We start from the raw sequence: 56,984 nt of genomic DNA, 5'->3' as shown, positions 1-56,984 counted from the left end.
CCAACTTCCGGGTACGGCGTTGCTGGTGAGTGTCGCCGGCCACACTGCCATCCCTGAGGTGATCTCACTGCCGACGGCGAGTTTTGCTTGGCGCAGTTTCGATCTCCATCTGCTCGACGGCGACGATCCCGTGCCGGCTCTGCAGGCGCTGCTGCCGGAGGCTAGGTATCGAAGGCACACGCTCGCCCGTGTGGTGGCGACAGGCCGCAGTCGTCTGGCGGCGCGCGCGACATTGATGGGTGCGATCACGAGCGCTGCGCCAGACTTCGCATTCCTGGAGTTGGACGACGCGGATCTTGCGACGGAGTGTGAGGTGGAGGACCTCGACCACATCGATCGCGGTGGCGCGCTTCGCGAGGCTGCGAATGCTCTGCTTGCCGAGGCCAGTGACTTGAGCCGTTCGTCGACCGAGCGTGACATCGCAAGAGCGGCTTTGGCACGCCTTTACTCTTACACACAGGCGGTCGCATCATGAAGATCTCCGCACTACGCCTGTTCAACGTGAAGCGCTTTGTTGGCTGCGGTGTCGCCATTGAGGGAATTGGCGATGGCGTCAACGTGCTGTGCGCAGCCAACGAGTTTGGCAAGTCAACAAGCTTCGAGGCATTGCACGCACTCTTTTTTCAACCGTATTCCGGCACTCCCGGCGACGTGCAGAGACTACGGCCATACAGCGGCGGTAATCCACTGGTGGAAGCCGACATCGCGACGGCGGAGGGCCGCTTCCGGATCACGAAGCAATACTACGGTGGTCGGTCCGCACGCGTGACCGATCTGAAGACCGGACGGCTGGTGGCTCAGGCGGACGAGGCAGAGAACTTTATCGCCGGTCTGATCAGGGGCGGTACCGCCGGGCCTGCGGGCCTCCTCTGGGTGCGCCAGGGCATCACTGGTATCGAGAGACGAAGCAAGTCCGAGGAGGATGGGGAAAAGCAGGTTCGACTGAGTCTACTGGAATCCGTGCAGGGCGAGGTTGAGGCCGTCACTGGTGGGCGACGCATGGCCGAGATCATGGCCGCCGCGCGGGAAGCACTTTCGGAACTCGTCACTACCACCGGCAAACCGAGGACCGGCGGACGCTATGCTAACGCGATTGAGGAACGCGACAAACTCGGCGCAGAGGAGCAGAGACTTTCGAGCGAAGTCACGGCCCTGCGCGCGGCGTTAGACAGACGGACGAGCGCCGTTAGGCGGCTCACCGAACTCGATAGGGCTGAGGATAGGGCCGAACGGCGAAAGGCAATCGGAACTGCGCAAGCGGCCTTCGACACTGCCAAGGCACATAGCGAGAAGTTAAAGACGGCCGAAGCAGAACTGAAGCTCGCCCGCGAACGTTGGAACAGCTCGGAGCGGGATCTCAAAGCACTCCGGACTGCCCTGGAAAATGAAGAGGTGCTTCGGGAAAAGCTACTTGTCGCCGAGTGGCACCGTGGCGACTCCGTGGGCAAACGCCGCGAGGCCGTTGAGGCGATCGAAAAGGCTCGTGAGGATGTCGAGGCTGCGGAGGCCGAGGAGCAGGATACACGTGATCTGCTTGCTCGCTTGGATGCGGCATTGAAAGCAGGCGAGGCATCCGAGCGCCTGGCAGAATTGAAGGAACGTTTGGCTGAGGCGGAGACCGCCCGCCAGGCCCTCGAAGAAGGTGAAGCGCAACTTTCGCTCTTGATGATTCCCCCGAACGCCATTGATGAACTTCACGCGCTTGAAGTCGACATTGCCAAGCTCCGTGCAGTCGAAGAGGCCGCTCGTCCGTCACTTGCGATTGACTATAAGACGGATGCAATCGGCGCTGTAACGATGGACGGCACGCCGCTGATAGACGGGGAAGAGCGCACTTATGATGGGCAGGCGCAGCTCGCAGTTCCGGGATTTGGCATGATCACGCTACGGTCTAACCGTCCGGTCCGCAGTGACAACCACCTGGAGCAGGCTGAAGCGAAGCGCCGAACGCTACTCGCTTCAATGGGCGTCGACAACCTCAGCATGGCGCGGACGCGGCAGGTCCGCGCGCAGCAGATGGACGCTGACCTGCGTGAGCTGCGGGGCCGGCTGTCCTTGCTCTCACCAGAAGGCCTACCCAAGCTCCGCGAAAAGGTGGCAGCGGACTCCGATTCGGCAAGCACGGAAGTTCTGGAACTAGAGCAAGAACCAGTGCAGGTACGCGCCGCACTTGCCGAAGCTGAAGAGCGGCGGAAGAAGGCGCGGCAGGTCCTGCGAGAGGCGGAGCCACTCCAGGCGCGAGCCGACCAAGTCTTCGTCGCTGCGGAGACGGCATTGGCCTCGTTAATGGCCGACAGGGCGCAGGTGGTGGCGATCCTGGGTCCAGAAGAAGCGCGCGGCGAACGCGAACAGGCTTTGTCGAATACATTGGACGACCTTGACCGGACGCTCGTCGAGGCCGACGCACATGCGAAAAGGCTCGGCGCTGCCGCCATCGATCTGGAGTCGGTCGAAGCCGCCTTGAAGCGGGCGCGTTCAATCGAGGAGGCAACCGATAGGGAGGTCAATACGCTGCGCGAAACCATCGCAGGCCTGAACGCCGAGATTCGTGCGCAATCCGACGAGGCGGTGGAAGAGAAATGGCGTGAGACCGCGGAGGCGCTTTCTGCCGCGATGGCGCGCGCAGAGGCGTTCGAAAAGGAGGTGGCTGTCCTGCAGCGGCTGGTTACAGGATTGGAGACCGCCCGGTCTGATGCCCGAGAACTCTATCTCAAGCCAGTCATGCTCGAACTGGCCCCGCTTCTCAGACTGCTCTTCGACGATGTTGCGATCACGTTCGACGACAAGACGCTTCTGCCCCAGACCATCCTGCGCAACGGTCAGGAGGAGGATGTCGATCGCCTGAGCGGCGGTATGCGGGAACAGCTCTCTGTGCTGACAAGACTTGCTTTTGCGAGGCTGCTCGCGCGCGATGGTCGGCCAGCGCCGGTCATCCTCGACGACGCGCTCGTCTATTCTGACGACGATCGCATCGAGAAGATGTTTGACGCGCTCCACAGACAGTCCAGAGATCAGCAGATCATCGTCTTTTCCTGCCGTCAACGGGCTTTTCAGAAGCTCGGCGGAAACATTCTCCAGATGACGGACTGGCAGTCCTAGACTCGCCTGTGTTCAAAGGATCGACATAACCATTTGGTTGGCGGTGGGAGCCTTACTGAAAGCCGTGGTGTCGTGACCTCGCTTTGCTCCTGCAAAGCCGGGCAAAGCCGGCGTAGACATGATTCACAAAGTATCCCTCGCGTCAGGGGAGCACATAAATGTGTCGATAGTCGAAGCGACGGCGTTCATGCGCTCGCGAAGGCCACGATCGTCGCTGCGCTTGGCTTCGGACACATCTATGCCGCCGAACTTAGCCTCTGCTAGCACGGTCAATGAAATTGCATCGCAACAAGCCAAAAATTAGAGATGAGACATCATCTATTTGCTAAAAATGAGATTTTTTCACGAATTTCGTAGATAGTTCGCACATTTTCGCGTATGGAGGATCACAAAATAGATCGGAGTAACCAATGCTGTTGCAGTTTTCAGTGGAGAACTTCCTGAGCTTTCGTGGCGAAGCTAGGTTTTCGATGATGGCGAGTGCAGATGACCACCATCCGCGGCATGTCCTTTCGCCAAAAAATCATAAACGACGAGTACTGCGATCAGCCGCAATTTACGGCGCCAATGGTCATGGGAAGACGAACTTGGTTCACGCCTTGATCTTTATCCGAGATCTGATCATCGATGGTTCAGAAGTCGATAAGCCTCTCAAAGTACGAAAATTCAAGACATCTGCAGGGGAAGATAATTCGCCTGCGACGTTCATATTCAACATCCTAACAGGCGGAGTCGAATACGAATATGGAATGAAGGTCGCCCGATCGCATATCCAGGAGGAATGGTTGTTTTCCTCGCCGAATGGCCGGGAGGTCCCCCTTTTCGAGCGTGTCACAAACAAAGGAAAAGATGGCCTTTCGACCACTGTCGAGGCAGGTCCATCGCTCGTAAAAAAAACGAAGTCTGGTAAGCTTTCCGGTAAAGATTACTTAGACTTTGTCGCCTTTGGTACGCGCCCTAATCAGCCATTCTTGACAGAAGCCATTCAGCGGAATGTGGAGGCGCTTCGCCCGATTTTTGATTGGTTTCGCAACGATCTTCAGATCATCAGTGCCGAAGGAGAGTACGCGGCTCTAGAGATCAGGGCACACAAGGATTCGGATTTCGTTGGCAAACTGTCGACCGCTATCCGCAATGCCGGGATTGGCATCGACCATATCGAAACTGATGTCAGGACAATCGAAATCGACGACTTTCGGGATGTCCCTTCAGAGATGTTAAGAGAGATATCCAACACATTAGACACAGGAAATGTGGCGTTACTTGGTGCGCGGGATTCCAATCGAATCCTGATCCGGAAGAACGACGATAATGAGTTAGAAGTCATAGACCTCGTGTTCGTTCATAAGCGAGAAGACGGTTCGGAGGTGCGTTTCACGCAAGATGAGGAGTCAGCTGGTACCCGTCGATTGCTCCACCTCCTACCCATGATCGCTGATCTGTCTCAGTCTGACAAAACTTTTGTAATTGATGAGATCGATCGAAAACTCCACCCATTGCTCGCTTACAACTTGCTGTCAAATTTCTTGGGCGATAGCGACTGCGGTCAGTTGGTTTTCACAACGCATAACACCCATCTCCTGGATCTCGATTTGCTCCGCCGGGACGAAGTTTGGTTCGTGGAGAAAACCACTGATGGGGACTCGCAATTGTATTCGTTAGCGGACTTGAAAGTCCGCGCTGACGTCGAAATCAGAAAGGGATATTTAAACGGACGCTTCGGTGCAATCCCTTTCCTAGGGAGCACGCAAGGATTGGGGTGGGAAGAACAAGTCAATGCCCGGATTAACAAGCAGAAAAAAACGCCCGCTTGATCGGGCGGTCACGACTTTACGAGACGCGAAGCTGATAATTATCGCGACTGAAGGGAGCTTAACGGAGAAAATCTACTTTGAGTCGTTCCGGCTGACAAATGTTCAAGTGCGCGTCCTCCCCTCTGAAGATGGGAAGTCCTCACCGCAACACGTACTTGAAAATGCGCAGGTTTATAAAGACAAGTTCGACTGGGGAGATGGTGATGAGCTCTGGTTGGTCATCGATGTTGATCGATGGCCTGCGGCTACGCTAAGTGAAGTGGCAGCAATCACAACCGCCGCTCGGATCGGATTGGCAGTCAGTAACCCAAGCTTTGAATTATGGCTTGCGCTTCATCTCGACGTCGATCTTCCGGCTACCGTAAACAACGAGAGCCTCGTCACGCATTTACGTTTGCAGTTGGGATCCTATAACAAGCACAAGTATGACTCTGAGACAATTTTAAGCGGTGTCGGTCGGGCGATGGAGCGTGCCAGCGAGTTAGACACGTCACCCCAACATCGTTGGCCGCAAAGCGTTGGTAGTCGGTGTTATAAAATCATTCGGTCATTCAGAGCGGGCCGTAGCGGGCCGGGCTCTGCGTGATTCACAGGATCCTAAGTATCTGAAACTACGCGGATATATAGCGGTAAATCGACCGGAAATTGGGGGTCTTTTGTTCGGATCTTATCAAGACCACTGATATTAGATCAAGCCTAGGAGGGTAGGGGCCTTTTCAGACGTCTTTGTGAGGTAATACGGATTATGGGAATATCGAGTGTGAAAAAGCATCCAAGGATGACCCCGCTGGGATGAGGCTTAGGTACTTCAAATATATTCCGTTTTGTGGATAAAGTGGCGACTATACCGGCGTTGCCCATGACCCCGTTGATGTTCCGATTTTCCTATCAATTTCAAATTGTTGCAGGGGATCTCAAAGGGGCATTGTTCAGAGCCGGTTCACAGTCATTGTTTCCATGCTTTGGTTATGTGGGACCGCAGCCGCTCGACAAGATGTCTTTTCGCGCGCCATCCACTTTCACCACGACATAGGATTCGATGACGCGTTTGCCGGCTTGGCGGTTCAAAATGCCAAGGGGTGTCGATGATTGAAAGCAACTCATATATTGTTCCAGTCTGTTTTCGCTCGCTCGCTCGCTCGCTCGCATCACGAGCAGAGCCGGCTTTTCGACCAGCGAAACATCAGGCGTCTCAAAGAAGTAGCGTTGCCTATCGACGATTTGCTGGACATGCCGTTCCCCCCTGATTTCGAAGGCAAGCTCACCTGTAAGCCCGTAGTCAGTCGTTGCGATCCAGCCAGCACCCGATCGTTGACGCATATCCTCGACTTGCGCGGAAAACTCACGCCATCCCAGCACATTGTCTGCGGGACTGCTCCACGGAAAATGCCTGCCGAACGGTATCGCGAAGCAAAGCAATACCAGCGATGATAGGCCAATGCCCACCGGCGTGACCCAATATGAAAGCCGCCTGAGATGCGTCACGCCGGATACGCGACTAGCAGCGACCGCGGCGAGTATTGCCAGTGCAGGATAAGCCGGAGCAAGCCAGTTCGCGTGAACACGATCATGCAGCGCGTGAAATGTCATATACGCGACGATCGGCCCGTTGAGTAAAATCAGAAAAGTAAGAGGGCTGGATGGAGTCTTTCCGGGCTCCTGCCGAGAACGCCAGATCGCAATCCCCGCGAATATCGCGATCACCGGGTTGAGCAAGCCGAACTGGCCGGCCAGGAATTCGGCAAAGAAAGAAAGGCCCGCATGCTGATCTGCAAGTCGGCCAAACTGCTTGGCAAAGGAGATCCAGCCGTGTTCGGCATTCCAGATCAGGACCGGGCTGAAGGCGACGAGAGCAACGCCGCCGCCAAGTAAGGTCCATGGGCTCGACCGCCACCGCCGTGCCTTGGGATCAATGACCAACCAGAGCAGAATTCCCGGTCCCAGGAAAAGGTTGGTGTATTTCGAAACGCAGCCCAACCCCGCCAACAGGCCGATCAGCAGCCACAATTGAGGATTTCCCGTACGCCGAAGTCGTGCAAGGACCCACAGCGTAAGGGCCCAGAACATAGTAGAGGGTGCATCCGGTGTCGCGAATATCACCGCGAGACCGACAAGAAGCATCGCGTTTAGCCATATGGCTGCCGTCCGCGCAATTCTGTTGTCGTCAAAGAGCTCGTCCGCAATGCCGTAGACGGCCATCGACATGACGAAAACCGAAACGACCGCAAGGCCGCGAACCCCCACAAGAGAATTTCCGAAAATATGGGTCGATATCCATATCCACCACGCGATCATCGGTGGATGATCATAGTAGCCGGCTGATGGTACGCGCGACCAGAGCCAATAATAGGCCTCGTCCGGAACCAGATCGAATTGGGCCGTTGCCCATAGCCGGAAAAGCGTAAGTGCCGCAATGGCAAACATCGCGCTCAACCATGGCGGCCACTTCCGAGGGGGGCGTTTATCGTGCACGCCAGGTAACCGTTGAGCTTGTGATGTAATTCCAGACGGCACCGATGATCGCACCTGCGATCCCGTCCAGCCACCAGTATGGTTGATGATTGTATATCAGCGTCGATAGGCCGACGCCGGCAACGACGCCAAAACTGCTAAGGGCCGCGAACAGTAACAGACCGCTTATGAGGCGCCATCCGCGTCGCCGTCGATCTCTGTAGGTCAAGTTGTTGTTCAATGTATAATTCGATATGATCGCGGTGATCATCGCGAGTGTTTGCGCAATCGGGAACGAAAATCCGTCGAGCAACAGCAACCGCAGCATGGCCAGATGCACAATGAGGCCGATGGATCCCACCATGCAAAACATCAGGAAACGAGCCGTGATGAGATCGCCGGAGAGTTTCGCGATGATCAGCCCCAAATATTCGATGACGATCGATGCGTCCAATTTGCTCTCGCCATGCAATCTCGGGCGGAACGCGTAATGTACCTCGGTAATCTCAAGGGGCTGCTGCGACGACGTCAGAATGTCCAGCAATATCTTGAAACCATGCTGTGATAGCCTAGGTGCCACGGTCTCGATAACAGCGCGCCGGGCCACGAAGAAGCCGCTCATTGGATCGGTGGTGTGCACCGCGAGCAGTCTTTGCGCCATTGTCGTCGCCAGCTTGCTTCCGGCATGTCTTAGCCCGGTAAATCCGTCGATGGGCTGGGCGTCGGCACCATATCTTGTCGCGATGACCATATCGGCTGGGGTGCTGCTCATGACGGCAAACATCTTGGACAAGCAAGTTTCGTCATGCTGAAGGTCGGCATCCATAACCGCAACGACGGGTGCGGAGCTGGAGAGAATACCCTCCACGCAGGCCCCCGCCAGTCCGCGCCGATGAACACGCCGGATTCCGCGCACACGACGATCGCGCAGTGAAATCTGCCGAACGATTTCCAGGGTATGGTCCTTCGAATCGTCGTCGACGAAGATGACTTCCCAATCGATCCCGGCAAGCGCTTTGCGAAGGCGCTCCACCAATGGGATGATGTTGTCCCTTTCGTTGAACGTCGGAATGATCACCGAAAGGGCCGGCCCTGCCAGCTCCTGCTGGGCTTCACGATGCGGCGGAGATATCGTCTCGGCCAGCAATTGGAGTGCATTCCGCGGCGATGAGTTCATGCGTCTTTGCTGCTGCTGGCTCGAGATTCAGGGAGAACGACGTAGCTCGCATCTTTCGCTCGCGGTTCGAAAAGCCAGCGCTGCCTATATAATATCATGGTGCTCACGAGCCTTTCCCTGACCACATGAGCGCAACAATGGAAGGCTTAACTTACAGCACGCTTATAAAAGGGCGTCGAAAGCGTGTTTTGATTTCGTTTAAAAGAAGGCCACCCGCTTTCCAGACTCAAGGCTGTTGTTCATTGCGACGGCGCTGGCTGCTTTCCTTCCTGTAAGCGAATTTTCAGCTGGCATGCCAAAGCGAAGGCCGCAGTCAGAATCGACAGGCTTTCACCGCTCGCGAGGCGGTTATTTGAGTTGCTCAGGATCGTAAGGCTAAAGAAAATCAGGATGATGAAGAAGGCATGCATCGCATGTTTGGGAATGACCGCCAGATATGCCGCCCGATAGACGCTGCAACAGAAGCACGCCAGCATGGCGGCAAAAATCGCCGCCCCGAAGAGACCGTATCGGATAAGGATCTCAAGATAGCCGTTGTGCATGAAGGTATATTGGACATGGGAATAATGGGTGTGCGGCCAGAGTTCGAGCCACTCGCTGCCCCAGCCGAAGACGGGAGCGGCGGAAAACAATTCCCAAGCGTTCGACCAGAGTTGAAGGCGCTCGTTCATCGAGATTGGCGTAATGGCGCTGTCGATCGTTTGTGCAACGGCGCCACCTACCTGCTCCCTCGTGCTGGCGTCTTTCAGCATCGAGATGGTGGAGGTGATCGTCGGTCCTGCAGTCCGATAGAGGTTGTCCCGCACGGTATAAATGCCAAGGGCAAGCAGGGCTGCGATACAGATGATCGCCGGAGCCGCTATCCGTAGTTTCAAGCTGCGCATGACGAAGAACCCGAGCACGGGCAATACCGGAACGAGCGAAAGCCAGACACCCTTCGATTTTGCCCCGTATATGCCGATGAGGCAGAGCGCCCCGATTAAGGGGGCTACGATAGAGGCGTAGAACCGCATTGGGCGTTTGTCGGCGCCTACCGTGAGGTAGTAAAGCAGCCAGAATACCGCGCTGATGAATAGCATGCCGCAACAGACGGCCCCATGGATCTGATTATGCTGGATGAGCGGAATGACGGTCTCTCCCGCAAATATTGCGCCAAGGCGCAAATGCAGCACGAGGATCGCTAAAGCCAACCCGAAATGGATCGCGATGAGCCGTTCCAAGTGCGGCCAGCACTGGAACAAGATAAATGCCAGGGGGGGAAATGTAAGGGGCATCAGGAAAAGCACCTCGTGATCGCCTATCGGGTGATCCGCCTGAAGCGCAAACTGCAAAACATATCTCAGAAGCGCGTAGACACCCCATGCTATGCACAGCCAGCCCCGCCAGTCTATCGACGGTCTTGGGGTGGATCGCGCGTATCGAAAGAGCGACAAAAATACGAGTAACGCGCCGGCGTAGCGGTAGGCATAACTTTCCACCAACGATGCAGACATGACGAGGAGCCAAAGCGCATCCGCGAGAAGAGCCCATATTTTCTTTGAAGGTCGGGCCAATTTGAAGGCACGGACTTGGACATTCATGTTCTTCGCCTTTGTGAGCTCAACCGATTACGATCCGGTTTGTCGCGCAGGGCGCGGTGCCATGCCCAGCGATCGTTAGGATGCCAATCCTCATGATGGCGTCGTCTGCACTTTCGGCGATCGATACTGCCGCTTGAGTGCTCGTTTTCGTGCATTCCCATCCGTAGCCGGCTTGTGGATGCCAGCCCGTAGCAGAGAGAAATGAAGCCGACATTAGCTGTGAGTGAAAAGTGCCGGGACGCCAGCGAAGGCTTTGCCGGGAAGAAACCGGTATCTGTGTACCGAAGCGATCACTTCCGCCGGTCAGGCGAGCATCCGGGGGAAGTTGGTGCTGAGGGAAGTTTCCATATTCAGGTTTCATGCACAGGAATAGCTCAAGGATGATTGTCCTTGGACGAAAGCGCTGAAATGAACTGGTCCCGACGACGCCGGGCCAGAAACCTCACCGATTGACGATCGAAGACTAGCGATCGTCAGCGTCGCCGTCCGACACCTGATGCGAGCCACCGATCTTCTGGTCCAGGGCTGTTTCCGTTTGAGCACCGCGCAATGACATCGCGGCGATCGATGACGGCACCTTGGCCGCGGAGGTCGAACCGATGGAACTGGAAACCGTAGTTTGAGGGGGCGACGCTGATGGTGACTGACTTTGAGATTTTTGGAGAAAAAGCGCAGCTGATGGTCCATTCACGGAAGAAATCGACGTCATGCGCATTCTCCACATTGGAGCCTCTGCGTCATGCCTACGGTCCAAGAGATTTGCGGGCCAGTTCATCTACCCAACGTGAGGTTCGGTCATAAGCAGTGAGCGAACGACGATTCATTAGAATGCGAGCCTTACAGGCCGCTTACAGAATGATCACAGCAGGTTTCGACCGAACTGCCGCCCCAGCTTTCCATTTAACCAGGGCTAGACGGGACACGGCAGCTATTCCCGCGTCTTCAGATTGCTGCTCCTACAAGGTGACCTATGCCTGCGGTAAGCGCCATTGCGAACGCACCCCAGAATGTGACGCGCAGTGTTGGCCTCATGACGCCGGCGCCGCCCGCCTTCGCTCCTATGGCGCCTAGCAGCGCCAGGAAGGCGAGCGATGCTATGGAGACAGTCACGACAAGCATGGATGGCGGCGATACGATAACCATGAGTAGCGGCATGGCGGCACCAATTGCGAAGGTTGTGGCAGACGTCAAGGCAGCCTGGATGGGTCGCGCAGTCATCATTTCGGAAATCCCGAGTTCGTCGCGAGCATGGGCTGCAAGTGCATCTTTTGCCATCAGCTGATCGGCAACCTGCCGAGCAAGAACGGGTTCCACTCCGCGATCGACATAGATTTGCGCCAACTCTTTCTTTTCCGGCTCCGGCTGCTTTGCGAGCTCCTGTCGCTCCCGGTCGAGATCTGCCTTCTCCGTGTCGGACTGCGAGCTGACCGAAACATATTCGCCGGCCGCCATCGACATGGAGCCAGCAACTAGCCCTGCAATCCCAGCCACCAGTGCTTCCGAACTTGCCGTTGAGGCCGAGGCGACGCCCACGATAAGGCTAGCCGTCGAGACGATGCCATCATTTGCGCCCAGCACCGCGGCTCGCAGCCAGCCTATTCGGTTTACGAGATGCAATTCTCTATGGCTTCTCATTGGGATTTCTCCGCTTTCGTCATGCTTCGCGCGATGCATGGATGTTCCGAGGACACTATTTCGCCGGCACCAGCATGCGCCTCAACGTTCCATCTTTGAGAACGAACTGATGAAACAGGGCGGCTGCGGCATGAAGCGCAATTAGAACGATAAAGGCTGGCTTGGCGAGCTTATGAATATCGCCGAACTCATCTGAGACATAAACGGCCAGTAGACCCGTGGTCGGGACTGCAACAAGGAGAATGTAAAAAAGCCAATGCGACGCCTTCCCAGCGTACGTCATCCACGTTGTATCGCTTGTGGACTCCGGCGCGCCCTGGACGATACGCAGGATGAGCCTAAGGGCTACAAGACAGAGGATCGCAATACCTACCCAGTAGTGGGCAACGCTGAGCGTGAGATCCGTGGGCGGGGCGGGGGTTCCTTCTTCGCCTGCTTCGACAACGGTTGTCATACTCTCCCCAAACAGAAGCTGGAAGAATATCAGTGCCGCGACTGTCCAATGCAAGGCGATCTGAAGGCTGGAATATCCATTGATTTTCTGTCCACTCATGGTCGGTTCCTCTTGGAAAGGGCAAGATGCCCAGTTTGTTAAGCCTCATGCCCTTTTGGCTCATTTATTTGCTTGTAGAGGACGTTGGTCGATATGGATAAAGCAAAGCGCCGTAAGGGGTCTCGGCGATGTCGATGAAGCACCGCGAAATGAAAATCGGAAACGCCGCCAAGTCCGAACTGGCTGGCGAGCAATGGCAGGCCGATCGATAGCCCGATCGAGGCAAGGCGTGCAGTATGCCGAGCTTCAACGCGTGGAAATAGCTGATCCATAGGATGTGACCGGTGTCAGATACTCGCTATCACTTGCTCCAGCATCGCGCGAACATTCCTTGCCACCTGTTTTAGTGCGGCGTTTTCGATTGCTTGCATGGAGGCGACCGGATCGATAGCGCTGACCATTATATCGCCGCTATCAAGGGATCTGATAATCACATTGCAGGGAAGCATTGCGCCGACCTTCGGCTCCATATTTATCGCCTCGAAGGCCATGCCCGGATTGCATGCACCCAGAATGAGGTAGTTGCCAATGTGAGCATCAAGCTTTTTCTTCATCGTCGCCTTGACGTCAATTTCCGTCAGGACGCCGAAGCCTTCGCGCGTGAGCGCTGCTTTCGTCTTTGCGACTGCGACATCAAAAGAGTTCCCGGACAGGGTCTTGTCTAGAGTGTAGGTCATGACTTTGGCTCCGATGTGGTCTCTTGGCACTGGCTTCAGTGGGAAATGTCTGATGGGACCTCGTTGGCAATCCACTGTTGCCGACCTAGTCAATGCTACTCGGCGGCGAGTGGCGTGAAGAAGAATGGATGCACATCTTGATCAAGGGGCTGCGACGAATTGATCTTGATCAGCGGTTAAGCCGCCGCGCAATCAAAGACAGAAATCCCCGCAAAAGGATTTGACCTGCATCAAGGCGGATATTTCGAAGTGGGCGATTATTCGACTTCAAAGAAGAGGAGACATCCAATGTCGCTGCCCAAACTATACACCATAGTCGTGCTGGTCGCCCTCGTAGCTGTTGGGGGCATCGGCGTCGCTTCAGCACAGAACAAAGCTCCGGATAAGGCCACAACCGAAGATCAGGATCAGTCGGGAGGGTCGGCGATGATGTCCGATGGAATGAAGCGCGCAGACATGATGGATCGAGATGTAATGCCCTACGGGATGGCAGAGTGGATGCCCATGGGGCAAATGCGCGGACATATGATGAAGATCATGTTCGCAATCGCGGATACCAATGGTGACGGCGCACTTTCATTTGATGAAGTAACGGCAATTCATAAGCGGATCTTCGACATGATCGATGCCAACAAGGATGGCAAAGTGATGCCCGAAGAAATGCAGGCCTTCATGCAAGGTCAATAGTCTCCAGGCTCTACGTCACCAGAAATGAGCAGAGACTTCGACACCGGAGGCTAATCAGTTCTCGCGGTAAGACCGGGCATCGCTTCCATCGCAGGAGCGCCGGAAAATCGGCAGCAAAGCAGCCTATCTAACGAAAAGTTGCAAGATGATGCCGCCGATCAACAAGCCCATGGTGGCACCAAGGATCTTGATGGCGGCATCTTCCACATTGGGGCGCCGAGAAGGAAGGATAGCCTGCAGAAGTTCTGTTACCACTGCGGCCAAAATGCAAAACAACGCGATGAGACGTCGGTCACCGGGATAGGCGAGCACGAACAGTAAGCCCATGATACTGAAAGCAAGTATGCGTTCAACATGCAATGCCGCCATCAATTGTGGCCGCCAGCCTATTGGAACGGCAGTCGCAAGCATAATCACACCGAATGCGAGCCATGCGAACACTTGGAAGATCAGAGCAAATTGCATACAAAACTATACCATTCGGGCGAAGATTCACAAGGGTGCGGCGAATTGGATGCTAGGTCGTGGTATCCCAGAGTGTTCAGGCAAACTTCCTCAGGAAAGCGTCCCAAGCAGTGCCGACATAGCCGAATATGCCCTCGACACTGTCGAAGCTTTTGTCCATCGGATAGGCTTGGCTAAGGTAAGGGATAGAGAAGTACCCGTACCGAACCGAGAGCTGCCCCTCTGCAGCTTCTTCGCCTTGTTTTGAAATCGCCGCCAGATAGACGGCTGATGCCAAGCCTGTGCGGTCTGCTCCGCTCATGCAGTGAATGAGGATAGGCTTTTGAGCCGAAGCGAAGATGGCTATTAGGCGTTTGATCTTCTCGGGCGGCTGCATTTGGCGGGCCGACATTCCGAAGTCGATATGGGTTATGCCGTCGCGTTCGGAGGTCGCAATCTCGTTCCGGTACCAACGCTGTTGCGGATTGGCCCCGCGCAGATTGATGATAGTCTTTATGCCATACTTAATCTTGTAATCCGTGATTTCGGCCGAACTCGGCTGAGCCGAGCGGTAGAGTTCGTTGGGAATAACGGCATGAAAGTTGTTTGTCGTCACCAAGAAGGCTGCATATCCTCCGCTCGGTACCACGCAGGCGATCAGCACTGCACAAGTGATGCGCGCTAATCTCAGTCGCTTCCGATCAGTATTAACACGTCCAAGCATTTGACCCAGCCTCATCGATATTTGAGAAGTATTTGGCGAAATTTTCTGACAGGAAGCTGAAGGGCTCTGAATGACCGGACCGTGGCTTAACTTTGCCGTTGCTCTTGCTCTTGGCCTGTTGATCGGGATTGAGCGTGAGCGAAAAAAGGACGAGGGCCCAGGCCGCGGTGCCGCCGGTATCAGAACCTTCGGGCTCGCAACGCTCCTTGGCGCCGTTGCAGTGGAAGTTGGCGGGCCGTTGGCGCTGCTTATTGTGTTGTCGGGAGTGTCGGTACTCACGGTTCTCTCTTATCTGCGTGACCAAGGCGACGATCCGGGCCTGACGACCGAGATCGCGCTTGTCGTCGCACCGCTTATCGGCGGACTGGCCATGAGCGAGAGCAACGCCTGTTCCTTCGCCAATTTCACCGCTTCAAGCTTGTTCCGCGGCTGAACTTTCTTTCCTGCATTCATACCCTCCCGGTTCAGGAACCAGGTCTTAACTCGATGCTCGTAAAACCAGCATGAGGTCACCTTCGCATGCTCTGTAGGATGATCCGGTGGATGTCGATCGCATGGCGGATCAGACGGATGCGCCCGGGCTCAACCCCAAAAATAGCGAATGGCTCGTCGCGTTGACGAAAAACTGCTGGTTAGCGGCAAGCTGGCAATATGGGCAACGATTGTGAACGCCCGCCGGAGCCATCGACAGAAGCCGAAGATTAGATTGCGGCCCGTCGTTACAATTCACGGCGCTGCCCGCTCGCCCGGCGTTTGCAGCGTCTCATCAGCAACGGCAGGCTGCTGCTGCGAACAATTGGGCTTGTGGGGCAAACGAGGCGATGCTTGTTTTCCACGATGGTGCTGCACTCTGGCTGAATTTATCTGTTCGGTCGGATAGCTGTGGTGAAATGCAAGTTGAGTGGCGAAAGAAAAAGGCTGCAGTCGTTGAAGCCTATATCCATTCGGCAGCAACGCCACTGCAGGGTCTGTCCGCAGATTATCATGTCCTCAATACCCGGTAGATTGCGGGAATGACGAGAACCGTCAGCAAAGTTGACGACGCCAAGCCAAACAGAAGCGAAATCGCGAGGCCTTGGAAAATCGGATCGCTGAGAATGACCCCGGCTCCGATCATGGCAGCCAAGGCCGTCAGGAGAATGGGCTTTGAACGAACGGCGCCTGCTTCGATGAGGACGTCTGTCAGTGGTCTGTCCGCGGAAGCGCTGTGGCGAATGAAGTCGACCAGCAGGATGGAATTGCGCACGATGATGCCGGCAAGCGCGATGAACCCGATCATGGACGTTGCCGAAAAGGGTGCGCCAAACAACCAATGGCCGCCAAGAATGCCGATGAAGGTCAGCGGTATCGGCGTCAAAATGACCAGGGGTACTTTGAATGAGCCGAATTGAGCGACGACCAGGATATAGATACCGAGCAAGGCAATCAGGAATGCAGCACCCATGTCGCGAAACGTCACCCAGGTGACTTCCCATTCGCCGTCCCAAAGCAGCGTCGAAACGCTCTCATCGTCTGGTTGGCCATGCAGCGATATGCGTGGTTCGGAAAGGCCCGTCCAGTCCTGGGCGTCAAGCGCCTTCCTCACTGCAAGCATGCCATACAAGGGCGCCTCATAGGCACCTGCCAGTTCGCCCGTCACCATTTCGGCGGCGCGTCCGTTGTGGCGAAAAATCGGAAATGACGCTCTCTCTGTGGCCACATGCACGACATCGCCAAGTTCCACCACGCCGCGATCACCAGGGAGAACATTTGCCGGAATCGGCGTGGTCAGGAACCTTTCATTCAGCACTCGGTCGCTTTTTGGCAGTTCGAGCCGGATGGGGATCGGTTGGCGGCCACCGCCGCGATGCGAATAGCCGACGGTTTTGCCATTGCTGAGGATCGAGAGCGTATCGAAGACATCGCTTTCCTCGACATGGAAGAACTCGGCGTCGTCGGTCGAGATCGTTGCGCGCAGGCGTCTTGCCGGCGTTCCATAGGAATTGTCCACATCGACGATGAACGGCACGGAATGAAACGCCGCCTCGACCTTTGCCGCAACCTTTCGGCGCGTGTCGCCGTCCGGGCCATAGATCTCGGCAAGCAGTGTCGCGATCACCGGCGGCCCCGGCGGAGGTTCAACTACCTTGAGGCTGGTGCCTGCCGGCGTGGCGACTTTGGTCAGGCGACTTCTGATCGCGATGGCAAGCTCATGACTTGTTCGGGAGCGCTCGGCCTTCGGCAGCAGTTCGATGCCGACTTCTGCTTGTTCCGGGCCGGTCCGAAGATAGTAGTGGCGCACAAGGCCGTTGAAATTGAAAGGTGCCGCGGTTCCTGCGTAGGTTTGTGCCGATAAGACGTCGGGAAGTTCCATCGCCATGCGTGCGATCGATTGGGCGGTCGCATCTGTTGCTTCGACGGACGAGCCCTCCGGTAAATCGATCATCACAGAGAGCTCCGATTTGTTATCGAACGGCAGGAGCTTGACCGTGACGTTTTCGGTGTAAAAGAGGGCAAGCGAACCAAGCGTCAGCAAGCCAACAATGCTCAGAAATATCCAGCTCGTCGTCTTGGAGGCGAGCAGCGGGCGAGCGACAAGGGTGTAGAGACGGCCGACCATCCCGCCTTGGGTGTGAGACTGGCCAACATGACCACCCTTATCTCTACCGGCGGCCCTCAGCATCAACCACGGTGTCACGATAACGGCGATGAAGAACGAAAAAATCATCGCCGCCGATGCATTGGCCGGAATGGGACTCATGTAAGGACCCATCATGCCTGAGACGAACAGCATCGGCAGGAGCGCCGTCACCACCGTCAATGTGGCGATGATCGTTGGATTTCCCACTTCCGCAACCGCTTCTATCGCTGCTTGCCTTCGGCTGCGGTCGTCTCCCATTCCCCAGTGGCGCGCTATGTTCTCGATAATGACGATAGCGTCATCGACAAGAATGCCGATCGAAAATATCAGCGCGAACAGCGACACGCGATTGAGCGTATATCCCATCAGTTTCGATGCAAAAAGCGTGAGCAGGATGGTAACCGGAATAACGACCGCAACCACCAGAGCCTCCCGCCATCCAATGGCAAGGCCGACGAGCACGATGATCGATACGGTCGCCAAGCCAAGATGCAGCAGCAATTCATTCGCCTTATCGTTTGCTGTCTCTCCGTAGTTGCGCGTTATCTGCAGAGTCATACTGCTGGGGATGAGCCTACCCTTGAGGGCCTCGACGCGTGCCAATACGGATTGTGAAACGGTAACGGCATTTGACCCCGATCGTTTTGCGATCGCGATCGTGACGGCGGGCAGGCGGATAATCTGCTTGTCGGCGTGCATGAGGCTTGCCGAAATCGTTTCAGCGCTATCTGAGGCGAAAGCAATATTGGCGACATCGCGCACGTAAACAGGACGGCCGTCGCGTGAGGTCAGCAGCAGGTTGCCGATTTCAGCGGTGGTGCCCAGCGTTTCTCCGGCAACAAGGCCGATCTGTTCGCCCTGGTCGCGAATTTGCCCTGCGGGAAACGCGCGGTTCGCACCCCCGACTTTCGCGGCCAGTTGTTGAAGTGTTATGCCATAAAGGGCGAGCTTGGCCGGGTCGGGCGCGACCCGGATGATCTCGTCGGATTCACCAACGAGATAGCTCAGGCCGACGTTGTCCACCTTCGACAGCTGGGTTCTAAGCTCGCGTGCGACACGCGTCAGGTCGTTGCCCGTAACGCGGCCGGCCTCATCCATCTTCGGCGTCAGTGTCAGCGAGAGAATGGCGACATCGTCGATGCTCCGGCCAACGATCAATGGTGCGGGGATTCCGACCGGAATCTTGTCAATATTCGCTTGGACCTTCTCATGGACCCGTAGAAGGGATGTGTCGGCGGGCGTTCCGACGACAAACCGCGCCGTGACGAGAACCTGATCGTCATTCGTCTGGGAATAGACGTGTTCGACGCCATTAATTCCTTTGACGATGGTCTCGAGCGGTTCGGTGATAAGCTTGGCGGCGTCTTCTGCTTTCAGTCCGTCGGCGCGAACATGAATGTCGACCATCGGAACCGAGATCTGTGGCTCCTCTTCGCGCGGAAGCGTCAAGAGCGCGATCACGCCGAAGGCCAGAGCCGCCAGAAGCAAGAGCGGGGTTAGCGCGGAAGCGATGAATGAGCGGGTCAGGCGCCCCGCAATACCCAGAGAGGATTCATCAGGTATCATGGGATGACAACCTTGTCGCCCTGAGCAAGGCCGGTGAGTATTTCTATGAAGTGGCCGTCTGGACGTTCAATGTGTTCGCCAGGCAAGACGGCTCGTTCGACCTCGGCAGCGCCGTCATCGACTTTGACGAAGTCCAGTCCAGAATGCGTGGAAACCGCGGTCTCCGGTACCAGCAGCGCCGTTCGTTCACCGACTGGAACCTCGACGAGAACGCGAGCATTAACGAAAGGCGTATCGAGCTGATCGGTCTCGACGTCGGCGATCACACGCCCATTGTTTATCTGCGGATAGATCTTCGCCAGTCGTCCGGACAACTGCTTGCCGTTGACGCTGATCTTTATTGTAGCGTTCTCCGTCAGAAACGCGGCATGGCGCTCAGGGATGGCCAGCCGCAGGAAGAGGCCTCCACCGCCGACCGTCGACACCGTTTCACCCGCCATAATGACAGCCCCCTTGGTGACCGGGACGGTCAGTATTCTTCCCTCGCTCGGGGCATCGACTTCGCCCTCTGACTGCTGTTGTACGATCACCGAGCGTTGGGCTTCTGAAGAGATGATCTGGTTTTGGGTGACGGCAACCTGCGTGCGCATTGCATCGAGCTGCTGAGCCGTCGTCACACCCCTTAGAACCAAAGTTTCCGCACGCGAAAGATCCGCTTGCGCCGTCGACAATTGCGACTGCAATGCATTGATCTGCGCATCCATGGCGGCAATCTGGAACGCAAGCTTTTCGTCATGAACGACGGCGATCTTCTGGCCTGACCTGACGGTGTCTCCTTCGGATACGTTCAGTTCGACGATCGTGCCGCCAATGCGCGCGCGGGCAGCGATGGTGTCACGCGCCTCTATCGTACCATAGACGGCTTTCCATTCGGTGATGGCGGTTGGCTGCAATGTCAGTGTCGCAGCAGCGGCGGGACCGGAACAGACGAGTCCCGCCAACAGATAGATTAGGCGCATGGTTTTATATTCCTAGAAGGCCGTGCCTGGCTTGATGCCGAGCTTGCGAAAGGCGATTGCCGCTGGACAGAAGCCGGTGAAGGCCGACTGCAGCATGTTGGCCCCGACAAAGACCGTCAGCCATACAAAATACGGCGACACCCAAACCGTCAGCGCCACCGACAACAGCACCATTGCGCCAGCGAAGGCGAGAACAGATCTATCTATTGTCATTTCCATCACTCCGATTATGAGACACGATCGCTATTTCGGCGCAGTCGTCTTGGTCTCTTCGATGTTGATTGCTTTCAGTTTTTCGATTCCAAGCGCCTGAAGTGCCAGCCGCTCGTAGATTGGCTCGGCAGTGCCCGTGCGCATCTTGTGCAGATAGTATTTTTCGAACCCGACCTTGGCCGCATGAACCCATGCGCCGCTTGAAGACCAATTGACATTTCGCGGCGGTATTTGCGGCTTGGCGACGAATGCCACCCCAGTATCGCCGAAGTCTGCGAGGCACACCGCATTCCACGTTGCCTGAGCATCCGGTGTCTCGTTCTTCAGCAGGCGGGCAATATTGCGCACGGTTGCCGTAACCATCGATTCGATCATGAAGCCGGTCTTGGGAACGCCGACCGGAACGGCTGTGGGGCCGATGGGCGGTATGGCCACACAAACGCCGACCGCAAAGATCTCGGGAAATGCCGGGCTGCGCTGATGTTTGTCGATGATGACGAAGCCGCGTGGATTGGTCAGGCCGGCCGTTCCGCGGATAGCCTCCACGCCCCGGAAGGCAGGAAGAAGCATTGTAAAGCTGCTCTGAATGTCGTGAGCGCGCAGTACCGTTCCGTCTTCAGCCAGCTCGGAAACCGAGATCTTGTCATCTCCGATCTTTTCGACCCGCGCATTGCAGATCCACTTGATATGGTGCTGACGCAACTGGCCTTCGAGAAGACCTTTCGTATCACCAACGCCATCAAGTCCGAGATGGCCGATATAGGGTTCCGACGTGATGTAGGTCATTGGCACGCGGTCACGGACTTTTGCATCGCGCAGAACCTTGTCGAGGATGAATGCGAATTCATAGGCAGGCCCGAAACAGGAGGCGCCCTGGACGGCACCAATGACAACGGGACCTGGATTGTCGATCAGCGCCTCGACCGCCTTTTTTGTTTCAAGAGCGTGGCTGATCTGGCAAATCGAATGCGTATTGGCCGCGGGACCAAATCCCTCGATCTCGTCGAATGCCAAGTCTGGGCCTGTTGCTATGACGAGATAATCGTAGGAAACCGACGAGCCGTCGGCCAACTCGATCCGCCGCTCGGTCGGGTGCAGGCGGCTCGCTCCTTGCGGATGGAATTTGATGTTATGGCTTCTGAAAACGGAAACAAGATCGACTTCAACAGAAGATTGATCTCGCCAGCCGACGGCGACCCATGGATTTGATGGCACGAAGCTGAACGTTTCGCCTTTGCCGATGACGGAAACTACATGTTCCGTGCCGAGCTGATCGCGCAGTTGATAGGCTGCGATGGTTCCTCCCAATCCAGCTCCCAAGACAACGATGTTGGCCATGTTTTCCTCCGATTTTATCTGAGCTTAAGCTCATGGCGTTGATCGACCTTGATGCGGATCAAATCGGCAAGGGGTTTATTCGGGCGCGGCGGCTGCGAACTGGTCATAAGCTCTCAGGGCATCCGCGGCATACATCAACGCCGGTCCGCCACCCATGTAGACACACATCGCCATCACCTCGGCGATCTCCACGCGGGTAGCGCCGAGCTGTTGCAATGCTTTGGCATGAAATGCGATGCAACCGTCACAGCGCTGGGTGACGCCTATCGCAAGCGCGATCAATTCCTTCGTCTTCTGATCGACGGCGCCGCCCATGGTTGCGGCTTTCGAGAGCGCGTGGAAGCCCTGCATGGCGTCTGGACAGATTTTGCGAATTTCAGCCGTGTAAGCCGATATGTCCTGTGTTAATTGCCGGTAGTCGTTCGACATCGCGTTGTCCTCAATTCTGATCGTAAATTCATATTAATCTGATATCATAAAAATATGAATTGTTAAGAGGGTAAAATGAACCTAGCGCAGGCCATGGAAAAGAAAGCCGGCAAGGCCACCGCTTTTCTCAGCGGTTTGGCCAACGAACATCGGTTGCTGGTGCTTTGCCAGCTGCTGCAAGGCGAACGAAACGTTACCTCGCTGATCGAGGCGACCAATATTCCGCAGACCTCGATGTCTCAGCATCTGGCGAAGTTGAAAAAGGAGGGGATCGTGGATTTTCGGCGGGATCACCGCGCGCTTTACTATTTCATCAAGGATCCGGCCGTCATCGAGATCTTGAAGGTGCTCTACGAACGGTTCTGTCGGTAGATTTCAGGCGAAACGCGATGGCACGACAAGTCCGCAGCTGTTGCCATACAGCCCTGTCGACGGGGCATGACCATCGGGATGCAGCTGCTTTTGGGAGGCGCTGGCCATGGATGCAGACTGACCGGAGCTACCAAACGCTAATTTTGCACGAGCAAGGCTGGCAAGAGATTGGCGCGAGCCGAATAATGCGGCTGGCCGACCAGATGGAAGGTTACAAGCGCATATACAAGGATCGCACCAGCGATAATTGTTAAGCCAACCAGCGGCGATCTTGGCTGCGGGTAGGCGGTTGTATGCTGTGTCGGAAGTGTCTCAGGGGCGAAGTGGCGACGCCGATCACCCATCGAGGCTGCCATCAATGGCAAAGGTAGCGACAGCTCCTTTTCAAGGCGCTCATGTCTCCTCAGATGCCCGCTGCGTTCTGCGGCAGATTTGAATGGAAGAACGTTGCTCATGTCTCATCCACGGCGTCCTATTTGGCCGTCTCCTCACGACAACCTTTATAACCCTAACCCACTTGTTTGGGAATGGTTTCGAATCGCCGGAGCCGATCCACAGCGATCGGAGGACATGCCTGCTTGATAAAACGCGGTCGCCCTCGTGCGAGGGGGCGAATTATGGACGCATCCAAAATGTCGGCGGCGCATCCTTCAAATGCCCAGCGGTTGTGTGAACAATCTATCCGCACGTCCAGTTCCGCATCTGCCAACGCTTTATTCCCGAGAAGCAGCGAGCCAAAATCTTAAATAAGCGCACTTGCGATAGCTTATGAAGAGACGTGACAATATGAAAAATGTCACGTCTCTTGCTGCGTCGGTCGCAGGTTGCAAAAACTAATCCGACGCCCATGAGGCGCTACTAGCCGATACCGGGCTCATCGGCATCGACCCAAGAATGTTGGCCGCAGCAAGAGCGAATTCTTCACTGGCGCTGGCCATGAATCCATCGACCATCTTCCCTCTTCCAGAATCATAGCGAAGAGGTTCGCCGTCCGGTTGCAAGACTGCACCGCCCACGGCACTGATCAAAGCCTGACCGGCTGCGCAATCCCATATCATCGTCGGCGACAAACGTGGATAGATGTCGTTTGGCAGTTAACCGTGAGATTGCCGCAGTTGTTTTCCCGTTTGGCACTTAATTTGAGATTCTATCGGCCGAGAATCTCAGATTAAGTGCAAAAATCCAAGATGGAATCTCAAATTAAGTGCCAAGTCTCAAATTAAGTGCCAGGCTATCTTGTTGAAACTGTTAGGGGCGGAATCTTACGGTTAAATGCAAAACGACATCCGCCTTGTAAATGCCGATGTCGATGTCCTCGGAGAAACGCTGGATCAGGCCATATGCTTTGCTGAGGCTGGTGCCGCCCTTGAAATAGAGGCCGATCGCATCGTCCTTCCGTCGGTTGAACAGGAAGTCGAGCGCCCAGCAGACGTAGAGATCCTTCTCGATATTCTCGGCCCGCGTCTCAAGATCGGACGCAGCGGAGGAGAACAGCGCTCTCTGCTCGTCCGCGCTTGAGCGAAGGACGTCAATGAAGCTCTGGCGCATGTTCATCCTTCCCATCCTGGTCCGTTGGAGTGTCTTCATCCACCGGGGGCCGCGGGTTGCGTGTTATCGTTTCTATCGCCTGGTACATCCAGGCAGGGATGGCGTGGATGTTTTCGCGCAGATCCTCGACGATCGGCTGCCTGTGCGGGCTTCGTGCTAGGTAACGGACGATACCATCGACGACAGTCTCCAGATTGGATCGCTCATCGCGAAACCAGTGGAGGGCCTGGATCACTCGCATCGCCGGCCGGCCGGCCCAAAAGGCGGTCTTTGCCGAAATGCGCTTGAAGTCCAAGATATAGATGACCGGCTTTGTGGCCTTTGCGTCGCCGGCATTGGCCTCGATCTCGATGGTTCGTGGGTACGTGTCCGCATAGATCGTGGACCGGGCCGGAACGGCCGTCGTCAGGCCAAGATCGTTGGCCGCCGTCATCCCGTCGACGCAAACACGAAGCTTGTCGCGCCGTGCGATCGCATCGATAAATGAGACGCGTGGCGGGAACACCATCTTGCCGGTCAGCTGGCTGATATCCGGCTTGTCATAGAGACCGCGATGAGGGCGTCGGATGTCGCCGCGGCTGGTGAGCCTCTGCAGCGCCTTTTCGACGGCGTTTGGTGTTGCGATATCGAGGAAATCGGCACGCGACCAAACGCCCGAAGGTGCCGCGTCGGCAATCCGTTGGTGAATGCGTTCGAGAGTGTTAGATGTGGGATCCGGCATGGCTGTCCTATCTTCTGACCGAAGATTATATACAAACGTTGGTCACTAGCAATCGATATACTCGCACTGACCAATAATTATATCTAAATATTGGTCAGTTGACTGAATGCAGAATTCGGCTAAAGGGTGTGTTGCTCCCAATCGCTGCACACACCGGAGAGAACGAGGCCTCCACAGTCGGGTGTAACGTCGCCCTGTCGGGCCGGGCTGTTGGCTACGCAGAAGCCTCGGCGCGCGAGTCTTCTCCTCACCAGAGCGTGAGGCTCTGGGCGAAGAAATTCGGCCGGCATTTCGCCAATGATATCCGGAAACGGTCGGCTGGCAGGCTCGGCGACAAATGGCACCTCGACGAGGTTGTCATCTATCATCAACTCGAAGCGCAGCACCTCTTCATCAATCTGTGATGTCCAGGCAGGGACTCAAGCCGAATACCTATCTTTCATATTCCTCGCCACGACATTCCATCCGTCCACCATCGCGAACTGCGGGCAGCTGCCATGAATGCGTGGTGCCAAATCGGGTGCCTTCACGCCGCCTGAGGAAAAGCGCCAATCCAAGATCTTGTCTTCGTCGTGTTAAGTTTACGATGCCCTTCGTGATGAAGCCAGGGTTCAAGGGCATCTGGCGCGTGATCGAGACCACCCGGAAGCTTTGGGTGCAGAAGGATTGAGGCCGTAAGCTTGGTCTACAAAGCCGATCCGGTAATGATGTCATCAAACGAAGCGCGGAAAGCTCGTCGCATCCGGGGCATTGGCCCAACTCTGCAGCGTCTGGCCGCCGTCTATCAGCCAGTCGACACCCGTGATGTGACGAGCGTCGTCAGAGGCGAGGAAGGCGACGGCGGCGGCGACGTCTTCCGGCTGGCCGATACGGCGTAGCGGGATGCGGTCGGCGAAGTGGCGGATCCCCGCCTGGTAGGTGGCTTCATCCTCTGCCGGCACGCCGAGCCGAGTTTCGATAACGCCGGGGCAGATGGCGTTGACGCGGATCCCATAGGGGGCGGCGTCGAGCGCGGCGATGCGCGTCAGTCCGACCACGCCATGCTTGGTGGCAGCATAGCCCGCGCCGCCAGCAAGCACGTCCCAACCGGCCATGGAGGAGCCCATGTTGACCACCGCGCCCTGAACCTTGCCTTCGATCATGGCAGCGAGCGTGGCACGCAGCACGTAGAAGATTCCGTTCAAATTGATGTCGACGATACGATGCCAGTCGTCGATCGGGAGCTGATGGATGGGAGCAACGGTGCCGGAAATGCCTGCATTGTTGAACAACACGTCGATCCGGCCGAAATGGCGTGCGACGTCCTTCACCATAGTCTCGGCAGCGGCCGGAGAGGCGACATCGACAGGGAAGGCTTTTGCCCGCGTGCCGAACTCGCCAGCCAAGGCTTCGGCCCGCTCCGCGTTCAGATCCGTGATCGCTACCAGAGCGCCTTCGGCGATGAAGCGGCGCGCAGCCGCCGTACCGATGACGCCCGCCGCTCCAGTGACGAGCACGACCTTGTCGTTGAACCGCATCGTTATTTCCTCTCTATTGTTGTCGTCCGTCTCTGCGAAGACGGCCGTCCATTTGGAAAAGTCGCCAGCCAGTTTGCACCCGGCCAATCTTTATTCTGTAAGTTCTCCTGCCTTCAGCGTTTGCCTATTTCAGCCAAGGTCTTCAGGCCGTAGCGCCCAATCATGCTTCACTGGTGTGGGATAATCGCGCCATGAAAAATGCGGCGCAAAGCCGAGCGCTTGCCGTGCCGCGTTTGTGTCGATGAACGCGGCCGTCCCATCCAGCGGCGTCCTGATCGGTGTGTCGGGATAGGCCTCGGCCGCCAGTTCGGCGCTTGGTCGTTCCATGTAACTGTCGGCGGCGCTGAGGAAGAGGCGCAGATGTCCCTCGACGGGCCGCTCCACCGCCGCCACGAAGGCCGCCGCCGCATCGCGGGCGTCGAGATAGGCCCAAAGGTCGCGCGCGGCTTCCGCCTGCCGGCGGCGCGGGCCGACAGATGCGTGGAAAGTCTCGGGCGTCTGGATCCAGGGCATGCGCAGGCTGACGGCGGAAAAGACACCACGCCTAGCCGCCGCCTCCACCATTTCCTCGCCCAGCCATTTTGTGACGGCATAGACGTCCTGCGCCCCCGGCGGATGGCCTTCGTCGACGGGCAGATAGGGCGGCACGACTGCCTTCTCGAAGAAGGGATAGCCGAGCACGCTGAAGGACGAGGCGTAGACGAAACGGGGGATACGCGACAGCCGCGCGGCCTCTACCGCCGCATACATGGCGGCCATATTGATGCGGAAGACATCCGCCGCCGCCCGGCCTGTCGGCCTCGGAATGGCGGCGATATGGACGAGTGCGTCCATCCCCATTGCAAGCTCTGTCACCACGGCCAGCGCGTCCGCTTCGCCGGTGACATGCGTCCATGCCGCGTTCTCCCGCGGTGGAGCAAGGTCAAGCCCGGTGACGGCATGACCGGCCTGAACCAGCGCCTCGGCTACGTGCCGGCCGAGAAGACCGCTCGATCCGGTGACGAGGATACGGCTCACGCGCCGGCTCCTTCAGCGGTAAGGGCTTTGACAGGAAGCGCCTCGATGATGCGGGCGGCGAGCTCAAGGTCGTCCAGACCGCCCTGTAGCGGCGTGAGCGGCGTGGCCTTTCCCGCGATGCAGGCGATAAAATGCTGCCATTGCTTGCGAAAGGCCGTGTCGGGCGTGCTGGACAGGCTGCGCTCGCTCGGGTTCTGGCCTGCTGCCTCGCGCAGGCGCACGGTGGCCGCCGCATTGCGCACGTAGGGGTTTTGGAATTCGATGCGCATCTCGTCGGTCTCCCCGTGGACGGTCATCCACTCGTCCCACCATTCATATTGCGCGCCGAAGGCAATTTCCAGAAGAGCGGGCACGTGGTCCGGGAAGCCGAGCACGGCCAGAAGATGCGTCGGCCCGACGGCCTGGGCATAATCCACCCGCTCGGCCACGCCGAAAGCGCCGCGCAATACGGCGAGATCATGACTGCCAAGCATCAGCAGCGTCATGTAGAGATCGTGATAGGCAGCGTGGTTGTCGCCCAGTGCTTCGGTGACGCGAGCTGCGACCTCGGCCTGGGTACTTTTGAGGAGCGCCGGATCGACGTCGGTGCCGCGTATCTGTGTATAAAGCTGCTGGTAGCGATCGAAGCGGCCGGCGAAGTCGTGGACCTGGATCATCTTCGGCCGGCCGATGCGGGCAAGCTGTTCGAGACCCAAGCGATAGCCCGGATCGTAGAGCTTCATATAGCCGATGATTGCGACAAGACCACTCGCCTCGGCTGCCGCAACCAGCGGTCGGGCTTCCTCTGCCGTGAAGGCCAGAGGCTTTTCGACGATGAAATGTTTGCCGGCTTCGATGGCAGCAGTGACAACCGGACCATGATCGAACGTGCAGATGACGACCGCATCGACGGCCGGGTCGGCGAGAAGGTCGTGATAGTCGCGATAGCGGGTTGTTACGGCGTATTGCGCGCCCAGTGCGTCGAGCACAGTCTCCGACAGATCGCACAGCGCGGCGATCTTCAACTCCGGTAGTTCGTGGATGATCGGCAGGTGCATAAGCTGGGCGATTTCGCCGCAGCCGATGACGCCAATGCCGATCGGCGCGCGGATGATGGTTTGGCTCATGGAGAAGGGCTCCGTCTCATGCTTTCACCGCGCCGGCCGTCAGTCCGGCGACGAACTGCCGCTGCATCAGCACAAAGACGACGATCACCGGCAGGGTCGTGATCGTCAGCGCCGCAAAATAGAGGTTCCACATCGAGCCGTATTGCTGGAAGAAGGCGACAAGGCCGAGCGGAATGGTCTGCACCGCCGGATCGCGCAACAGCAGGAAGGCGAGGAAGAAATCGTTCCAGATCTCGATGAAGCCGAAGATGGTGACGAGCGCCATCCCTGGGCGCACCAGGGGCAGCATGATCAGCCATAGGATCTGAAACCGGCTCGCTCCATCCATGCGGGCGGCGTCTTCGAGCTCCATCGGCAGGGACAGGAAGAAGCTGCGCAGGATGAAGATCGAGAGCGGCAGGTTGGCCGCCGCATGAATCAGCGCGATGCCAAGCCGGCTGTTGATGAGGCCGAGATCGCGCGCGGTCATGAACAGCGGAATGGCCATGACCTGCGGCGGCACCAGCATGGCGGCAACGACCAGGGCCAGAACAAAGTTGCGCCCGCGAAAGGCAAGCCGCGAAAGCGCATAGGCCGCTGGTGTTGCGGATGCGACAAGCAGCGCCAAGGCGGTGGCGGTCACGACGGCGCTGTTGACGATGCGCGCACCCATGCCGGAGCCTCGCCAGGCTTCGACATAGTTTTGCCAGACGAAGCCTGAGGGTGGTCCCCAGATATTGGCGAGGATTTCGTCCTTGGTCTTCAGCGAGCCGAAGAGCACCCAGGCAAGCGGATAGAGCGTTTCCACAAGCACAAATGCGAGCAGTGCATAGACGAGGATGAGTTCACCCAACGAGCGGCCGTCGACGCGATCCTGCCACCAGCTCCGGCTGGAGGATCGTCTATTCTTGCGGCCCGCGGCAAGCGGAAGGGGAGAGCGGAGTGTCATACTCATAGATCCACCTTCGAGCGGCGCATAAGGCCGAGAAGCGCCACGCAGGCGAGAGCGACGATGAGGAACAGAGCATAGCCCATGGCGCTGGCATAACCCATATTGCCGTCCTGGAAAGCGGTCTTGACCATCAGCGTCATGACGACCTCTGTTGCGTGGTTCGGGCCGCCTTGGGTCAACACTTGCACGATATCGAAATTGCGCACGAAAGCGCCCGAGAGGCCAAGGATGACATTGATCAGAACAACCGGCATCATCAGGGGCAGTGTCACATGGCGAAATCGGGCAACCGGCCCGGCGCCGTCGAGGCGGGCGGCCTCGTAGAGATCTTGCGGGATCGTCTGCAGGCCGGCGAGATAGATCACGGCATGAAAGCCCAGCCATTTCCAGATGTCGACGGCGATGATGGAATAAAGTGCGATATGAGCGTCGCCCAGCCACGATTGTTGCAAGCCTGACAGGCCGAGAAGGTCGAGCGCGGCGTTCAGAAGGCCGAAGACCGGATTGTAGATCCAGGACCAGAGCAGCCCGGTGGCGGCAAAGGAGAGGGTCACGGGAATGAAGACCGCCGCACGGATCGGTCCGCGCAGGAACAGCGCCCGGTCGAGCAGCATTGCAAGCCCAAGGCCGAGCAAATTCTTGAAGATCAGGATCGCGACCACGAAAATCAGGTTGTTCTCCAGCGCGCCGAGGAACAGGCTGTCGCGCAGGAGCTTGAGGTAATTGCCGGCGCCGATGAACACCGGCGGGGAAAACCCGTCCCAGCGCGTCAAGCTGATCCATAGGCCCCGGGCGAAAGGCCAGAGAAAGAATAGCGAGAAGAGCACGGCCGCTGGCGCCAGCATCAGCGTCGCCACCATGCCGTCACCGTCGAGCCGGATGCGTCTTTTCGCCGTCACAGCCATCTCGCTCGTCCCTTCAGGCCTTGGTGGGGTTAAGCGTGAGGCCGAGCGTGCCGGTCAGATAGGCGATGCTTTCGCGCGCGCTCTGCTCCGCCGTCTTCTGCGAGGCGTCGAGTTCGACGAGGGCGAGCCCTTCGTAGTCGGCGTCGAGAAGGACATCGACGAGGCCGGGCAGATCGACCACCCCGGCGCCGAGTTCGCAGAAAGCGGCGTAGCGTTCCGGCCCGACCAGGCTGTCGTCCACCTTGGTGTCCTTCAAATGCATGTAGCGCACCGCCGAGATGTAGGTCTTCAGCGCAGCCACCGGATCGGAATGAGTCTGGGCGAGGTGGGCGGGATCGATGCACAGTCCAGCATGGTGGGTGTCGAGTTCGTCCATCATCCGGTCGAGCTGGTCTCGACGTTCGATGAACGTGTCGAGATGTGGATGGTAGACGGTAGCAATGCCAAGATCGGCCGTGCGGCGGCCGATATCCTCAAGCGCCCGGCAGAAGACTTTGTAGTCTTCTTTGCCATGCCTGCTGCCGGAGGCCTCCGAGGGGCCGCCGCCGAGGACGAGGACTGGTGCGCCGAAGCCTTTGAGCAGACGGGCAAGCGAAATGAGGCAGCCGCGTTCATACTCCCACAGCACCGGATTGACGAAGGTGGCGTTGACGTAGAGCGAGGAGAGACGGATGCCGAGATCGCTTTGTGCCTCGGACAACAGCGCATAGCGGCGCAGGATATCAGTATCCGTCGTCACGCCTGATGGTGCGAGATCGCCGAGTTGCATGTATTTGCGGGCGAACTGGTCGGAGAGGCTGGTGAAAGCGAGGATCTCGAACCAGCCGAAGCCTTCGCCGGCGAGAAATTCCAGCGCGGGACGCAGAGGCTGGCCGGTGAGATCCCAGCTGTTGAGGTGGTAACCGATCGAGAAACGCTGTCGGGCGGAACGGGTCATAGGCTCTTCTTTCTTCTTCTGCCGCGTTTTCTTGCGGCCGATACGGGGATGCGAGAGCATTGCTCGGGGCGTCCGCCGGCACGGAGAGTCATGCCGGCGGACGAGGCAAGCCATGGCGGCGGATCAGGGGTTGGGAGGGCCTTTTCACCCGCCGCCGGACTTACCGAAATTGGCAATCAATCCTTCGGTGGCCAGTTGCCGTCGTCGACCAGGGTCTTGAAAGCGGCCCGAACGCTTTTTGCGGCATCTTCGGGCGTCGCCGTGCCGCCGACGACGCCGGCGATCCCGGAAGCCACGGCCGTCGTCACCTCGCTCGGCCAGATCCAGTCGAGGAACTTGATCGTATTGGGGAAGGTGGTGGCGCGCAGATCCTTGGCATAGGCCTCATCCACGCCGTCCACGCCCTTGATCGAGGTGGCGATCGGCTGGTCGGCGGCGAGGTAGATCTTCGCGACCTCGGGCTTGGTCAGATAGGCGATGAAATCGAGCGCAGGCTTGACCTTTTCTTCCGGGATGGAGGCCGAAAGACACATGCCGTTGTCAGCGCCTCCGCCATGCTTCGGATCACCCTTGGTGCCAGGCATCTTGGGGAAGGGGAAGACACCCCAGGCAAAGCCCTTGACGTTCTCCTTGAGCGAGGGGATTTCCCAGGTGCCGCCGTAATACATGGCGCTCTTGCCACTGGCAAAGGCGGCCCGCATGCCTTCCATGTCGACCGATAGCGAATCCTTCGACAGGATGCCATCGTCCACCCATTGCTTGACCAGGCGGAAGGCTTCGACACTCGCTGCGTCGTCGAAAGGCTCCTTGCCTTCGAGTTGCGACTGGGTAAGGCCGACCGGGTCGCCGCTCGACTGGGATATGGTTTCGAAGAACCACATGGGCCACATGACCGCATTCGCGCCCTGGTGCAGAAGCGGAATTACGCCGGCCTGTTTCAACTTCGGTACGGCGACCTTTAGGTCTTCATAGGTCGGCGGCGTGGGGATACCGAGTTTCTTGAAGAGATCGGCATTGTAGAAGATCGTCGAGGTCGAGAGCGAACTGATCGGCACGCCGTAGAGCTTGCCGTTGATGGTGAAAGCGCCAAAGCTTGCCTGGTCGACATTGCCAGCGAAGGGCTTCGCCTCCTCCTCGGTGATCGGGCGAAGGAGGCCGCGACGCACATAGGCGCCATTCACCCAGAAGGCGGAGCAGGCAACGAGGTCCATCTCCTGGCTGGAGAGCTTGGCGGTCATCATCCGCTGCAGAGAGCCGGATTGTGGCCCCTGTGCATCCCATTCCACGGCGGAGACTTCGGGATGGGCTTTAAGAAAACCGGAGACCACTTCCTCGCGGATGCGAGTCTGTACCTCAGGCTGTTCGCGTGGTGCGAGGACGTCGAGCGACGAACCGCCGAAGACCTTGAGCGTGATGCCATCGGCTTCCGCCGCGATCGGCAGAAAAGCGACGGAGAGCCCGAGCGCGATCGCCAGCAGACGGTTTGCCCATGTGATGCGTGGGCGTTGAGGTATGCAATGGGAGACAGGCAAAGAATCAGGCATGACGGAACCCCTCTTTGTGCTTGCGTTCGACGCGTGGCGTCGCGACCATATCGTTGATGGTCATATGAGTAAGGATCAAGGATTATCGCTTGTCAAGTGAATTGAAACGTGAAGTGATGATGCCTGAAACATCACCAGGAATGCCAGAAAATCGGCAAAATTAGCCAAATTCATAGAGGTGGTGGAGAAAGTTCTTGACTTTGCGTGCCTTCACTTGCTTGTTTGATCATCAAGTAAATTGTTGCGCTATTCCACCTTCGCGAACAGGAAGCCGACCATGCCGCTCGACGTCTTTTCTGCTCATCTCAATCAACATGAGGTCCGCCTGAACCCCAAGCGTGCAGCGTTGCTGGTGATCGACATGATCAACGAGTTCTGCAAGCCTGGCGGCAAGATGGTGCTGCCGGGCTATGAGGCGCTCTTGCCGGCGCAGGTGGCGCTGATTACGGCGGCGCGCGCGGCGGGTGCGCCGGTCATTTGGATACATGACGCCCATCGTCCGGGCATGCGCCATGAGCGCGAATGGGCCAAACGCACGCCACATAGCCTGGAAAACACCTGGGCCACCGAGATCATCGAGGATCTGGGCGCACGGGCGGACGAGATACACGTCATCAAACGGCGCTATTCCGCCTTTTTCCAGACGGATCTGGATCTGACCCTGAAAGACATGCAGATCGACCAACTCGTCGTCTTCGGTGTCGTCACGAATATCTGCGTACGCTCGACGGTGCATGACGCCTTTTTCAACGGCTATGAAGTCGTTGTGCCGGCAGATGCCTGTGCCGCGACCGGTTCGCGCGAGCAGGAAAGCTCGCTCTACGATATCGCCACGCATTTCGGGGTCGTATCAGATGCGGAAAGTGTGGTTGCCTCGCTCAACCGTGGAGCGGCAATCAGCAATATGATTGCGGCTTGATTGAGTGGAGAATACCCTTTCTCATGGACATGAAACAGGACGGCTGGCGGCACCGCCGGACGTAGGCAGCCGAACGGAACCGGATTTGAGCAAACTCGATACGATGAACCAGATCTCCACGGAAAGCGGCGCGAAAACGGCAGTTGAAGCGCCGGCACTTGGACATGAGGAGATCCTTGCCTATTATGCACGCACCGGTTATGCGCTCGAACATCATCCGGCTCATCTCCTTCGCCGGGCGCATCAGCGTGCCACCGCCTGCTTCCAGGAGATCATGCCGGTTGGCGATCTGACACCCACCCAGCACGCGGCACTGGCAACCCTTCTGAAGCATGGCGAGCTGTCGCAGAACTATCTCGGTCGCATGACCCAGATGGATCCCTCAACGATCAGCCTTGTTGTCAAGGCGTTGATGAAACGGGGACTTATCGCGCGCAAGCGATCCGATACCGATCAACGCATGACCATGATCACCCTGACGAATGCGGGCGTTCAGTTCACGCTCCCCTTGCTGGATCTGAGCATGGAAGTCGCGCGCCGGCTGCTTTCGCCGTTGACGCCTGGAGAGCAGGCGACGCTCCTCGATCTTTTGAATCGCATCGGCGGATCGGAGACGACAGAGTAGAGGGGCGCCGTTGCGGCATGCTCCGGCAGCGCCGGCAACCTTGCCCTGTCCGGCGCTAAAGCATGCCGGTGAAGAAAATCTTGATACGCTTAAAGGCGTATCGGCCCGATAAACAGTGAGGAACGCATAACGGCCCGCACGGCTGCTCTGCCGTGCGATGGAAGAGGCGCGTCCAAATCGTCGGGCAAATCGAAAATATTGCCACGGACCAAGTCCGGAAATCAGACCGAAGGACTACATGATGCCGCATTCTTCCAACCCAGCCGGCGGCCCCGACCGCCTCGTCATCCGCAATCTCGGCCTCGTGCTGACGGGCGATCTTGCGGCTCCGATCGCCAAGGCCGATGCGATCCTCGTGGAGCACGGGAAGATCGTCGCAGTCGGACGCGAGAAGGACATGACGCTGTCCGGGGCGATGCGTGTGATCGACGCCAAGGGGTCGTCGATCATGCCGGGGATGATCGATAACCATGCCCATCCCGTGATGGGCGACTGGACGCCGCGCCAGAACCAGATCGGCTGGATCGACTCCACCCTGCATGGCGGCGTGACGACGCTGGTTTCGGCCGGCGAGGTGCATGTGCCTGGCCGGCCGCACGATGTTGTCGGGGTCAAGGCGCTGGCGATCACCGCACAGCGCGCCTTTAGTGCCTTCTCGCCCTCTGGCATGAAGGTCCTCGCCGGTGCGTTGATCCTTGAACACGGGCTGACGGAGGCGGATTTCCGCGAACTTGCCGCCGCCGGGATCACGCTGGTCGGAGAAGTGGGCCTCGGTGGAGTCAAGGATGGACCGACGGGCCGAAAGATGATCGACTGGGCTCGCCAGAACGGCATGACCTCCATGACCCACACGGGCGGCCATTCGATCCCCGGCTCTGCTCGCATCGGAGCGGAAACCGTGCTGGAAGTCGATGCGGATGTCGCCGCGCATCTCAACGGCGGGCCGACTTCCTTACCGGAATCGGAGCTGAAGCTGATCTGCGAGGAGAGCCGTCGCGGACTGGAAATCGTGCACAATGGCAACATGCGCGCCGCCCTCTTCGTGCTCGACACGATCCGCAACATCGGTGCGCTCGACCGCCTGGTGCTCGGCACCGATGGGCCGGCGGGCTCCGGCGTTCAGCCTCTCGGCATGCTGCGTCTTGTCACCATGCTTGCGTCGCTCGGAAACGTTGCGCCGGAGACGGCGATCTGCTTTGCCACAGGCAATGTCGCCAAGCTTCGCGGCCTTGAGGATCGTGGCCGTATTGCGCCGGGCCTTGCCGCTGATCTCGTCTTTATCGATCAGGCGATGGGCGGGGCAGGCGACGGTATGCTCGACAGCATGACGCTCGGCAACATGCCGGGTATCGGCATGATCCTCGTCGACGGCGTTCCGCGCATCGGGCGCAGCCGCAACACGCCGCCCTCTATCCTCGTGCCGGAACTCATGGCCGGGTGAGAAGCAAGAAGAGGCAATGCAAGCGCCGTATGTTCTGTTCGAACTGCGGCACTTCGTTCTCTTCCGGCATATCGCTGAGAGGCGGCTTAGATGACACCATCCTTGCCTTGGACTTTGTCCTTGGTCAGCCCGCCGACACGCGGATGAGGGCGTCCGGAGTCGGTGACGACGATCGCGACCGCGATCTCGTTAGCGCGCGGAGCGTCGGGTACGCGCACCTCCATGCCATCGAAATGGCTGCGCACGCGTGCGGCATCCTTGTGGCCGAGCGGTACGTCGAAGGGGGCGCCAGGTCCGCCGCGTTTTTTGGAGGAGGGGATAAGAGCTGCGCCGCCGCCGAGTACATCGCGAAATGGCGCGCCAAGCTCGGGGTGCAACAGGGCCGCCGCATGTTCCAATTCGCCATCCTCTCCGACCAGCGCGGCCTTGCCGAAGCTTTCCACCTCATGGCCGGCGATCCCGAGGGCCGCGACCGCCCGCTCGGGCAGGAGCCGGCCGAGCACCCGACCGACGTGCATTAGTGGTGAAAGATCTTCCACATATCGGCCGGCGAAAGGGTTCTCGATCACCGCGACCGAGGCTGCGCGCCGCGTTGGCGTATCGAGCTTCCTGCCGCCCTCGATCAGCGTTTCCTCCATCACCGTGATAATCCGGCGCAAGCCAATTTCCGTATGTTTGCTCATCGCAGGCCATCCTCGCCCTTGATCTCGCTCGTCTTCAACCCGCCGACACGAGCATGAATGCGCGGGCCAGTCGTCATGGTAAGCGCGACCACCATTTCCTTCGCGCGGGGCGCGTCGTTGATGCCGACTTCCACCGCATCGAAATGGCTACGGACGTAGGAGGCGTTGATATGAGTGACTGGAACATCGAGCCGTGTACCAGGACCGCCGACCTTTTTGGTCGAGGGGACGATGGCCTTGGCGTCGCCGAGGAGTTCGCGCATGGCGTAGCCGCCCGGATTGTGCCAGAGCGCCGCATGCTCCAGCTCGCCGCCGGCGCCGACGATCGCCCCTTTGCCATAGCCTTCCACGACGGTGGGATCACCACCCAGTGCGTCAATCATCCGGCGGGCCATTTCGAGCCCCAGCGGTTTCAGTGCTTCCATGAAGGCGGCGATCTCCTCCACGTAGGATCCGGCGAAGGGGTTCTCGATGACGGCCAGCACAGCCGCGCGCTTCAGCGGCGTTTCGGCCGCTGGGCCGCCTTCATGAAAGATTTCATCCACTGAGACGACAAATTTGCGCACTACGACGTTCGCCATGAACTTCTCCAAAACTTGTTAGAGTATTAACAATCCACTCCGGCTCGAATTTGTCAAGTGATCAGAGGGGAAGGGTAGGGGCTTTGTTACGAAGAGCCGCATTCGGCGGCCAATGCATGATAATATCCGACATTTTCGCCTTGTGACAAAGACCCAAGAAAAGGATTGACAAGCCGCCGGACACCAAACAATATTCGTATGACCATCAAATAAATCGGCGATCAAAGACTGATGTGGTGGAACCGCCGATAAGGCTACCAGAGGGATCGAACCGCTATGAAGATTTTCACTCGCTTTTTGGCGGCCGGCGTCGTGCTGGCTGCTTCAGCTCTACCGTCCTTTGCTACTGAGAAGGTGCATGTGGCCGCGATTTCCGGCTATTTTGCGCAAGGCTTCGGCGTCTCCATCGTCAACGGACTGAACAAAGCCAAGGATGAATTCGGCATCGATCTGAAGCTCGTCGATACCGGCAACCGCGCCCTCGATTATGAGGAACAGTTCACCAACCTCGCCAAGAGCGGCCAGTACGATCTTATCTTCGTCATGGGATGGGAATTGGCCGATGCGCTACAGAAGGTCAGCGCCGCCTATCCGAACCAGCGCTTCGTCTTCATCGACGGCGTGCTCGACAGCAAAAAGATGATCTATGCCAATTTTGCCGAGGAGCAGGGCTCCTTCGTCGCCGGTGCTTTGGCCGGCATGGTCGAAGACATGGGGCCGAAATTCGACAAGATCGGCGACGGCAAGGCGATCGGCTTTGTCGGTGGCCGCGACATTCCCGTTATTCGCAACTTCCTCGGCGGTTACGAGCAAGGCGCAAAATATGCTGCGCCGGATGTGAAGGTGAACTCGGTCTTTGCCGGCACCTTCGATGACCCGGCCAAAGGCAGCGAGCTTGCCATGACGCTCTATGGTCAGGGTTCTGACATCGTCTACAACGTCGCCGGCCCGACGGGCGAGGGCGTGATGCAGGCGAGCGCTACCGCCGACAAATATTCGCTTGGCGTCGATATCGACATGTGCGGCAGCGCGCCGGGCAACGTGCTCGCCAGCATGCTGAAGCGCGGGGATGTCGCGGTTTACGCGATCATCAAGGACGAGGTGGAAGGCCGAAAGGTCACTCCCGGGACGCGCACCTTCGATCTGGCCTCCGGTGGTGTCGAGGTCAAGCTCTGCCAGGACGTGGCCGCGAAGCTTCCGGCCGAGATCAAGGACAAGCTGGCGGCACTGCAAAAGGACGTCATTGCAGGCAAGATCCAGATCGCAAAGGCGAAGTGATCGGGGCGAAGTGACGAGATGCTCGGGGACACCCGGCATCTCTTTCATTCGTTGGATTCCGGCATGGCTCTTGACTGTCGAAACGGTATTCTGCCGGCGCAGATAAGAGAGTCGGTTGGCGAATGCCGGTTCGGCGCCTCGGTCTGGTCTGGATCGCCGCGCTCCTTCTTCCACCCTTATTCGTAAGTGTACGCTTCATGGACCTTGCCGTAGAACTCACGGGCATCACCAAGCGTTTTGGCGCTTTTACCGCCAATGACGGTATCAACCTTGCCGTCCGGCGTGGCGAGATCCACGCGATCATCGGCGAGAACGGCGCTGGCAAGACGACGCTGATGAACATCCTCTTTGGCCTGCTGCAGCCCGATGAGGGCAGTATTTCGATCGGCGGCAAGCCAATAGTGGTCGACAGCCCGGCGATCGCCATCAACGAGGGTCTCGGTATGGTGCACCAGCATTTTAAGCTGGTGCCTTCGCTGACCGTCGCCGATAACATTTTTCTCGGCATGGAAGTCCGCCATGGTGGCTTGATTGACCGCGCTGCCCAAGTGGAACGAACGCGGGCGCTATCGCAAAAATTTGGTCTGCGGGTGGATGCGGAGGAGCGGGTGGCCGGCCTGTCGGTCGGCATTGAGCAGCGCATCGAAATCCTCAAGGTCCTTGCCCGCAATGCCCGTACCATCATCCTTGACGAACCCACGGCGGTCCTCACGCCGCAGGAAAGCCGCGACCTCTTCCAGACGCTGCGTAGCTTTGTCGACGACGGGATGACGGTGATCTTCATTTCCCATCATCTGGAAGAGGTGATGGCCGTTTCGGACACGATCACGGTTCTGCGCGACGGGCGCGAGGTCGCCACCAAGCCGAAGGCGGAGCTGTCGAAGCGCGAACTGGTGCGACTGATGGTCGGGCGTGATGTGAGTTTCGACCGTCGTCCGCGCACGGCCTCGTCCGGGTTGCCGGTATTGACGGTTTCTGATCTCTGGGCTCGCGATGACCGCCGCCTGGCCGCTCTGAAGTCTGTGGATCTTTCCGTCAGGGCTGGCGAAATCGTCGGCATTGCGGGCGTCGCCGGCAATGGTCAGACGGAGCTTGCCGAGGTGCTGTCCGGTCTGCGGCCGCCAAGCCACGGAAGCGCCCTTCTGCATGGTCGCGAAATCCTCAACATGCCGCCCGCCGCGATCCGCGCGCGTGGGCTCGCGCATGTGCCCGGAGACCGGATGGTGCGCGGGGTGGACCGCAACGCAACACTTGCCGTCAACATGCTGATGGGCCGCCAGCGCCAGCGCCCCTTTGCCCGCTACGGCGTTATCGACTGGAAGGCAGTGCACAGCGAAACGAATGCATTGATCAAACGGTTCGATATCCGTGCCCGGGGGACGAAGGATACAGCAGGCAGCCTGTCGGGTGGAAATATCCAGAAGGTGGTTTTAGCGCGGGAATTCACTGCCGCTGGCGATCTGCTATTGATCGACCAGCCAACGCGTGGCGTCGATATCGGCGCGCAGGAGGCGATCCACGACGAGATCATGCGCCAGCGCGACGCGGGCAAGGCTATTTTGCTCATCTCCACCCAGCTTAACGAACTCAAGACCCTCGCCGACCGCATCCTCGTCATGTTCGACGGCCGGATCATGGGCGCGATGGACGGTGCTGAGATGGACGAGGAAGAGATCGGACTCATGATGGCCGGTGTTGACCCGGCAGACGCCAAGGAGACCTTATGAAACCTCGCCTGTTTTCCGATAGACTGCTGCGGACAATGACCGGCCAGGCACTCGCCTTTATCATCGCGTTGGCAATTGGCGCGGTCATAATCCTAATGATCGATGAGAACCCGGTCACCGTGTTGCTGACACTGATGCGCGGCGCCTTTGGCGATGAGGAGAAGATAGCCGGCACTCTTTTGCAGACGACGCCAATCCTGATCTGCGGCATAGCCGCCTGCATCGGTCTGCGCGGTGGCATGTTCAATATCGGTATCGAAGGGCAGCTTTTCCTTGGCGGTTTTGCAGCTGCCTGGGTCGGCTTCACCTTCGATCTTCCGCCGGTCCTGCATGTGCTGGCGGCCATCTCACTCGCGATTGTCGCGGGCGCCGCCTGGGTAGCAATCCCTGCTTTTTTCCGGGTGCGCTTCGGCACCAATGAGGTGGTCTCCACCATCCTGGCCAATTACATCGCGACGCTGCTCACCTCTTACTTCACTATCTTCCTGTTCAAGCGGCCGGGCGGCTGGTCGGAAACGCCGCCGATCCGTGAAAACGCCTATCTGCCGGAGCTATTCTCCTTTTCCCGGCTCAATATTGGCCTCCTGATCGGACTGGCGCTCGCGGTCGCAGTTGCCGCCTTCTTCCGGTGGACCTCGGCTGGTTACGCCGTCACCATGGTCGGCTCGGCGCCGAAATTCGCCGAATATGGCGGCATCAATGTCCGCCGCGTCGGCTTCGGTGTGCTGCTTGCCTCCGGTGCGGTCGGCGGACTTGCTGGCGGCATCGAGACGCTCGGTGTGCATCATCGCTTCATGGAAGGGTTTGCGCCCGGCTTCGGCTTCGACGGCGTGATCGCGGCGCTGCTCGCCAATGGTTCGCCTATCGGCACCATCTTCACAGCCCTGTTCTTCGGCGCGCTTAGATCCGGTTCGTTGCTTCTTGAAGTCGATACCACCGCCTCGCGCGAGATCATCACCGTCATCCAGGCTTTGATCATTCTGGCCGTATCGGCCGACCTCTTGATGCGCCGTCGCGGCGACCGCACGGGAGAGCGCCGATGGAAATTCTGAACAGTCTCTTCAACGTCGCGCTGCTGGTGGCGACGATCCGCACAACGGCGCCGATCCTGCTCGTGGCGCTCGGTGGGTCGTTCACCACCAAGGCCGGCATCTTCAATATCGGGCTGGAAGGCCAGATGTTGATTTCCGCCTTCTTTGCGGTACTCGGCTCGATCTGGACAGGCTCCTCGATTGGCGGGCTTCTGATCGGCGTTGCCGCCGCACTCGTCTTCGCACTGGTTTATGCGGTGCTGGTCGTCAGCTTCCGGGCGAACGAGGTGGTGGTGGGGCTGGCGCTCAACATTCTCGCCGGCGGCATGACCGTCTCGCTCATGAAGGCGATCTTCGGCACACGCGGTTCGATCGTCGGGCGCGGCATAGTCGGCCTCCCAAAGCTGCAGGTGCCTGGCGCACGCGAGGTGCTGGGCCCAGCCTACGCGCAGTTGATCTCCGGCTACACTCCCCTTGTCTACGTGGCTTTCATCGCCGTGCCGCTGCTTATTCTTTTCTACGGCCGCACGCGCCTGGGGCTGTATATCCGCGTGGTCGGCGAGAAGCCTGAAGCGGCCGAAGCACTAGGCATTTCGATTGCGCAGGTGCGTTATGCCGCCTCGCTGCTCTGCGGTCTGCTGGCGGGGCTTGCAGGCGCGCATATGTCGCTCGGCTATATCACCATGTTCACCGAGAACATGTCATCGGGGCGCGGCTTCATGGCGGTCGCAATCCTGATCTTCTCGGCCGGCGACCCCCTGAAGGTTCTGGCGGGTTGCCTGCTCTTCGGCTTTGCCGACGCCTTCTCGCTCAGGCTCCAGACGTTCGGCTTTCCCTCATATCTCGTTCTCGCCGTGCCCTATGCCGTAGCGCTTGCCGCGCTGTTCGCACTCTCCTGGCGTGGGCGGCCGAAGATGATCCGCGAGACGCTCGACACCATACGTCGCGCGTTGACCCATTCCTCGGCGACGGAAGAGGCGCGAGACGCGCCACTTCCCCGCTCCTGAAAACCTCCTGACGATTTCGAAGGCCTCCCCATGCAGCGCATCATCCTCGACGTAGACTCCGCCGGCGACGATATCCTCGCCGTGCTCTTTGCCGCCGCCCATCCGGAAATCAAGCTGGAGGGCGTGACGACCGTTACCGGCGCCGCCGGGCCGATCACCCAGGTGACCAATGTCGTCCTCAACACACTCTCGCTTGCCGGACGCGACGACATTCCCGTTCATGCCGGCGCCTGGCGGCCGCTTGTCGGCAATTCCAAGGCTGACATGGAAGCGCCGGTCCATTTCGAGAAGCGGCTGACCGCCCGCTTCGGCGAGCGGCTGAAAGACTTCAATCCGCCGGCGCCAGAGCCGAAGCGCCCCGCCAGCCCCGGCCATGCGGTGGACTTCATCATCGAGACGGTAAAGGCCAGCCCCGGGGAGATCACGCTGGTGACCACGGGACCAACCACTAACGCCGCCATGGCTTTTCTTCAGGAGCCGTCGCTGCCCTCGCTGCTCAAGAACATGCTCGTTCTCGGTGGAAACTTCACCACGCCCGGCAATATGACGCCACTGTCGGAATACAATATCTGGGCTGATCCGGAGGCAGCGCGCATCGTGCTCAACGCCGATGTAAAGAAGATCCTCGTGCCGCTTGACGTTTGCGAGGATAATCGCGTGGCCGACAGCATGCTGACGCGCGACGGCTTGGCTGACATGACTGCCATAATGCATGACAATCCGGTTGTCGCCATGATCCGCGATACCTTCCCGATCTATATCGACATCTGGCGCGAATTCTTCGGCCTCGTCGGCTTTCCGATGGACGACGTCATTACTGTCGCACTTTGCTTCGCGCCCGATCTCGTCGCGACCACCGAGCCGCTTTTTGCCGACGTGGTGCTCGACAAAGGCGTCGCGCGCGGCCAGACGGTCGCCTATCGCGGCCACCAGATCCTGCCGGGCGGCGAGGGGGCCAAGACCACGCGGATAGCCACGGGTCTCGACGGTCGCCGGTTCCTTTCGATCTTCAAGGCGGCCATGGCGCGCTACGAGCGCACCGCTGCCCCCACAACCCAAGCCTGAAGGATTGCTCTGACATGCCGACCCCCATTCTCTACGATTGCGACCCCGGTCATGACGATGCCATCGCCCTGGTGATGGCGCATCGTTCACCCGACATCGAACTTATCGGTGTGACGACCACCTGCGGCAATGCCGAGCTTGAGAAAACGACATCGAACGCCATCCGCGTGCTGGACTTCATTGGAGCAGGTAACGTGCCGGTTGCAGCCGGCTGCGCGCGCCCACTTGCCCGGCCCCTGGTGCTCGGCACCGCGGATGGGCCGAGCGGTCTGGAAGGCTCGCCCTATCTGCCGCAGCCGCAGCGCGAGGCCATCGCGCAGCACGCTGTCGACTTCCTGGCGGAAAAGCTCACGGAGGCGCCAGAGCCGATGATCGTGGTGGCAACCGGGCCGCTCTCCAATCTGGGGCTTCTCGTCCTTAAGCATCCGCAAGTCCTTCCCAAGATCAAGGAGCTGATCTGGATGGGCGGCGTTTTCTATCGCAAGAGCGAGATCATCACGCCGACCGAGTTCAACGCCTTCTGCGATCCCGAAGCGTTAAAACTGGTCCTCGACAGCGGCGTGCCGATCACCATGGTTGGGCTTGACGTGACCATGCAGGTTTTGATCGAGGCACCACAATGTGAGGAACTCGCCACCATCGACACGCCGCTCGGCCGACTGGTCATGGACTGGCTGCGATTCTACGAGAAGCTCCACCGCAACTCCATGGGGGTCGGCGGCGCCATGCACGATCCGCTGGCCCTGGCGCTCGCCATCGATCCTACCCTGGTGCGGACCCGCCCTGCTCATATCGGTGTGGATCTTTCCGGCACTTACGCCTTCGGCGCCACCGTTGCGGACTTCTGGAAGGAGCGGGGCGAGCCTGACAATGCCCGGATTGCCTATGAGGTGGACGCAGATCGATTCTTCAAGCTTATGTTTGATCTGTTGCGCGATGCATGATCGGGACGGTAGCCGTCTACAAGATTGGGCGAGAGTCCCTTAAGCCGAGGACAATGTGACAGCACTTTAACGGACGCTTCATACCCTACTCCGATCAGTCTTCGGACCAGCTGGATCTGGCTGATGGGATTTATCGCAATTAGCATGTTTGGGTCATGCGTGAATGCCCCGCAACTAGTTGTAACGGGCATATTTTAACTGCGGAATCTCAGGTTCGAATCTCATCAAGACCATAGGGCTAGCATCCAATCTTGCTACCCATCCTCTCGACCGTTATACTGTTTTTGAGAAACAGTATAACGCGGAGTCGCGCTTATGAAGTCAATCGACCTCATGTATCAGACGATGCTCGCCGAGCTAGGTCAGCGTTCGCTTGACGCCGCTTGGACGGCCGATTTCCCTCCGGAGGGTCGGTTCACCCCGGCGAACATCAAGGGGCGCAAGTACTGGTACTTCGACATCCCGGATGGACATGGTGGTACGAAACGTCGTTACGTCGGCCCTGCTGACGATCCGGATATCGCGCAGCGCGTAACTGATCATAAACGGGACAAGGACGACCTACGCGCCCGCAGGCGCATGGTCAACACCCTGACCCGCGAAGGCGGGATGATCGCTCCTGACGCCATGTCGGGCGACATCGTCGAGGCTCTTGCCGACGGCGGTCTTTTTCGGCTCCGCGGTGTTCTCATCGGCACAGTGGCCTTTCAGTGCTATTCAGGACTGCTGGGCGTCCGCCTTCCCATGGCTGCAATCCTGACCGGCGATGCGGACATCGCCCAGGACTATGCCATCAGCCGGGAAGTTGAAGACAGCCTGCCTCCGATCGTTGAGTTGCTGCAAAGCGTCGACGCCAGCTTCCGGCCAGTTCTCCATCGATCGGGATCCGCGGCCTCCTCGGCGTTTCAGAATGCCGACGGCTACAGGGTTGAATTCCTGACGTCAAACCGTGGTTCGGACGACTACATCGACCAGCCGGCGAAGATGCCCGCCCTCGGCGGCGCCAGCGCGGATCCACTACGCTTTCTCGATTTCCTCATCAAGGAACCTGTCAGGACAATGCTGCTCCACCGAAGCGGTGTCTCAGTCGTCGTCCCGGATCCGTCCAGGTATGCGATCCACAAGCTTATAGTCGCCAGCCGTCGGCACACTGACGGGCAGGGGCCGGCGAAGCGAGAGAAGGACGTTCGTCAAGCTGCGTTGCTCTTTGAAGCCCTACAGCAGACGAGGCGATCTGCCGACTTGGCGCTTGTCTACAACGAAGCGTGGGAGCGCGGGCCTGCGTGGCGGGAAGGTGTTCGAACCGGGGTGGGGATGTTGCCGGCGGAAGATGCCGAGCGGTTCAAGATGGTCCTGATCGAGGGGGCAAAGAAAAACCGCGAAGACATTGAGCTTCCGTTTGGGGAATAGGCTGTCCTCCGACTCGAAAGCCAAGTAGCTGATTTGATTCGAAGTGGCCAAGATAAATAGGGCGCCGAGAGTTCAAACCCCTTAAAGACCACTGTTTGGGGCTTTCGTCGGATATCTTGTCAATTCAACTGAATGACGGAGTTGGAAGCTCAAATTCACTTAGAGCGACTGATCGAGTCGCCTGTCAAAATCGGACTATGCCGATTAGAATGCAGGCAGGATGGGCCTTTAAAAAGACCACCGGCAGCGATGTGGTGCCGCGATCGAATTGGCATGCCCAGATTATGTCCAGGCAGCAAAATCCTTAGAGCCGTGCCCGGTAACCATGCAGATAATGGTGTCGCTTGATCCGATTTCGCCTTTCATGAACAAATCGCGGGATGCGGCAAGTGACGTCGCGCCTGTGGGCTCGCAGAAAAGCCCGGCCTTCCGGGCGAGATCGATCATGGCCTCAAGAATGGATGTATCAGCAACTGCACAGGCAACGCCTTTGCTTTCCCTGATGATCGACAATGTTAATCTACCCTCTTCGGGATAGGCAAGCAGCGGATCCGAGATGCCGGAAGCGATCGTTTTTGGCTCATCCCAGCCAATGACATCAACTTGCCCCGCCGCAAAGGCTCGCGCAATCGGTGCGCAGCCTTCCGCCTGTGCGGCAACCAGGCGCGGCGCCTTACCTGCAGCGTCCATGAACCCTTGAAAAACTCCCTTAACCAGCGGCCCGGAACTGGTGGGAACGACGATCCAGTCGGGGATGGCACCCTCCCGCTGCTGATAGAGTTCCTGTCCGATCAGTCGCAGAGCATCAACGCCATAGGGGTTGAGATAAGTGGTTGTCAGGTTTGCGTAGCCGGTCTCGGCGCAGAGTGTCACTGCATGCCGGAAGGAATGTCCGTAGTGCCCCGGCACCCGCTCGAGTTTGGCACCATAGGCAAGAATCTGGGCAAGCTTGCCCGCGGGCGTTGCTTCCGGGCAAACGACGATGGCCGGAACGCCAGCATTAGCTGCATAGCAGGCGGCGGCTGCGCCGGCATTGCCGCTGGATGCGCTGACGACTCCAGTCGCGCCGAGCTCGAGCGCGCGGCTCATCGCTGCGGCGACCAGCCTATCTTTGAAGGAGCCGGAGGGATTGCGGGTTTCGTCTTTGACGAAGAGTTGTCCTTGGAAATCAGCATGGAGGAGACCGGGCCGCAATTCGCGCAGTGGCGTTGCGCCTTCGCCAAGCGTGACGGCGTCGCTGACGAAATCGGCACGGCGCCAGTCGCGTTCCTCCGGTTTCTGGCGGGCCACCTCCAGAATGCCTCCGCAGTCCGGGCAGCGATAGGCCAACGTTGCTGGCATAGTGTGATCGCAAGCGATACAGCGCAGCATCAGTTTCTGGGACACGGTTTTACCCCCTTGAGCAAACGGCAAGGCTCATTGCATCATGCCGCGCGCCGCTACGGGAAAGACGGTCTCGACACGTCCGCCGCGCATGCCGACGTACCAGTCGTAGCGGTCGACCGTGGGGTCGCAGTGGCCGGGAACGAGACGCAGCGTTTCGCCGATGGCGAGGCTGCCAGGGTCCGAGCGAACAACAAGCGCGCCGTGCTCATCGGAAGCGCTGGCAAACTCGATGTCCTGCCGGGCATGGATGAGCGGAAGCCCGCTGTCGACAGCTATGCCCTTGTGGCCGCAATCCAGAACCGCGATGCCGTCGCGGGCAGCACTCATGACCGTGCTCAGGACAAAAAGTGACTGCTGAAACGGTGGCGCGGGTCGGTTTCGCGCATAGTCGGCGTCCATGAACAGGTAGGAGCCAGCTTGCAGCTCGGTATAGACGCCGCTTGCCGCCTCATAAGAAAATGTCCCGGTGCCCGCACCGCCGACGATGGCGCATTCGAGGCTCAGCCTCCGGATAGCGGCAATCGTATTTGCCGTCCGCTCCACCGCCCGGCCGATTGCCTCGCTGCGCTCTTCTTCGGTGCGCAGATGCTGCGCACCGCCATGATAGGCCTGCAAGCCGCCGAAGACCAAATGGCGGCTTTTGGCGATGCGTGTTGCCAGTGCTGCGGCAGGCTCACCAGCCTCCACGCCGCAACGCCCGCCGCTGACATCGATCTCGACCAGAACGGTCATCCGGGTGGCGCAGGTTTCCGCCAGCGACTCGATCTGATCGATTACCACCGCGTTGTCGGCGCAAACCGCAATCTTCGACATTTTGGAAAGGGCGGCGAGCCTCGCGAGCTTGCGGGGGGAAATGACTTCGTTCGAAACGAGGATGTCACCGACGCCGCCCCAGCCAAGCACTTCGGCTTCGCTCGTCTTCTGCACGCATTGCCCGACGGCCCCCCGCGCCATCTGCCAATGGGCGATCACGGGTGATTTGTGGGTCTTTGCATGGGCCCGCAATCGCACGCCTGACGTGCGGCAGAAGGAAGCCATGCGGTCGAGATTACTTTCCATGGCGTCGAGATCAATGACGAGGGCAGGTGTATCGATATCCGCCTCGTTCATTCCGGGCTCGGCAGGAGGGCGTTGAAGCATTTTGTTTTCCTCGGATCGCGGCGATTTCGATCATGGTCATGGGGGCATCCGGGTGGCAGTCGTTGTGCGGGTGCTGGAGACGATGCGGGGCGGCGAGACCACCCCGCATCGTTTGGGTCGCATCAGGCCGCAATCGACGGTTTCGTCTCCCGCGACAGTACCTCGAAATTGTCGCGGATATAGGCGGCAGCGCGTAAGGCGAGCGCCGAGATGGTCGGCGTCGGATTGACGACCCCGCCGGTCGCAAGCACGCTGCCGTCGACGATGAAGAGGTTGGGAACCTCCCAGGTCTGGTTCCATTCATTGACGACCGAGGTCGCCGGGTCGCTACCCATGCGGCAGGTGCCGATCATGTGCCAGGCGGGGGTCCGGTAAACCCCATCCTTGTCACGATAGTCGTGCAGTCGATATTCGAAAGCGCTGCAAGCCTTGGCGAGTTCCTCCAGGCGTTCCAGCATGTAGTTCATCATGCGCTTGTCGTTTTCGCCGGGAGCGTAGTGTGTCTTCGCCGCGGGTACGCCGTCGGAATCGGTCAGTTCTGGATCGAGCGTGACACGGTTTTCCGGGTTGGGGATATCGTCGCCTATGCCGAATACGCCGATGGAATGACCGAAATGACGCTCAAACCATTGGTGATGCCCGGCGCCCCAGGGTGCGCGGGCGGGCGTGAACCAACCAGCCGCGAGTTCGCCTGCCGAGGCGGCGGAGGTGATGCAGTTGAAATTGAAGCCGTTGACGAAGCCACGCGACACGTCGGTCTCGGCAAACTGCCGGGATAGAAGCGAAGCAACATAGCCGATCTGACCGTCGACAGGCTCATCGACCCACATTTCGCAGGCGACAAGCGTGTGGTGCAGCAGGTATCGGCCGACTTGGTCGTTGCTATTGGCCAAATTGTCGGAGGCGAGCAGCAGTCGTGGGGTGCCGATGCCGTTCGCCGCGACGATGACCAACTTGGCTTTCTGGAAATGCTTCTGCCCGGTGTTGCGGTCGATATAGAGTGCACCGGTGGCTCTGCCGTCGGCACCTTTTTCGATCTTCAGCACGCGCGCGTTGATGCGCAGTTCGCAGCCGGCCTCGAGCGCCTTTGGCCAGATCGACAACGAGTATTTGCTCATCGAACCGCGCGGGCAGCCGTTGCACATGCCGCAATTGTTGCAGGCGGGCCGACCGTCATAGTCTTCAGTGATGACGCCAGCTTCGGCGGGCCACCAGTGCCAATCGAGCGCGTCGAAGCCGGAGGCGAGCCGCTTGGCGACTTTCGAGACGGGCATCGGCGGGGTCGGACAGCGCTCGCGCAGCGGCATGGCGGGGTCTCCCGCCAGACCAGAAACCCCGACGAGCCTGTCTGCCTCCTCATAGTATGGGGCGATGTCTTCGTAGCTGATCGGCCAGTCCGGCTGCATGCCGTGTTCCGTCCCCTTTCTGAAATCGGAGGGGCGATAGCGCGGCCAGATTGCGCCATAGACATTGGTGGAGCCGCCGACGGCATTCCACATCAGGATCTGGGAGGAGTCGGAATTGACCGGAAAGTCGTCCGGATGGCTGCGCTTGTTGACATCCGGGCTCCAATTGGTCCGCCGCTGCCAGGACCAGTCGGCATGAAGGTGCGGATGGTCCTTGGCCTCGACCCAGGAACCCTGTTCCAGGCAGACGACATCCAACCCGGCCTGCGCCAAGGTGAGGGCCGCCAGTGATCCGGTCGCGCCGGCGCCGATGATCAAAACATCGCAAATGCGTTCTATTGTCATCTTTTTTCCACTCCCCACTTAACGGTTTTCACCGTGTTGAGATCGAGCGCCGATGTATCGACCGGCGCAACCTCGTCCGTCTTGAGATAATGACCGCGCCCGTGCTTGGGCCTGTCGCGATTGAAGTCGAACGGCTCCATCTTGTAGCCCGTGACGTGCGGCCGGTAGGAGTAGGGGCGGCCGGTGTTCTGAATCGCTTCGATGACGAACGGCGTCTCGTAGTAGGCGAGTGTCACGGCCGTATAAATCTTGTCGAAAAGCTCCGGGTCGGTTGTCTCGAAGCCTTTGACCGCCGCGACGCGCGTTGCGGCATCCGTGCTCGATAGCCCCCCGCTCTGCCAGCCAAGCATGTCGGCAAGGGCGGTGATCTGCTCGTCATTCCACTCGGCGAAAATGCGCAACCCGATGATGCCGTGAACGCCGGCGTCGGATGCCGATGGCCATCCTTCGGCGCCTGGGATCAGTTCGTCGACGAGCGCCCTGATCATCTGCGTTCTCTCCGAAGAGGAGATCAGTGAATTCCGGTCTTCGATTGATGCGGAGGATTGCCTGGTCATGCTGCACCCAACTTATGGTTCATCGTCACGGTGATCATCTTCAGCTCGGTCATTGCCTCCATCGTATGGATGCCGCCGAGACGGCCGATGCCGCTCTTGGTGCCTGTGCCGCCGCCAAAGGGAAGGTGGATCTCCCACCAGGTACTGCCGGCGTTGACGTTGACGATACCGGCAGGGATCGCCTTGGCCATCGACACCCCACGGGTGATGTCGGCCGTAAACACGCCGACCGAAAGGCCGTATTCGCTGTCGAGCGCCAGATCCAGCGCCTCGGCTTCGTCCTTAAAGACGATGATGGGAACGACCGGCCCGAAGGTTTCCTCGCGGTTGAGCCGCATCTCGCGGGTGACACCCGAAATTACCGTCGGCTCGAAGTACAATCCGCTGCCAAGATCGGGCCGGGCATTGCCGCCATAAAGGACCTTGGCGCCCTGCGCGACGGCGTCGTCCACATGTTCCTTGACCTTGGCGGCGACCTTGGCGTTGTTCAGCGGCCCCATCGTGGTTCCCTGATGGAAGGGGTCACCAAGCACATGCTTTGCCGCATGGGCAACGAGCTTTTCGGACAGGCTGTCCGCGATCGAATGATGCGCAAGAACGCGACCGGTCGCGGCGCAGACCTGGCCGGCATTGAAGAAGGCGCCGCCGGCTGCCGCGGCTGCGGCCGCGTCCAGATCGGCATCCTCGAAGACGACCACGGGGCCGTTCCCACCGAGTTCGAGCAACAGGGGTTTGCCGGCGCCGCGCTGGGCGATGACCTTGCCGGTCGCAGCGCTGCCGGTAAAGCCAATCGCGGCGACATCCTTGTGCACCACTACGGCATCGCCGGCGGTTGCGCCTTCGCCGATCACAAGGTTGATCACACCGGCCGGCAGGCCGGCGCTGTCGATCGCTTCCATCAATGCGCAGGCGACGAGCGATGTCGAGGGCGCGGGCACCCAGACGATGGTGTTGCCGGTGGCAATGCCTGGCGCCAGATATTCGACGGGGATGTTGACCGGGAAGTTCCAGGGCGTGATGACGCCGTAGACGCCGCGTGGCTGGCGGATCGTCATGACCAGCTTAGTCGGATCTTCGGCGGGCAGCGTCTGGCCGCCCATCTGCTTGACGAGCTCGGACGCCAAGCGAAAGCCGTCGGCGGCCTTGCCGACCTCGCCCATGGCCTCGGCTAATACCTTGCCTTGCTCGGCGGACAGAATGCGTGCGATCTTCTCGCGCGCGGCGTCGATTGCCGCGCCGATGGCAACGCAGATTTCCGCCCGCTTGAAGACAGGCGTATCCGCCCAGGCAGCGCCGGCTGCCTTTGCAGCAGCGACGGCCTTGTCCGCGGTTGCGCGGCTGGATTTGGGAAGCTGCGCGATCGTCTGGCCGTTTGCCGGGTTCACGGCCGGCATGGTCTCGGGTTCGGTCCGCCACTCGCCGGCAATGAAATTGGCCGGGACATTCTTCATCGTGTAGGTGCCGTCCATTGTTCGATCTCCTCTATTCGGCCGCCGCTGCGAGCGGCTGTGCGTCCGTGCCAATATTTTTCCCGGCGATCACGAGTCCCGCCGCAAACAGTCGCTCCGGAGCGATGACGATATCGCCGCGCGTATCCTCGAGCGAAAACCTGCCGCTGCGCAGTTCCAGGACGCTGGCATCGCCGGCTGCGCCGATCTTGAAGGTGCCCAGTTCTGGCCGATTCAGCGCCTTAGCGGCATTGACCGTCGACGCGGCGATGACATCATTGATCGGCATGCCGAGCGCCAGGAATTTCGAAAGCGTGGTGACTTGATCGTAGGCCGGTCCTTCAATGCAGAGAGCATGTACGTCAGAGGAGATCGTATCCGGCAGGAAGCCCTCCGCCATCATGGCGCGAGCGGTCTTCCAGGAGAACGAGCCCATGCCGTGGCCGATGTCGAACAGGACGCCACGTTCGCGTGCGGCGATGACCTCGGGCTTGATCTTGCCCTTGCCATCGACCGGTGCATTAGGGAAGGGACGGAAGCAATGGGTCAGAACGTCACCGCGGCGCAGGCGAGAGACGACAGCTTCATAGGACGGTGGCGGTTCGTCGATATGGGCCATCAGCGGCAGCCCGGTTTCGTCGGCCACCTGGAGTGCAACATCGAGAGGGTAGATGCCGGCCGGACCCGACGCGTGACGGCCAATGCGCACTTTGACACCAATGATGACGTCACGGTTCGCATTGATGACTTCGACGGATTCCCGGGCTGCCAGCAGGCGGATGTCATGGCTCTCGCCAAGCATGATATTCTTGGCAAAGCCATAGATGCCGGCGAACGAGATGTGGAGGTAAACGAGAACGCGGGCCGTGCTCTGCTCGATCACGTGTTTGCGGAAGCCAGGGAAGTTGCCGGGGCCGGCGCTACCCGTATCAACGCAAGTTGAAACGGCGCTCTTGCGGGCAAAGGCATCCGGATCGACGCCGAGCGACGTACCGCCCCAATAGACATGCGTATGCAGGTCGATGAGCCCAGGCGTTACGATCAGGCCGGAAACATTCATTTCCTCGAGACCGGAGAGATTATCCTCCAGCGCGGCAACCTTGCCTCCAGAGAAGGCGACGTCTGTGATGCGATCGACACCTTGCGACGGATCGATCACACGGCCGTTTTTCAAAACGAGATCATAGGGCATGAATTCGACTTTCAGTTTCCATAAAGTTCTTGTTGATGCGAACGCCGCTGTCGGCGGCAAACAGGCGGACGGCGTCGGAGCTGGCGCCGAGGGTGACACTTTGGCCGGGAGACAATCCCGTCGTGTCGGTACAGGTCGCGCGCACGACATGGTCGCCGACTGCGACATCGATGAACTGGAATGGGCCGGCCGGCTCGATCAGCAGCATCTCTCCGGTCAGGGAAAAGCCGCCATTGGCGCGGGTAATTGGGTTCAGATCATGCGGGCGCACGCCGATGATCTGGCCGGTGCCGCCACCACAGAGATCGGCGGGGAGAAAATTCATCTGCGGACTGCCGATGAAGCCGGCCACGAACTGATTGGCGGGCTTGGTGTAGACTTCCATCGGCGGCGCGAACTGCTGGACGATGCCGTCCTTCATCACCGCAATGCGATCGGAGAGCACCATGGCTTCCTCCTGGTCGTGGGTAACGAAGATCACCGTGATCCCTAGCGCCTTCTGCAGCCGGCGGATCTCGGTGCGCATGCGCACGCGGAGAGATGCATCAAGGTTGGAAAGCGGCTCGTCCATCAAAAGCACAGAGGGATTTCTGACGATGGCGCGGCCGACGGCGACGCGCTGGCGCTGACCACCGGAAAGGGCTGCCGGCAGGCGGTCAAGCAGCGCTTCGATGCCCAGCACATCGGCGGCCCAGGCGACCTGCTTGGTGATCGTTTGTTCGTCAAGCTTCTGTTGGCGCAGCGGGAAGGCAATGTTTTCACGGACCGTCATGTGCGGGTAGAGCGCGTAGTCCTGGAAGACCAGCGCGATGTTCCGTTCGCGAGGCCCAAGATCGGATATTTCCTTGCCGTTGAAGCGGATCGAGCCTTCGTCGATCTCTTCCAGGCCCGAGATGCAGAACAGCAGCGTGGACTTGCCGCAGCCCGAAGGCCCGAGGAAGGAGATGAACTCGCCGTCGTTGATGGCAAGGTCGAGGCCCTTGATCACGGGGGTCTCTCCGAACTTCTTGACGAGACCGGCTATCTGGATGGATGCCATTGTTGAACTCCTTTCAGCCCTTGACCGCGCCCGAAAGCGCACCCTGGACGAGGTAGCGTTGGAAGAAGAAGGCGACGGCAACAGGGGGGACGATCGCAAGCACGCTGGCAGCAAACATCGGGCCGTATTCGTAGAAGCGTGCCTGGCTGAGGAAGCCCGCGATGACGACGGGGATGGTCTGCGTTGCCGGCGTGGATGTCAGGATCATGGCAAAGAGAAATTCGTTCCATGAGACGAGGAAGCAGAAGATCAGCGCCGCAATGATGCCGGGCCTAACGACCGGCACCAGGACCTTGCGGAACATGGTGAAGCGGCTGCATCCGTCGATCTGGGCCGCACGCTCGAGGCTCAAAGGCACATTCTCGAAGCTGGTTTTCATCATCCAAGCTGCCAGCGGCATGAGGATCGTCGAATAGGCGATGACGAGGCCGATATGTGTGTCGATGAGCCCGAGGATCCGGAAGATGACGAAGAACGGCAGGACCAGCGTCAGGGCCGGTATCATCCGGGTCAGCAGGAGCAACCATAAGCTCACGGAGAAGAAGCGCTTGTCGGCGTAGCGGGCGAAACCATAGCCGGCCAGCGTTCCGAGTGCGACATTGATGACAGAGACCACGATGCCGGTCCCGAAACTGTTCAGAAGCGAGAGTGGGACGCGTGCCGCCTGAACGCTCGTCGTGCCCTGGGCCATCAGCACGGCCTTGTAGTTGTCAAGGGTGAGTGCCGAGGGGATGATGGACGGCGGCGTGCGGATGAGGTCCGTAGGCGGAGAGAGGCTGATGAAGATGAGGGCTGCGATCGGCAGGAACGACCAGAGAAAGATCAGGGCAATGGCGATCGCAAAGAGCGCCCTTGCGATATTCCGCGCGGTCATCGGGCGCATCATGCGCCTCGGTTTCCATTCCGGCAGGATGACCATGGCCGCACGGGGCTTGGCTATAGCTGCGGAATTTGCAGCCGGCACTACCGTCACCTTCTTTGCCCGCTTCGGGCTCAGAACCATGAAATAGAGAATTGCAAATGCGAGGCTGAGGAAGGTGAGGACATAGAGTGTTGCCGCTCCTTCGCCGAACTTGAGAAACTGGAACGACTGCATGTAGCCGAGCCATGACAGCGTGGTGGTCGCAGCACCAGGGCCACCGCGCGTCATGATCCAGATGATGTCGAAGGCCATGAAGGCGTTGATCGTCGCGATGATCGTCGAGAACAGCAGCGTCGATTTCAGCCAGGGCAGGGTGATGGAAAAGAACCGTTTCATCGGTCCGGCACCGTCGAGAATAGCGGCACGATGAAGGTTGCCGGGCATGGACTGCAGGCTGGATAGAAGCATCAACGTCGTCAGCGGTGCCTGGTTCCAGACCTGCGTGAGAGCCACGAGATTCAACGCCAGGAAGCCGTTGCCGAACCACGGACGCGCCCAGGAGCCGAGGCCGATATCGTTGAGAAGGCCGTTGAGCAGTCCGAAATTGCCGGCATAGATGAAGGACCAGAGCACGCCGATGGAAACAGGCGCCATGGCCCAGGGGATGAGGACGATGCTGCGAAGAAAGCCGCGACCGGCAAAGCGCTGGTTCAGCACGAGTGCAATCAGCGTTCCGAGTACCGTCGTGCCGACGACGGCAAGCAAGGAGAAATACAAAGTCCGGCCGAGTGCGTACCAGAAGTCCGCGTTCTGGAAGACATTCACATAATTGTTCAGGCCGACGAAGATCCAGCGCTTGGTGATCGGATTTGTGCTGTTGAAGGACAGATAGAGGCTGTAGATCAGCGGCAGACCGACGATCAGCACCATCAGGATTAGCGTCGGGGCGACCGAAAGATAGGCAAATGCCGGAAGCCGGCCCTTCCGCCTGTTTTCACGGGCCAAGGGCTCTACCCTTGTCGACTGCAGGGTCATTGTCATCTCGTCCTCGTGCAGCATGTGGACCGCTCGAAAGAGCAATGGTCCGTCTCATGATGTCGCTGGCGGTTGATGTGCTGGGAGCAGCCGACGCCGTTGAGAGCCGGCTGCTCTCGTTTCCCCGTTTTACTGATACTGTGCCTTCAGTTCCTTGGCCTTGGTGGCCAGAGCGGCGACCAGCTCATCGGTGGAGCTGCCCGAGCGGATATATTCCTGCACCTTCTGCATCATGAACATATCCCATTCCGGGAACCAGATCGTCTTGCCGATGGCGCGCGAGGTCGCCATGCCGAGCTGCTTGGAGGAGATGTCGAGATCACGCCACTTGGAGAAGCTCGCGACGATCTCCGGATCGGCCATGACTTCCTTGTAGCCCGAGCCGAGACCGAACTCGAGCGCCCAACGCTTGATGACATGGTACTGCCCGTCCTTTGCCTTGCCGCCGAAGAACTGCAGCAGGTTCCAGACCCGCTCTTCGTCGACGGGCTGAGCGCCCATCAGATAGGCGGCGGTCCATGCCATGGTGGAATGGGTGGCGCCCGGCATAATGGCATTGCGGACCTTGCCGGCGATCTTGGAAACTGCAGGATCGTTAGCGACCTTGTGATTGTAGTCGTGGACGACCATGAACGTGTGGCGGCCTGAGGCATAGCTCGGAACACCTTCGCCCGGTAGCGTCATAATGTCCTCGACAACCAGTTTTTCCTGATAGAATTTCTGGTTGATTTCGAGGATCTTGCGAAGCGCCGGTTCGTCGACGAAGTTGCCATCGGCATCAAATACCTTGGCGCCTTCTGAATACCAGGCCGCAAACATATACCAGGACATGTCAGGCCACTGCTGCTGCCACATCGCATGGAACGGTGCGTCCGAAATGCCGTCTTTCTTCAGCTTGCGGCAGGCTTCCAGAACTTCGTCCCAGGTCTCAGGCGGTTTCAAGCCGGCCCTCGTTAGATGTTCTTCATTGTAAAGGAATGTGTTGTAGCCGGCGTAATAGGGCAGGCCGCAAAGCGGGCCGCCATTTGGCAAGGACAGCGAGGTGACGCTGACCGGAAACATTCCTGATTTAATATCGGCAACGCCCGGCAGACTTTCGATATCCTTGATCCAGCCTGCGGTGTGCCAGCGAGCGATGTAGTTTTCTTCGGAATACAGCATGTCAATATGCTGGCCGCCGGTCAGCTTGGTTTCCGCCACTGGATGGTAGTCGCCTGAGACAAGCTCGTAATTCACGTTCTCGTCATAGAGCTTCATGAACGTCTTGACGTTTTCTTCCACGATCTGCGGCTGATACTG

At 58.9% G+C, this 56,984-nt stretch carries 53 protein-coding genes and 2 pseudogenes (2 of these 55 cut by a window edge); 19 read left to right on the top strand and 36 right to left on the bottom strand.

What is annotated here, in order from left to right:
* From EX00_RS22240 to EX00_RS22225, 4 genes are all read left to right on the top strand, one after another.
* On the top strand, positions 1 to 475 hold the 3' end of the coding sequence (locus EX00_RS22240) for a metallophosphoesterase family protein (protein WP_047462778.1). 650 nt of this gene lie to the left of the window's left edge; 475 of the gene's 1,125 nt are visible here — the last part of the coding sequence; its start codon lies off the left edge, out of view; its stop codon occupies positions 473 to 475.
* The gene (locus tag EX00_RS22235) at positions 472 to 3,099 is read left to right on the top strand and encodes an AAA family ATPase (protein WP_047462775.1); all 2,628 of its coding nucleotides are present in this window, start codon (positions 472 to 474) and stop codon (positions 3,097 to 3,099) included. The genes EX00_RS22240 and EX00_RS22235 overlap by 4 nt, the downstream gene beginning before the upstream one ends.
* Positions 3,100 to 3,509: 410 nt before the next feature.
* Positions 3,510 to 4,913 (top strand): AAA family ATPase, encoded by a 1,404-nt coding sequence (locus EX00_RS22230; RefSeq protein WP_047462772.1) that lies wholly within the window; start codon positions 3,510 to 3,512, stop codon positions 4,911 to 4,913.
* Positions 4,876 to 5,499: an RloB family protein gene (locus EX00_RS22225; protein WP_052210888.1), complete on the top strand. Its 624-nt coding sequence runs from the start codon at positions 4,876 to 4,878 to the stop codon at positions 5,497 to 5,499. Before EX00_RS22230 ends, EX00_RS22225 begins: the two co-directional genes overlap by 38 nt.
* Positions 5,500 to 5,879: 380 nt before the next feature.
* Here the strand turns inward: EX00_RS22225 and EX00_RS22220 are convergent, their stop codons facing one another.
* The 7 genes from EX00_RS22220 to EX00_RS22195 all read right to left on the bottom strand — a co-directional run bounded on the left by EX00_RS22220 (position 5,880) and on the right by EX00_RS22195 (position 12,986).
* Entirely contained in the window at positions 5,880 to 7,337 is a 1,458-nt protein-coding gene (locus tag EX00_RS22220) for a glycosyltransferase family 39 protein (protein WP_052210887.1), read from the bottom strand.
* A gap of 37 nt (positions 7,338 to 7,374) precedes the next feature.
* Positions 7,375 to 8,511 carry a glycosyltransferase family 2 protein gene (locus EX00_RS22215; RefSeq protein WP_234709085.1) on the bottom strand — a complete coding sequence of 379 codons (1,137 nt, stop codon included), beginning with the start codon at positions 8,509 to 8,511 and terminating at the stop codon, positions 7,375 to 7,377.
* Positions 8,512 to 8,780: 269 nt separating this feature from the next.
* The gene (locus EX00_RS22210) at positions 8,781 to 10,121 is read right to left on the bottom strand and encodes an O-antigen ligase family protein (protein ID WP_047462765.1); all 1,341 of its coding nucleotides are present in this window, start codon (positions 10,119 to 10,121) and stop codon (positions 8,781 to 8,783) included.
* Between the two features lie 463 nt (positions 10,122 to 10,584).
* On the bottom strand, positions 10,585 to 10,830 hold the full coding sequence (locus tag EX00_RS31550; RefSeq protein ID WP_155294118.1) for a hypothetical protein: 246 nt from the start codon (positions 10,828 to 10,830) through the stop codon (positions 10,585 to 10,587).
* 233 nt (positions 10,831 to 11,063) lie between these two features.
* Positions 11,064 to 11,756 (bottom strand): VIT1/CCC1 transporter family protein, encoded by a 693-nt coding sequence (locus tag EX00_RS22205; protein ID WP_047462762.1) that lies wholly within the window; start codon positions 11,754 to 11,756, stop codon positions 11,064 to 11,066.
* A 55-nt stretch (positions 11,757 to 11,811) separates the two neighbouring features.
* Positions 11,812 to 12,309 (bottom strand): cytochrome b, encoded by a 498-nt coding sequence (locus EX00_RS22200; protein ID WP_047462759.1) that lies wholly within the window; start codon positions 12,307 to 12,309, stop codon positions 11,812 to 11,814.
* A 287-nt stretch (positions 12,310 to 12,596) separates the two neighbouring features.
* Entirely contained in the window at positions 12,597 to 12,986 is a 390-nt protein-coding gene (locus EX00_RS22195; protein WP_052210883.1) for a DUF302 domain-containing protein, read from the bottom strand.
* Between the two features lie 288 nt (positions 12,987 to 13,274).
* On the opposite strand from EX00_RS22195, the gene EX00_RS22190 reads away from it, so the two are divergent.
* Positions 13,275 to 13,673: an EF-hand domain-containing protein gene (locus EX00_RS22190; protein WP_047462754.1), complete on the top strand. Its 399-nt coding sequence runs from the start codon at positions 13,275 to 13,277 to the stop codon at positions 13,671 to 13,673.
* Between the two features lie 123 nt (positions 13,674 to 13,796).
* Here EX00_RS22190 and EX00_RS22185 read toward each other — a convergent pair whose 3' ends face one another.
* Positions 13,797 to 14,138, bottom strand: a complete 342-nt coding sequence (locus EX00_RS22185) for a VanZ family protein (protein ID WP_047462751.1) — start codon at positions 14,136 to 14,138, stop codon at positions 13,797 to 13,799.
* Between the two features lie 76 nt (positions 14,139 to 14,214).
* On the bottom strand, positions 14,215 to 14,733 hold the full coding sequence (locus EX00_RS22180; protein ID WP_234709088.1) for a dual specificity protein phosphatase family protein: 519 nt from the start codon (positions 14,731 to 14,733) through the stop codon (positions 14,215 to 14,217).
* A gap of 178 nt (positions 14,734 to 14,911) precedes the next feature.
* Here EX00_RS22180 and EX00_RS22175 point away from each other — a divergent pair, with 178 nt between their 5' ends.
* Both EX00_RS22175 and EX00_RS32160 read left to right on the top strand, forming a co-directional pair.
* Positions 14,912 to 15,274, top strand: a complete 363-nt coding sequence (locus EX00_RS22175; protein ID WP_047462748.1) for an MgtC/SapB family protein — start codon at positions 14,912 to 14,914, stop codon at positions 15,272 to 15,274.
* 106 nt (positions 15,275 to 15,380) lie between these two features.
* The gene (locus EX00_RS32160) at positions 15,381 to 15,509 is read left to right on the top strand and encodes a hypothetical protein (protein WP_267884785.1); all 129 of its coding nucleotides are present in this window, start codon (positions 15,381 to 15,383) and stop codon (positions 15,507 to 15,509) included.
* 314 nt (positions 15,510 to 15,823) lie between these two features.
* On the opposite strand, the gene EX00_RS22170 is transcribed toward EX00_RS32160, so the two are convergent.
* From EX00_RS22170 to EX00_RS22150, 5 genes are all read right to left on the bottom strand, one after another.
* Positions 15,824 to 19,027: an efflux RND transporter permease subunit gene (locus EX00_RS22170; RefSeq protein WP_047462744.1), complete on the bottom strand. Its 3,204-nt coding sequence runs from the start codon at positions 19,025 to 19,027 to the stop codon at positions 15,824 to 15,826.
* A complete protein-coding gene (locus EX00_RS22165; RefSeq protein WP_047462741.1) occupies positions 19,024 to 19,986 on the bottom strand; it encodes an efflux RND transporter periplasmic adaptor subunit in 963 nt (320 codons plus the stop codon). Before EX00_RS22165 ends, EX00_RS22170 begins: the two co-directional genes overlap by 4 nt.
* Before the next feature lie 12 nt (positions 19,987 to 19,998).
* Positions 19,999 to 20,199 (bottom strand): YgaP family membrane protein, encoded by a 201-nt coding sequence (locus EX00_RS22160; RefSeq protein ID WP_047463012.1) that lies wholly within the window; start codon positions 20,197 to 20,199, stop codon positions 19,999 to 20,001.
* Between the two features lie 30 nt (positions 20,200 to 20,229).
* Complete coding sequence (locus EX00_RS22155; protein ID WP_047462738.1) at positions 20,230 to 21,537, bottom strand: NAD(P)/FAD-dependent oxidoreductase; 1,308 nt, start codon at positions 21,535 to 21,537, stop codon at positions 20,230 to 20,232.
* Positions 21,538 to 21,612: 75 nt separating this feature from the next.
* A complete protein-coding gene (locus EX00_RS22150; RefSeq protein ID WP_047462735.1) occupies positions 21,613 to 21,966 on the bottom strand; it encodes a carboxymuconolactone decarboxylase family protein in 354 nt (117 codons plus the stop codon).
* A gap of 75 nt (positions 21,967 to 22,041) precedes the next feature.
* Between EX00_RS22150 and EX00_RS22145 the strand changes: the two genes are divergently transcribed.
* Positions 22,042 to 22,338 carry an ArsR/SmtB family transcription factor gene (locus tag EX00_RS22145; protein WP_047462733.1) on the top strand — a complete coding sequence of 99 codons (297 nt, stop codon included), beginning with the start codon at positions 22,042 to 22,044 and terminating at the stop codon, positions 22,336 to 22,338.
* Positions 22,339 to 22,475: 137 nt separating this feature from the next.
* Here the strand turns inward: EX00_RS22145 and EX00_RS31545 are convergent, their stop codons facing one another.
* The 4 genes and pseudogenes from EX00_RS31545 to EX00_RS22135 form a co-directional block, all read right to left on the bottom strand.
* Positions 22,476 to 22,793: a hypothetical protein gene (locus EX00_RS31545; protein WP_155294117.1), complete on the bottom strand. Its 318-nt coding sequence runs from the start codon at positions 22,791 to 22,793 to the stop codon at positions 22,476 to 22,478.
* Between the two features lie 378 nt (positions 22,794 to 23,171).
* Positions 23,172 to 23,396 (bottom strand): inositol monophosphatase family protein, encoded by a 225-nt coding sequence (locus EX00_RS31240; RefSeq protein ID WP_080761312.1) that lies wholly within the window; start codon positions 23,394 to 23,396, stop codon positions 23,172 to 23,174.
* 223 nt (positions 23,397 to 23,619) lie between these two features.
* Positions 23,620 to 23,886: pseudogene (locus EX00_RS22140) on the bottom strand (nucleotidyl transferase AbiEii/AbiGii toxin family protein); the annotation flags it as partial.
* The gene (locus EX00_RS22135) at positions 23,867 to 24,607 is read right to left on the bottom strand and encodes a DUF6088 family protein (protein ID WP_047462727.1); all 741 of its coding nucleotides are present in this window, start codon (positions 24,605 to 24,607) and stop codon (positions 23,867 to 23,869) included. The gene EX00_RS22135 and the pseudogene EX00_RS22140, both read right to left, overlap by 20 nt.
* 248 nt (positions 24,608 to 24,855) lie before the next feature.
* Here EX00_RS22135 and EX00_RS32335 point away from each other — a divergent pair.
* A pseudogene (locus EX00_RS32335) lies at positions 24,856 to 24,969 on the top strand (IS6 family transposase); the annotation flags it as partial.
* Positions 24,970 to 25,320: 351 nt separating this feature from the next.
* Here the strand turns inward: EX00_RS32335 and EX00_RS22130 are convergent.
* The 7 genes from EX00_RS22130 to EX00_RS22100 form a co-directional block, all read right to left on the bottom strand.
* The gene (locus EX00_RS22130; RefSeq protein ID WP_047462724.1) at positions 25,321 to 26,124 is read right to left on the bottom strand and encodes an SDR family NAD(P)-dependent oxidoreductase; all 804 of its coding nucleotides are present in this window, start codon (positions 26,122 to 26,124) and stop codon (positions 25,321 to 25,323) included.
* A 129-nt stretch (positions 26,125 to 26,253) separates the two neighbouring features.
* The gene (locus EX00_RS22125) at positions 26,254 to 27,141 is read right to left on the bottom strand and encodes an NAD-dependent epimerase/dehydratase family protein (RefSeq protein WP_052210882.1); all 888 of its coding nucleotides are present in this window, start codon (positions 27,139 to 27,141) and stop codon (positions 26,254 to 26,256) included.
* Complete coding sequence (locus EX00_RS22120; protein WP_047462722.1) at positions 27,138 to 28,247, bottom strand: Gfo/Idh/MocA family protein; 1,110 nt, start codon at positions 28,245 to 28,247, stop codon at positions 27,138 to 27,140. Before EX00_RS22120 ends, EX00_RS22125 begins: the two co-directional genes overlap by 4 nt.
* Positions 28,248 to 28,263: 16 nt before the next feature.
* Positions 28,264 to 29,181 (bottom strand): carbohydrate ABC transporter permease, encoded by a 918-nt coding sequence (locus EX00_RS22115; protein ID WP_234709084.1) that lies wholly within the window; start codon positions 29,179 to 29,181, stop codon positions 28,264 to 28,266.
* Positions 29,178 to 30,083: a carbohydrate ABC transporter permease gene (locus EX00_RS22110; RefSeq protein ID WP_047462719.1), complete on the bottom strand. Its 906-nt coding sequence runs from the start codon at positions 30,081 to 30,083 to the stop codon at positions 29,178 to 29,180. The genes EX00_RS22115 and EX00_RS22110 overlap by 4 nt, the downstream gene beginning before the upstream one ends.
* A 13-nt stretch (positions 30,084 to 30,096) precedes the next feature.
* Positions 30,097 to 31,020: a sugar phosphate isomerase/epimerase family protein gene (locus EX00_RS22105; RefSeq protein ID WP_047463003.1), complete on the bottom strand. Its 924-nt coding sequence runs from the start codon at positions 31,018 to 31,020 to the stop codon at positions 30,097 to 30,099.
* Between the two features lie 176 nt (positions 31,021 to 31,196).
* Positions 31,197 to 32,564 (bottom strand): ABC transporter substrate-binding protein, encoded by a 1,368-nt coding sequence (locus EX00_RS22100; RefSeq protein ID WP_047462717.1) that lies wholly within the window; start codon positions 32,562 to 32,564, stop codon positions 31,197 to 31,199.
* Between the two features lie 277 nt (positions 32,565 to 32,841).
* On the opposite strand from EX00_RS22100, the gene EX00_RS22095 reads away from it, so the two are divergent.
* The 3 genes from EX00_RS22095 (at position 32,842) to EX00_RS22085 (ending at position 35,549) form a co-directional block, all read left to right on the top strand.
* Positions 32,842 to 33,483: a cysteine hydrolase family protein gene (locus EX00_RS22095; RefSeq protein ID WP_047462715.1), complete on the top strand. Its 642-nt coding sequence runs from the start codon at positions 32,842 to 32,844 to the stop codon at positions 33,481 to 33,483.
* An 85-nt stretch (positions 33,484 to 33,568) separates the two neighbouring features.
* Positions 33,569 to 34,108 carry a MarR family winged helix-turn-helix transcriptional regulator gene (locus EX00_RS22090; RefSeq protein WP_234709083.1) on the top strand — a complete coding sequence of 180 codons (540 nt, stop codon included), beginning with the start codon at positions 33,569 to 33,571 and terminating at the stop codon, positions 34,106 to 34,108.
* A gap of 241 nt (positions 34,109 to 34,349) precedes the next feature.
* Positions 34,350 to 35,549, top strand: coding sequence for an amidohydrolase family protein (locus tag EX00_RS22085; protein WP_047462995.1), 1,200 nt, complete (start codon positions 34,350 to 34,352; stop codon positions 35,547 to 35,549).
* Positions 35,550 to 35,635: 86 nt separating this feature from the next.
* Here EX00_RS22085 and EX00_RS22080 read toward each other — a convergent pair whose 3' ends face one another.
* Together EX00_RS22080 and EX00_RS22075 are read right to left on the bottom strand one after the other, a co-directional pair.
* Positions 35,636 to 36,232 (bottom strand): amino acid synthesis family protein, encoded by a 597-nt coding sequence (locus EX00_RS22080; RefSeq protein WP_047462713.1) that lies wholly within the window; start codon positions 36,230 to 36,232, stop codon positions 35,636 to 35,638.
* The gene (locus EX00_RS22075) at positions 36,229 to 36,813 is read right to left on the bottom strand and encodes an amino acid synthesis family protein (protein ID WP_047462711.1); all 585 of its coding nucleotides are present in this window, start codon (positions 36,811 to 36,813) and stop codon (positions 36,229 to 36,231) included. Before EX00_RS22075 ends, EX00_RS22080 begins: the two co-directional genes overlap by 4 nt.
* 276 nt (positions 36,814 to 37,089) lie before the next feature.
* On the opposite strand from EX00_RS22075, the gene EX00_RS22070 reads away from it, so the two are divergent.
* The 7 genes from EX00_RS22070 to EX00_RS22040 all read left to right on the top strand — a co-directional run bounded on the left by EX00_RS22070 (position 37,090) and on the right by EX00_RS22040 (position 45,275).
* A complete protein-coding gene (locus tag EX00_RS22070; RefSeq protein ID WP_047462709.1) occupies positions 37,090 to 38,091 on the top strand; it encodes a BMP family lipoprotein in 1,002 nt (333 codons plus the stop codon).
* Between the two features lie 197 nt (positions 38,092 to 38,288).
* Positions 38,289 to 39,818: an ABC transporter ATP-binding protein gene (locus tag EX00_RS22065; protein ID WP_047462992.1), complete on the top strand. Its 1,530-nt coding sequence runs from the start codon at positions 38,289 to 38,291 to the stop codon at positions 39,816 to 39,818.
* Entirely contained in the window at positions 39,815 to 40,870 is a 1,056-nt protein-coding gene (locus EX00_RS22060) for an ABC transporter permease (protein WP_047462706.1), read from the top strand. Before EX00_RS22065 ends, EX00_RS22060 begins: the two co-directional genes overlap by 4 nt.
* Entirely contained in the window at positions 40,858 to 41,856 is a 999-nt protein-coding gene (locus EX00_RS22055; RefSeq protein WP_047462704.1) for an ABC transporter permease, read from the top strand. The genes EX00_RS22060 and EX00_RS22055 overlap by 13 nt, the downstream gene beginning before the upstream one ends.
* Positions 41,857 to 41,886: 30 nt before the next feature.
* Positions 41,887 to 42,921, top strand: coding sequence for a nucleoside hydrolase (locus EX00_RS22050; protein ID WP_047462703.1), 1,035 nt, complete (start codon positions 41,887 to 41,889; stop codon positions 42,919 to 42,921).
* Between the two features lie 14 nt (positions 42,922 to 42,935).
* The gene (locus tag EX00_RS22045) at positions 42,936 to 43,865 is read left to right on the top strand and encodes a nucleoside hydrolase (protein ID WP_047462700.1); all 930 of its coding nucleotides are present in this window, start codon (positions 42,936 to 42,938) and stop codon (positions 43,863 to 43,865) included.
* Positions 43,866 to 44,180: 315 nt separating this feature from the next.
* Positions 44,181 to 45,275, top strand: coding sequence for a nucleotidyltransferase family protein (locus tag EX00_RS22040; protein ID WP_047462696.1), 1,095 nt, complete (start codon positions 44,181 to 44,183; stop codon positions 45,273 to 45,275).
* Between the two features lie 282 nt (positions 45,276 to 45,557).
* On the opposite strand, the gene EX00_RS22035 is transcribed toward EX00_RS22040, so the two are convergent.
* The 9 genes from EX00_RS22035 to EX00_RS21995 form a co-directional block, all read right to left on the bottom strand.
* Positions 45,558 to 46,661: a pyridoxal-phosphate dependent enzyme gene (locus EX00_RS22035; protein WP_047462693.1), complete on the bottom strand. Its 1,104-nt coding sequence runs from the start codon at positions 46,659 to 46,661 to the stop codon at positions 45,558 to 45,560.
* Positions 46,662 to 46,691: 30 nt separating this feature from the next.
* Complete coding sequence (locus EX00_RS22030; RefSeq protein WP_047462691.1) at positions 46,692 to 47,801, bottom strand: DSD1 family PLP-dependent enzyme; 1,110 nt, start codon at positions 47,799 to 47,801, stop codon at positions 46,692 to 46,694.
* A 122-nt stretch (positions 47,802 to 47,923) separates the two neighbouring features.
* Positions 47,924 to 49,552, bottom strand: a complete 1,629-nt coding sequence (locus EX00_RS22025; RefSeq protein WP_047462689.1) for a GMC family oxidoreductase — start codon at positions 49,550 to 49,552, stop codon at positions 47,924 to 47,926.
* On the bottom strand, positions 49,549 to 50,040 hold the full coding sequence (locus EX00_RS22020; protein WP_047462686.1) for a hypothetical protein: 492 nt from the start codon (positions 50,038 to 50,040) through the stop codon (positions 49,549 to 49,551). The genes EX00_RS22025 and EX00_RS22020 overlap by 4 nt, the downstream gene beginning before the upstream one ends.
* A 65-nt stretch (positions 50,041 to 50,105) precedes the next feature.
* Positions 50,106 to 51,578, bottom strand: coding sequence for an aldehyde dehydrogenase family protein (locus tag EX00_RS22015; protein WP_047462683.1), 1,473 nt, complete (start codon positions 51,576 to 51,578; stop codon positions 50,106 to 50,108).
* Between the two features lie 13 nt (positions 51,579 to 51,591).
* Positions 51,592 to 52,749, bottom strand: a complete 1,158-nt coding sequence (locus tag EX00_RS22010; RefSeq protein WP_047462680.1) for an amidohydrolase/deacetylase family metallohydrolase — start codon at positions 52,747 to 52,749, stop codon at positions 51,592 to 51,594.
* Positions 52,739 to 53,788, bottom strand: a complete 1,050-nt coding sequence (locus EX00_RS22005) for an ABC transporter ATP-binding protein (RefSeq protein WP_047462678.1) — start codon at positions 53,786 to 53,788, stop codon at positions 52,739 to 52,741. The genes EX00_RS22010 and EX00_RS22005 overlap by 11 nt, the downstream gene beginning before the upstream one ends.
* Positions 53,789 to 53,801: 13 nt before the next feature.
* Entirely contained in the window at positions 53,802 to 55,691 is a 1,890-nt protein-coding gene (locus EX00_RS22000) for an ABC transporter permease (protein WP_047462988.1), read from the bottom strand.
* Between the two features lie 123 nt (positions 55,692 to 55,814).
* Positions 55,815 to 56,984, bottom strand: the 3' portion of a protein-coding gene (locus EX00_RS21995) for an ABC transporter substrate-binding protein (protein WP_047462675.1). It continues 135 nt past the right edge of the window; 1,170 of the gene's 1,305 nt are visible here — the last part of the coding sequence; its start codon lies beyond the right edge, outside the window — the gene reads right to left on this strand; the stop codon is at positions 55,815 to 55,817.

Source organism: Martinezella rhizogenes, from assembly GCF_000799715.1.
Lineage (GTDB): Bacteria > Pseudomonadota > Alphaproteobacteria > Rhizobiales > Rhizobiaceae > Rhizobium > Rhizobium rhizogenes_C.
Note: the sequence above shows the minus strand (reverse complement) of the source record. Positions and strands in the feature narration are given on the sequence as shown.

Bases quoted from the DNA above. Each gene is read 5' to 3' on its own strand.
- EX00_RS22040 (WP_047462696.1), top strand. From the start codon at position 44,181: ATGAAGTCAATCGACCTCATGTATCAGACGATGCTCGCCGAGCTAGGT.
- EX00_RS22085 (WP_047462995.1), top strand. From the start codon at position 34,350: ATGCCGCATTCTTCCAACCCAGCCGGCGGCCCCGACCGCCTCGTCATC.
- EX00_RS22235 (WP_047462775.1), top strand. From the start codon at position 472: ATGAAGATCTCCGCACTACGCCTGTTCAACGTGAAGCGCTTTGTTGGC.
- EX00_RS31240 (WP_080761312.1), bottom strand. From the start codon at position 23,396: ATGATATGGGATTGCGCAGCCGGTCAGGCTTTGATCAGTGCCGTGGGC.
- EX00_RS22050 (WP_047462703.1), top strand. From the start codon at position 41,887: ATGCAGCGCATCATCCTCGACGTAGACTCCGCCGGCGACGATATCCTC.
- EX00_RS22150 (WP_047462735.1), bottom strand. From the start codon at position 21,966: ATGTCGAACGACTACCGGCAATTAACACAGGACATATCGGCTTACACG.
- EX00_RS22130 (WP_047462724.1), bottom strand. From the start codon at position 26,124: ATGCGGTTCAACGACAAGGTCGTGCTCGTCACTGGAGCGGCGGGCGTC.
- EX00_RS22120 (WP_047462722.1), bottom strand. From the start codon at position 28,247: ATGAGCCAAACCATCATCCGCGCGCCGATCGGCATTGGCGTCATCGGC.
- EX00_RS22230 (WP_047462772.1), top strand. From the start codon at position 3,510: ATGCTGTTGCAGTTTTCAGTGGAGAACTTCCTGAGCTTTCGTGGCGAA.
- EX00_RS22200 (WP_047462759.1), bottom strand. From the start codon at position 12,309: ATGAGTGGACAGAAAATCAATGGATATTCCAGCCTTCAGATCGCCTTG.
- EX00_RS22205 (WP_047462762.1), bottom strand. From the start codon at position 11,756: ATGAGAAGCCATAGAGAATTGCATCTCGTAAACCGAATAGGCTGGCTG.
- EX00_RS22080 (WP_047462713.1), bottom strand. From the start codon at position 36,232: ATGAGCAAACATACGGAAATTGGCTTGCGCCGGATTATCACGGTGATG.
- EX00_RS22135 (WP_047462727.1), bottom strand. From the start codon at position 24,607: ATGCCGGATCCCACATCTAACACTCTCGAACGCATTCACCAACGGATT.
- EX00_RS22095 (WP_047462715.1), top strand. From the start codon at position 32,842: ATGCCGCTCGACGTCTTTTCTGCTCATCTCAATCAACATGAGGTCCGC.
- EX00_RS22005 (WP_047462678.1), bottom strand. From the start codon at position 53,788: ATGGCATCCATCCAGATAGCCGGTCTCGTCAAGAAGTTCGGAGAGACC.
- EX00_RS22175 (WP_047462748.1), top strand. From the start codon at position 14,912: ATGACCGGACCGTGGCTTAACTTTGCCGTTGCTCTTGCTCTTGGCCTG.
- EX00_RS22105 (WP_047463003.1), bottom strand. From the start codon at position 31,020: ATGACCCGTTCCGCCCGACAGCGTTTCTCGATCGGTTACCACCTCAAC.
- EX00_RS22225 (WP_052210888.1), top strand. From the start codon at position 4,876: ATGCCCGGATTAACAAGCAGAAAAAAACGCCCGCTTGATCGGGCGGTC.
- EX00_RS22025 (WP_047462689.1), bottom strand. From the start codon at position 49,552: ATGACAATAGAACGCATTTGCGATGTTTTGATCATCGGCGCCGGCGCG.
- EX00_RS22000 (WP_047462988.1), bottom strand. From the start codon at position 55,691: ATGACAATGACCCTGCAGTCGACAAGGGTAGAGCCCTTGGCCCGTGAA.
- EX00_RS22155 (WP_047462738.1), bottom strand. From the start codon at position 21,537: ATGGCCAACATCGTTGTCTTGGGAGCTGGATTGGGAGGAACCATCGCA.
- EX00_RS22055 (WP_047462704.1), top strand. From the start codon at position 40,858: ATGGAAATTCTGAACAGTCTCTTCAACGTCGCGCTGCTGGTGGCGACG.
- EX00_RS22210 (WP_047462765.1), bottom strand. From the start codon at position 10,121: ATGAATGTCCAAGTCCGTGCCTTCAAATTGGCCCGACCTTCAAAGAAA.
- EX00_RS22020 (WP_047462686.1), bottom strand. From the start codon at position 50,040: ATGATCAGGGCGCTCGTCGACGAACTGATCCCAGGCGCCGAAGGATGG.
- EX00_RS22030 (WP_047462691.1), bottom strand. From the start codon at position 47,801: ATGCTTCAACGCCCTCCTGCCGAGCCCGGAATGAACGAGGCGGATATC.
- EX00_RS22110 (WP_047462719.1), bottom strand. From the start codon at position 30,083: ATGGCTGTGACGGCGAAAAGACGCATCCGGCTCGACGGTGACGGCATG.
- EX00_RS31545 (WP_155294117.1), bottom strand. From the start codon at position 22,793: ATGAGCAACGTTCTTCCATTCAAATCTGCCGCAGAACGCAGCGGGCAT.
- EX00_RS22185 (WP_047462751.1), bottom strand. From the start codon at position 14,138: ATGCAATTTGCTCTGATCTTCCAAGTGTTCGCATGGCTCGCATTCGGT.
- EX00_RS22015 (WP_047462683.1), bottom strand. From the start codon at position 51,578: ATGGACGGCACCTACACGATGAAGAATGTCCCGGCCAATTTCATTGCC.
- EX00_RS22165 (WP_047462741.1), bottom strand. From the start codon at position 19,986: ATGCGCCTAATCTATCTGTTGGCGGGACTCGTCTGTTCCGGTCCCGCC.
- EX00_RS22145 (WP_047462733.1), top strand. From the start codon at position 22,042: ATGAACCTAGCGCAGGCCATGGAAAAGAAAGCCGGCAAGGCCACCGCT.
- EX00_RS22160 (WP_047463012.1), bottom strand. From the start codon at position 20,199: ATGACAATAGATAGATCTGTTCTCGCCTTCGCTGGCGCAATGGTGCTG.
- EX00_RS31550 (WP_155294118.1), bottom strand. From the start codon at position 10,830: ATGACGTCGATTTCTTCCGTGAATGGACCATCAGCTGCGCTTTTTCTC.
- EX00_RS22045 (WP_047462700.1), top strand. From the start codon at position 42,936: ATGCCGACCCCCATTCTCTACGATTGCGACCCCGGTCATGACGATGCC.
- EX00_RS22010 (WP_047462680.1), bottom strand. From the start codon at position 52,749: ATGCCCTATGATCTCGTTTTGAAAAACGGCCGTGTGATCGATCCGTCG.
- EX00_RS22170 (WP_047462744.1), bottom strand. From the start codon at position 19,027: ATGATACCTGATGAATCCTCTCTGGGTATTGCGGGGCGCCTGACCCGC.
- EX00_RS22065 (WP_047462992.1), top strand. From the start codon at position 38,289: ATGGACCTTGCCGTAGAACTCACGGGCATCACCAAGCGTTTTGGCGCT.
- EX00_RS22075 (WP_047462711.1), bottom strand. From the start codon at position 36,813: ATGGCGAACGTCGTAGTGCGCAAATTTGTCGTCTCAGTGGATGAAATC.
- EX00_RS22190 (WP_047462754.1), top strand. From the start codon at position 13,275: ATGTCGCTGCCCAAACTATACACCATAGTCGTGCTGGTCGCCCTCGTA.
- EX00_RS22115 (WP_234709084.1), bottom strand. From the start codon at position 29,181: ATGAGTATGACACTCCGCTCTCCCCTTCCGCTTGCCGCGGGCCGCAAG.
- EX00_RS22195 (WP_052210883.1), bottom strand. From the start codon at position 12,986: ATGACCTACACTCTAGACAAGACCCTGTCCGGGAACTCTTTTGATGTC.
- EX00_RS22220 (WP_052210887.1), bottom strand. From the start codon at position 7,337: ATGTTTGCCATTGCGGCACTTACGCTTTTCCGGCTATGGGCAACGGCC.
- EX00_RS22100 (WP_047462717.1), bottom strand. From the start codon at position 32,564: ATGCCTGATTCTTTGCCTGTCTCCCATTGCATACCTCAACGCCCACGC.
- EX00_RS22060 (WP_047462706.1), top strand. From the start codon at position 39,815: ATGAAACCTCGCCTGTTTTCCGATAGACTGCTGCGGACAATGACCGGC.
- EX00_RS22070 (WP_047462709.1), top strand. From the start codon at position 37,090: ATGAAGATTTTCACTCGCTTTTTGGCGGCCGGCGTCGTGCTGGCTGCT.